Source organism: Pseudemcibacter sp. (assembly GCF_965661635.1).
Lineage (GTDB): Bacteria > Pseudomonadota > Alphaproteobacteria > Sphingomonadales > Emcibacteraceae > Pseudemcibacter.
The window spans coordinates 1-57,671 of record NZ_CBFIEP010000041.1 but is presented as its reverse complement, the minus strand read 5'-3'; the positions used below and the strand labels follow the sequence as shown (position 1 = coordinate 57,671).

General features: G+C 40.7%; 55 protein-coding genes (1 of these 55 running past the window's edge). 27 read left to right on the top strand and 28 right to left on the bottom strand.

Features of this window, described 5'->3' with window-relative positions; genetic code table 11:
- Window positions 1-279 carry the start of a signal recognition particle protein gene (gene ffh, locus ACTF6W_RS03005; protein WP_438993057.1) on the bottom strand. 1,083 nt of this gene lie to the left of the window's left edge, so 279 of the gene's 1,362 nt are visible here — the first part of the coding sequence; its start codon is at window positions 277-279; its stop codon lies beyond the left edge, outside the window.
- A gap of 242 nt (window positions 280-521) precedes the next feature.
- Between ffh and ACTF6W_RS03000 the strand changes: the two genes are divergently transcribed.
- The 5 genes from ACTF6W_RS03000 to ACTF6W_RS02980 all read left to right on the top strand — a co-directional run bounded on the left by ACTF6W_RS03000 (window position 522) and on the right by ACTF6W_RS02980 (window position 5,559).
- Entirely contained in the window at window positions 522-1,202 is a 681-nt protein-coding gene (locus ACTF6W_RS03000; RefSeq protein WP_438993056.1) for an outer membrane protein, read from the top strand.
- 74 nt (window positions 1,203-1,276) lie between these two features.
- Window positions 1,277-2,692 (top strand): SLC13 family permease, encoded by a 1,416-nt coding sequence (locus tag ACTF6W_RS02995; RefSeq protein ID WP_438993055.1) that lies wholly within the window; start codon window positions 1,277-1,279, stop codon window positions 2,690-2,692.
- Between the two features lie 52 nt (window positions 2,693-2,744).
- Window positions 2,745-4,040 carry a tRNA (N(6)-L-threonylcarbamoyladenosine(37)-C(2))-methylthiotransferase MtaB gene (gene mtaB / locus ACTF6W_RS02990; RefSeq protein ID WP_438993054.1) on the top strand — a complete coding sequence of 432 codons (1,296 nt, stop codon included), beginning with the start codon at window positions 2,745-2,747 and terminating at the stop codon, window positions 4,038-4,040.
- Complete coding sequence (gene ftsY, locus ACTF6W_RS02985; RefSeq protein ID WP_438993053.1) at window positions 4,033-4,971, top strand: signal recognition particle-docking protein FtsY; 939 nt, start codon at window positions 4,033-4,035, stop codon at window positions 4,969-4,971. Before mtaB ends, ftsY begins: the two co-directional genes overlap by 8 nt.
- A 12-nt stretch (window positions 4,972-4,983) precedes the next feature.
- Window positions 4,984-5,559, top strand: a complete 576-nt coding sequence (locus ACTF6W_RS02980; protein WP_438993052.1) for a septation protein A — start codon at window positions 4,984-4,986, stop codon at window positions 5,557-5,559.
- Here the strand turns inward: ACTF6W_RS02980 and ACTF6W_RS02975 are convergent.
- The 8 genes from ACTF6W_RS02975 to ACTF6W_RS02940 form a co-directional block, all read right to left on the bottom strand.
- Entirely contained in the window at window positions 5,556-5,948 is a 393-nt protein-coding gene (locus ACTF6W_RS02975) for a hypothetical protein (protein ID WP_438993051.1), read from the bottom strand. The two genes, ACTF6W_RS02980 and ACTF6W_RS02975, sit on opposite strands and share 4 nt — an antisense overlap.
- A 112-nt stretch (window positions 5,949-6,060) precedes the next feature.
- Window positions 6,061-7,197 carry a c-type cytochrome biogenesis protein CcmI gene (gene ccmI / locus ACTF6W_RS02970; protein ID WP_438993050.1) on the bottom strand — a complete coding sequence of 379 codons (1,137 nt, stop codon included), beginning with the start codon at window positions 7,195-7,197 and terminating at the stop codon, window positions 6,061-6,063.
- A complete protein-coding gene (locus ACTF6W_RS02965; RefSeq protein WP_438993049.1) occupies window positions 7,197-7,649 on the bottom strand; it encodes a cytochrome c-type biogenesis protein in 453 nt (150 codons plus the stop codon). Before ACTF6W_RS02965 ends, ccmI begins: the two co-directional genes overlap by 1 nt.
- A gap of 8 nt (window positions 7,650-7,657) precedes the next feature.
- Window positions 7,658-8,185, bottom strand: a complete 528-nt coding sequence (locus ACTF6W_RS02960) for a DsbE family thiol:disulfide interchange protein (protein ID WP_438993048.1) — start codon at window positions 8,183-8,185, stop codon at window positions 7,658-7,660.
- Window positions 8,186-10,138, bottom strand: coding sequence for a heme lyase CcmF/NrfE family subunit (locus ACTF6W_RS02955; protein WP_438993047.1), 1,953 nt, complete (start codon window positions 10,136-10,138; stop codon window positions 8,186-8,188).
- Entirely contained in the window at window positions 10,135-10,617 is a 483-nt protein-coding gene (gene ccmE / locus ACTF6W_RS02950) for a cytochrome c maturation protein CcmE (protein ID WP_438993046.1), read from the bottom strand. The genes ACTF6W_RS02955 and ccmE overlap by 4 nt, the downstream gene beginning before the upstream one ends.
- A gap of 4 nt (window positions 10,618-10,621) precedes the next feature.
- The gene (gene ccmD / locus ACTF6W_RS02945) at window positions 10,622-10,777 is read right to left on the bottom strand and encodes a heme exporter protein CcmD (protein ID WP_438993045.1); all 156 of its coding nucleotides are present in this window, start codon (window positions 10,775-10,777) and stop codon (window positions 10,622-10,624) included.
- Window positions 10,770-11,504 (bottom strand): heme ABC transporter permease, encoded by a 735-nt coding sequence (locus ACTF6W_RS02940; protein ID WP_438993044.1) that lies wholly within the window; start codon window positions 11,502-11,504, stop codon window positions 10,770-10,772. Before ACTF6W_RS02940 ends, ccmD begins: the two co-directional genes overlap by 8 nt.
- A 144-nt stretch (window positions 11,505-11,648) precedes the next feature.
- Between ACTF6W_RS02940 and ACTF6W_RS02935 the strand changes: the two genes are divergently transcribed.
- The 3 genes from ACTF6W_RS02935 (at window position 11,649) to ACTF6W_RS02925 (ending at window position 14,751) form a co-directional block, all read left to right on the top strand.
- Window positions 11,649-11,933, top strand: a complete 285-nt coding sequence (locus tag ACTF6W_RS02935; protein ID WP_438993043.1) for a PGPGW domain-containing protein — start codon at window positions 11,649-11,651, stop codon at window positions 11,931-11,933.
- Between the two features lie 45 nt (window positions 11,934-11,978).
- Window positions 11,979-12,602 carry an FMN-binding negative transcriptional regulator gene (locus tag ACTF6W_RS02930; RefSeq protein ID WP_438993042.1) on the top strand — a complete coding sequence of 208 codons (624 nt, stop codon included), beginning with the start codon at window positions 11,979-11,981 and terminating at the stop codon, window positions 12,600-12,602.
- Window positions 12,603-12,768: 166 nt separating this feature from the next.
- Complete coding sequence (locus tag ACTF6W_RS02925) at window positions 12,769-14,751, top strand: hypothetical protein (protein ID WP_438993041.1); 1,983 nt, start codon at window positions 12,769-12,771, stop codon at window positions 14,749-14,751.
- Between the two features lie 51 nt (window positions 14,752-14,802).
- Here ACTF6W_RS02925 and ccmB read toward each other — a convergent pair whose 3' ends face one another.
- The 3 genes from ccmB to ACTF6W_RS02910 all read right to left on the bottom strand — a co-directional run bounded on the left by ccmB (window position 14,803) and on the right by ACTF6W_RS02910 (window position 16,401).
- Window positions 14,803-15,471 carry a heme exporter protein CcmB gene (ccmB, locus tag ACTF6W_RS02920; RefSeq protein ID WP_438993040.1) on the bottom strand — a complete coding sequence of 223 codons (669 nt, stop codon included), beginning with the start codon at window positions 15,469-15,471 and terminating at the stop codon, window positions 14,803-14,805.
- Window positions 15,471-16,124, bottom strand: a complete 654-nt coding sequence (ccmA, locus tag ACTF6W_RS02915; RefSeq protein WP_438993039.1) for a heme ABC exporter ATP-binding protein CcmA — start codon at window positions 16,122-16,124, stop codon at window positions 15,471-15,473. Before ccmA ends, ccmB begins: the two co-directional genes overlap by 1 nt.
- A 112-nt stretch (window positions 16,125-16,236) precedes the next feature.
- On the bottom strand, window positions 16,237-16,401 hold the full coding sequence (locus tag ACTF6W_RS02910; RefSeq protein WP_438993038.1) for a hypothetical protein: 165 nt from the start codon (window positions 16,399-16,401) through the stop codon (window positions 16,237-16,239).
- A 279-nt stretch (window positions 16,402-16,680) separates the two neighbouring features.
- Here ACTF6W_RS02910 and acnA point away from each other — a divergent pair, with 279 nt between their 5' ends.
- Window positions 16,681-19,365: an aconitate hydratase AcnA gene (gene acnA / locus ACTF6W_RS02905; protein WP_438993037.1), complete on the top strand. Its 2,685-nt coding sequence runs from the start codon at window positions 16,681-16,683 to the stop codon at window positions 19,363-19,365.
- Window positions 19,366-19,415: 50 nt separating this feature from the next.
- Here acnA and ACTF6W_RS02900 read toward each other — a convergent pair whose 3' ends face one another.
- The 3 genes from ACTF6W_RS02900 to ACTF6W_RS02890 all read right to left on the bottom strand — a co-directional run bounded on the left by ACTF6W_RS02900 (window position 19,416) and on the right by ACTF6W_RS02890 (window position 23,043).
- Window positions 19,416-20,261, bottom strand: a complete 846-nt coding sequence (locus ACTF6W_RS02900) for a hypothetical protein (RefSeq protein WP_438993036.1) — start codon at window positions 20,259-20,261, stop codon at window positions 19,416-19,418.
- Between the two features lie 126 nt (window positions 20,262-20,387).
- On the bottom strand, window positions 20,388-22,265 hold the full coding sequence (htpG, locus tag ACTF6W_RS02895) for a molecular chaperone HtpG (protein ID WP_438993035.1): 1,878 nt from the start codon (window positions 22,263-22,265) through the stop codon (window positions 20,388-20,390).
- 88 nt (window positions 22,266-22,353) lie between these two features.
- Entirely contained in the window at window positions 22,354-23,043 is a 690-nt protein-coding gene (locus ACTF6W_RS02890) for a glutathione S-transferase N-terminal domain-containing protein (RefSeq protein ID WP_438993034.1), read from the bottom strand.
- A gap of 252 nt (window positions 23,044-23,295) precedes the next feature.
- On the opposite strand from ACTF6W_RS02890, the gene ACTF6W_RS02885 reads away from it, so the two are divergent.
- Window positions 23,296-23,655 carry a DUF2794 domain-containing protein gene (locus tag ACTF6W_RS02885; protein ID WP_438993033.1) on the top strand — a complete coding sequence of 120 codons (360 nt, stop codon included), beginning with the start codon at window positions 23,296-23,298 and terminating at the stop codon, window positions 23,653-23,655.
- Here ACTF6W_RS02885 and nadB read toward each other — a convergent pair whose 3' ends face one another.
- A complete protein-coding gene (gene nadB / locus ACTF6W_RS02880; protein ID WP_438993032.1) occupies window positions 23,656-25,287 on the bottom strand; it encodes an L-aspartate oxidase in 1,632 nt (543 codons plus the stop codon).
- A gap of 2 nt (window positions 25,288-25,289) precedes the next feature.
- A complete protein-coding gene (locus tag ACTF6W_RS02875) occupies window positions 25,290-26,234 on the bottom strand; it encodes an ABC transporter ATP-binding protein (protein WP_438993031.1) in 945 nt (314 codons plus the stop codon).
- A 101-nt stretch (window positions 26,235-26,335) separates the two neighbouring features.
- On the opposite strand from ACTF6W_RS02875, the gene polA reads away from it, so the two are divergent.
- On the top strand, window positions 26,336-29,119 hold the full coding sequence (polA, locus tag ACTF6W_RS02870; RefSeq protein ID WP_438993030.1) for a DNA polymerase I: 2,784 nt from the start codon (window positions 26,336-26,338) through the stop codon (window positions 29,117-29,119).
- A 44-nt stretch (window positions 29,120-29,163) separates the two neighbouring features.
- Here the strand turns inward: polA and ACTF6W_RS02865 are convergent, their stop codons facing one another.
- From ACTF6W_RS02865 to ACTF6W_RS02850, 4 genes are all read right to left on the bottom strand, one after another.
- On the bottom strand, window positions 29,164-29,541 hold the full coding sequence (locus tag ACTF6W_RS02865) for a hypothetical protein (RefSeq protein WP_438993029.1): 378 nt from the start codon (window positions 29,539-29,541) through the stop codon (window positions 29,164-29,166).
- Window positions 29,542-29,548: 7 nt separating this feature from the next.
- Entirely contained in the window at window positions 29,549-30,136 is a 588-nt protein-coding gene (locus tag ACTF6W_RS02860) for a hypothetical protein (protein WP_438993028.1), read from the bottom strand.
- A gap of 74 nt (window positions 30,137-30,210) precedes the next feature.
- Window positions 30,211-32,085, bottom strand: coding sequence for a hypothetical protein (locus ACTF6W_RS02855; protein ID WP_438993027.1), 1,875 nt, complete (start codon window positions 32,083-32,085; stop codon window positions 30,211-30,213).
- Window positions 32,051-32,326 (bottom strand): hypothetical protein, encoded by a 276-nt coding sequence (locus ACTF6W_RS02850; RefSeq protein ID WP_438993026.1) that lies wholly within the window; start codon window positions 32,324-32,326, stop codon window positions 32,051-32,053. The genes ACTF6W_RS02855 and ACTF6W_RS02850 overlap by 35 nt, the downstream gene beginning before the upstream one ends.
- A 183-nt stretch (window positions 32,327-32,509) precedes the next feature.
- Between ACTF6W_RS02850 and ACTF6W_RS02845 the strand changes: the two genes are divergently transcribed.
- The 8 genes from ACTF6W_RS02845 to ACTF6W_RS02810 all read left to right on the top strand — a co-directional run bounded on the left by ACTF6W_RS02845 (window position 32,510) and on the right by ACTF6W_RS02810 (window position 40,381).
- A complete protein-coding gene (locus tag ACTF6W_RS02845; RefSeq protein WP_438993025.1) occupies window positions 32,510-32,815 on the top strand; it encodes a YggT family protein in 306 nt (101 codons plus the stop codon).
- A gap of 9 nt (window positions 32,816-32,824) precedes the next feature.
- On the top strand, window positions 32,825-33,712 hold the full coding sequence (gene folD / locus ACTF6W_RS02840; RefSeq protein ID WP_438993024.1) for a bifunctional methylenetetrahydrofolate dehydrogenase/methenyltetrahydrofolate cyclohydrolase FolD: 888 nt from the start codon (window positions 32,825-32,827) through the stop codon (window positions 33,710-33,712).
- 65 nt (window positions 33,713-33,777) lie between these two features.
- On the top strand, window positions 33,778-35,166 hold the full coding sequence (locus ACTF6W_RS02835) for an MATE family efflux transporter (RefSeq protein WP_438993023.1): 1,389 nt from the start codon (window positions 33,778-33,780) through the stop codon (window positions 35,164-35,166).
- 142 nt (window positions 35,167-35,308) lie between these two features.
- The gene (locus tag ACTF6W_RS02830) at window positions 35,309-35,890 is read left to right on the top strand and encodes a lysophospholipid acyltransferase family protein (protein ID WP_438993022.1); all 582 of its coding nucleotides are present in this window, start codon (window positions 35,309-35,311) and stop codon (window positions 35,888-35,890) included.
- 49 nt (window positions 35,891-35,939) lie between these two features.
- Window positions 35,940-36,512 (top strand): helix-turn-helix domain-containing protein, encoded by a 573-nt coding sequence (locus tag ACTF6W_RS02825; protein WP_438993021.1) that lies wholly within the window; start codon window positions 35,940-35,942, stop codon window positions 36,510-36,512.
- A gap of 77 nt (window positions 36,513-36,589) precedes the next feature.
- A complete protein-coding gene (locus ACTF6W_RS02820) occupies window positions 36,590-37,786 on the top strand; it encodes a glycine C-acetyltransferase (protein WP_438993020.1) in 1,197 nt (398 codons plus the stop codon).
- Between the two features lie 8 nt (window positions 37,787-37,794).
- Window positions 37,795-38,820 (top strand): L-threonine 3-dehydrogenase, encoded by a 1,026-nt coding sequence (gene tdh, locus ACTF6W_RS02815; RefSeq protein WP_438993019.1) that lies wholly within the window; start codon window positions 37,795-37,797, stop codon window positions 38,818-38,820.
- Between the two features lie 277 nt (window positions 38,821-39,097).
- Window positions 39,098-40,381: a putative O-glycosylation ligase, exosortase A system-associated gene (locus tag ACTF6W_RS02810; RefSeq protein ID WP_438993018.1), complete on the top strand. Its 1,284-nt coding sequence runs from the start codon at window positions 39,098-39,100 to the stop codon at window positions 40,379-40,381.
- A 3-nt stretch (window positions 40,382-40,384) separates the two neighbouring features.
- Here the strand turns inward: ACTF6W_RS02810 and msrA are convergent, their stop codons facing one another.
- Both msrA and ACTF6W_RS02800 read right to left on the bottom strand, forming a co-directional pair.
- The gene (msrA, locus tag ACTF6W_RS02805) at window positions 40,385-40,858 is read right to left on the bottom strand and encodes a peptide-methionine (S)-S-oxide reductase MsrA (protein ID WP_438993017.1); all 474 of its coding nucleotides are present in this window, start codon (window positions 40,856-40,858) and stop codon (window positions 40,385-40,387) included.
- A gap of 14 nt (window positions 40,859-40,872) precedes the next feature.
- Window positions 40,873-41,919 (bottom strand): aldo/keto reductase, encoded by a 1,047-nt coding sequence (locus ACTF6W_RS02800; RefSeq protein ID WP_438993016.1) that lies wholly within the window; start codon window positions 41,917-41,919, stop codon window positions 40,873-40,875.
- A gap of 75 nt (window positions 41,920-41,994) precedes the next feature.
- Between ACTF6W_RS02800 and msrB the strand changes: the two genes are divergently transcribed.
- Window positions 41,995-42,384: a peptide-methionine (R)-S-oxide reductase MsrB gene (gene msrB, locus ACTF6W_RS02795; RefSeq protein WP_438993015.1), complete on the top strand. Its 390-nt coding sequence runs from the start codon at window positions 41,995-41,997 to the stop codon at window positions 42,382-42,384.
- Here the strand turns inward: msrB and ACTF6W_RS02790 are convergent, their stop codons facing one another.
- From ACTF6W_RS02790 to hrpB, 3 genes are all read right to left on the bottom strand, one after another.
- Window positions 42,385-43,344, bottom strand: coding sequence for a ribonucleotide-diphosphate reductase subunit beta (locus ACTF6W_RS02790; protein ID WP_438993014.1), 960 nt, complete (start codon window positions 43,342-43,344; stop codon window positions 42,385-42,387).
- Between the two features lie 18 nt (window positions 43,345-43,362).
- Window positions 43,363-45,204 carry a ribonucleoside-diphosphate reductase subunit alpha gene (locus tag ACTF6W_RS02785; protein WP_438993013.1) on the bottom strand — a complete coding sequence of 614 codons (1,842 nt, stop codon included), beginning with the start codon at window positions 45,202-45,204 and terminating at the stop codon, window positions 43,363-43,365.
- Window positions 45,205-45,575: 371 nt separating this feature from the next.
- A complete protein-coding gene (hrpB, locus tag ACTF6W_RS02780) occupies window positions 45,576-48,083 on the bottom strand; it encodes an ATP-dependent helicase HrpB (protein ID WP_438993012.1) in 2,508 nt (835 codons plus the stop codon).
- A gap of 391 nt (window positions 48,084-48,474) precedes the next feature.
- Between hrpB and gltB the strand changes: the two genes are divergently transcribed.
- The 5 genes from gltB (at window position 48,475) to ACTF6W_RS02755 (ending at window position 56,162) form a co-directional block, all read left to right on the top strand.
- Entirely contained in the window at window positions 48,475-53,127 is a 4,653-nt protein-coding gene (gene gltB, locus ACTF6W_RS02775) for a glutamate synthase large subunit (RefSeq protein WP_438993011.1), read from the top strand.
- A 2-nt stretch (window positions 53,128-53,129) separates the two neighbouring features.
- Window positions 53,130-54,551 (top strand): glutamate synthase subunit beta, encoded by a 1,422-nt coding sequence (locus ACTF6W_RS02770; protein ID WP_438993010.1) that lies wholly within the window; start codon window positions 53,130-53,132, stop codon window positions 54,549-54,551.
- 112 nt (window positions 54,552-54,663) lie between these two features.
- Window positions 54,664-54,882 carry a SlyX family protein gene (locus ACTF6W_RS02765; protein WP_438993009.1) on the top strand — a complete coding sequence of 73 codons (219 nt, stop codon included), beginning with the start codon at window positions 54,664-54,666 and terminating at the stop codon, window positions 54,880-54,882.
- 9 nt (window positions 54,883-54,891) lie between these two features.
- Window positions 54,892-55,755 (top strand): NAD(P)-dependent oxidoreductase, encoded by an 864-nt coding sequence (locus ACTF6W_RS02760; RefSeq protein WP_438993008.1) that lies wholly within the window; start codon window positions 54,892-54,894, stop codon window positions 55,753-55,755.
- 14 nt (window positions 55,756-55,769) lie between these two features.
- Window positions 55,770-56,162 (top strand): DUF983 domain-containing protein, encoded by a 393-nt coding sequence (locus tag ACTF6W_RS02755; RefSeq protein ID WP_438993007.1) that lies wholly within the window; start codon window positions 55,770-55,772, stop codon window positions 56,160-56,162.
- Here the strand turns inward: ACTF6W_RS02755 and ACTF6W_RS02750 are convergent.
- Complete coding sequence (locus tag ACTF6W_RS02750) at window positions 56,159-56,488, bottom strand: hypothetical protein (RefSeq protein ID WP_438993006.1); 330 nt, start codon at window positions 56,486-56,488, stop codon at window positions 56,159-56,161. The genes ACTF6W_RS02755 and ACTF6W_RS02750 overlap by 4 nt on opposite strands.
- Window positions 56,489-56,660: 172 nt before the next feature.
- Between ACTF6W_RS02750 and ACTF6W_RS02745 the strand changes: the two genes are divergently transcribed.
- The gene (locus ACTF6W_RS02745; RefSeq protein WP_438993005.1) at window positions 56,661-56,870 is read left to right on the top strand and encodes a hypothetical protein; all 210 of its coding nucleotides are present in this window, start codon (window positions 56,661-56,663) and stop codon (window positions 56,868-56,870) included.
- Between the two features lie 101 nt (window positions 56,871-56,971).
- Here ACTF6W_RS02745 and ACTF6W_RS02740 read toward each other — a convergent pair whose 3' ends face one another.
- Window positions 56,972-57,106 (bottom strand): hypothetical protein, encoded by a 135-nt coding sequence (locus ACTF6W_RS02740; RefSeq protein ID WP_438993004.1) that lies wholly within the window; start codon window positions 57,104-57,106, stop codon window positions 56,972-56,974.
- A gap of 14 nt (window positions 57,107-57,120) precedes the next feature.
- On the opposite strand from ACTF6W_RS02740, the gene ACTF6W_RS02735 reads away from it, so the two are divergent.
- Window positions 57,121-57,474, top strand: coding sequence for a transglutaminase-like cysteine peptidase (locus ACTF6W_RS02735; protein ID WP_438993003.1), 354 nt, complete (start codon window positions 57,121-57,123; stop codon window positions 57,472-57,474).
- The last annotated feature ends 197 nt before the right edge of the window (window positions 57,475-57,671 follow it).

Here is a 57,671-nt window from a genome sequence, read left to right as displayed (position 1 = left end):
AATGGTCTGAGCATCGCCACCAAGCATTTCAACAAGCTGGTCATTAACGATTTTAACAACCATTTGCCCAGGCGTGACAGATTTGACCACTTCCTGGCCAACGGCTTTTTCTTTTACTTTTGAAATGAAGTCTTTGACAACCGGCAGAGCAACGTCAGCTTCTAAAAGAGCAAGGCGCACTTCACGCATGGCTTCATCAACGTGACTTTCGCTTAATGCGCCACGTTTTTTAAGCTTATCAAATATACCACCAAGTTTATCACTTAAACTATCGAACATTTTGCTCTCTTTAATTCGTTGCCTCATTTTTGCCGAAAGGTTTTTACATAACAAAAACACACCAGTGGGCGAACCTTCGCTGACTGGTGGGTATCCTTGGACACATATTATGTACGTTCCATTCGGGAATGCCCAGAAAATATGGGTATTTTACTGAAGAGTCAAGTTCTTGTTTACGCCTTCGGTAAAAAATGTAATATGATGCCATTATATTTAGTGCAAATGACACGGACAATAAACGAATGAGCCATAAAATATTTAAAATAACTTTCCTTGCTATATTAATAACCTCTATTACGAAGCCTGCTTTAGCGGGGCCAGATGGCAGCCCTTTTGAAGGACTGTATGTTGGCGTTACGTCAGTCGTAAATACGTTTGATTCTACGGCAACTTATCGTGAAGTACCAAACGATGATTTTCCAAGTAATTTTTCTAGTATCAGCAGTTCTGTTTCCAGCAACAGTTATGGCGGCGGTATTTTAGCGGGATACGGTCTAAGTTATGGGCCGCTATATTACGGAGCTGAAGCGGCGTTCATCGTCGATAAAGGCAATACCGTTTATACGGATGGTGCAAATACGATAAGGTTGGGCAAAAGCAATACATTCGACATAAATGGTAGACTAGGGTTCACTTTAGCCGATAAAGCCTTAATATTTGGTCTCGTTGGATATTCAGGTATTAATTTAAAATCTCGGGGCGTCAATGAACTCCAAAACGATAATTTGGATTATAACACGCGTGTAACTGCGCTGCGTTATGGTGGTGGTATCGAAGTTGAAATTTTTGAAAATATTGCTATTCGTGCTGAGTATACACAATCTACAGGAGCTAACTCAACTTATAGAAACGGATCCGATGAATTTACATTTAAACCTAAAACCTCAAGAATTATGTTGAGTGCAGTACTGCATATGTACTAAGTCTAGACCTTAGATAAAAATAAATTAAATATAGGGTCTGGGTGATGAAAAAAATCGGTTTAAAGAATCTCAATATGTTATTTGGCTTATTGTTATTCATCATTCTTTTATTTCTTCCTGCTCCAGACGGCATGAGTGCCACGGCTTGGAAAGTTGCTGCAGTAACCGTGCTCCTCGCCTACTGGTGGTCATCAGAAGCTTTACCCGTGCCAGTGACCTCATTAATACCTGTTGTCACTTTTCCCATGCTCGGTATCTCTAGCGTAGGTGCCGCTACTGCACCATATGCTGCGCCGACCATATTTCTATTGATGGGCGGTTTTATTATGGCAACTGCCATTACAAAATGGAATTTACATCGACGGATTGCTCTTATGATTCTAGTCAAAGTGGGCAACAACCCAACCGCCTTAATTGGTGGCTTTATGGCTGTAACCGCGATGATTTCAATGTGGATTAGCAATACGGCTAGCACTCTTATGATGATTCCAATCGCTTTGTCTCTTGCAAATGAAATTGTTAAAGATAAGAATGAAAAAACAACTGGGTTTATTATTTGTCTCGTTCTTGGCGTCGCTTATGGAGCCAATATTGGTGGGTTTGGATCTCCTATTGGTACGCCGCCTAATTTGCTTGTCATCGCCTATATGAAAGAAACCTTTGGTATTGATATTAGTTTTTTATCTTGGATGCTTATTGGCATTCCCACTGTTATGGTCATGTTACCGATCGCTCTTATTGTTCTTACCAAATTTGCTTATCCATATGACTTAAGCGAGAACTCACTTGCTAATGAACACCTGAGACAAGAGCTGGATGAAATGGGACCGATGACCACACCGGAGAAAAGAATGTCGATGCTCTTTGCATTTATTGCAAGTTGTTGGATCCTCAGAACACCAATTCAATCAAAGTTAGAAATGTTGCCCTGGCTTAGCGATACGCTAATTGCTGTTGCGGGGGCAATTCTAATGTTTGTGGTTCCATCAGGTTCAAATGACAAAAAATCCAAAGCATTGCTTGATTGGAAATCGGCAGAAAAACTTCCTTGGGGTGTTTTACTTTTATTTGGTGGTGGATTAAGTTTAGCTGCAGCCGTTAGCTCTTCGGGGCTTGCAATGTGGATTGGGACGGAAATGGGCTCTATTGGTGCACTCGATCTCATTTTCATTATTTTAATTTTGGTGACTATCGTAGTATTTCTTACTGAACTAACTAGCAATACCGCCACCGCAGCCACACTCATTCCTATTATGGGAGCACTGGCTGTATCTGCAGGCATCGATCCGATGATCTTATTTGTACCACTGGCAATTTCCGCAAGTTGTGCATTTATGCTCCCTGTGGCGACGGGTCCAAATGCCGTGGTTTTTTCCAGTGGAGAAGTATCTATTCCCCAAATGGCCAATGCAGGGTTTAGATTAAATATTTTTGCAATCTTTACTGTCACAGGCATCAGTTATCTTTTAGTGCCGCTCATTTTTGGCTAAGTATCCGGGATAAATGTTGGACTTTTTCCAGAATCAGTCCATATAGTGCATTATGAGCAATAAAAAACCACAAGTCGTAACGTTCGGTTGCCGTTTAAATACGTACGAATCCGAAATTATTAAAGGTCACGCAACTGATGCCGGCCTTAATAATGCTGTGATTTTTAATACCTGTGCGGTCACCGCCGAAGCAACTCGGCAAGCAAAACAATCCATCAGACGCATGAAGCGAAAAAACCCGGAATCCAATATCATTGTTACTGGTTGCGCCGCACAAATTGACCCCGCACAGTTCGCCGAAATGCCTGAAGTCGGTAAAATTTTAGGAAATCAAGAAAAGTTATCCCTAGAAAGTTATCAAGATTTCGGCATTTCAAATGATGAAAAAGTGGCCGTTAACGATATTATGTCCGTGAAAGAAACGGCACCACACCTCATTGATGGATATGAAGAACGAACGCGCGCTTTTGTACAGGTTCAAAACGGCTGCGACCACCGATGCACATTTTGTATTATCCCTTATGGACGCGGCAATAGCCGATCTGTTCCTGCCGGTGAAGTCGTGACACAAATCCAAAAACTAGTTGATAATGGGTACCAAGAAGTCATCATAACCGGCGTAGATATTACGTCCTATGGACCTGATTTACCCGGAAGTCCTAGTCTCGGGACATTATGCCAAAAAATACTTAATAATGTACCGGATCTAAAAAGATTACGTCTCAGTTCCATCGATAGCATTGAAACAGATGAAGCCCTTTTTGACATGGTTACGTCAGATATGAGAATGATGCCGCATTTACATTTATCATTACAATCAGGAGATAACATGATCCTGAAGCGAATGAAGCGCCGTCATAGTCGTGAAGACGCCATTGAATTTTGTAATTCTGTAAAGTCAGCGCGCCCGGATGTGGTTTTTGGCGCGGATATTATTACAGGGTTTCCAACAGAAACAGAAGCAATGTTCGAAAATTCGATGAAGATGGTAGAAGATTGTGACTTAACGTACCTCCATGTTTTCCCCTATTCAGAACGTGAGGGCACGCCGGCCGCACGAATGCCGCAAATGGATAGAAATATTCGTAAAGAGCGTGCTGCGAGATTGCGCGCTTTAGGTGATGAAAAACTTGATGCATTTCTTTCATCACAAATTGGCAATGAAGTTGAAATTCTAGTTGAAAAGGCAATGAAAGAGGAAAATGCCATGCTAGGTCATACAGAACATTTTGCCCCAGCAAAAATATTGGGCAATTATTTAGATAATTTAACAAGCGGATATATTGCAAAGACACGCGTCACAGGGTATCAAGACGGTATATTACTCACGGAAATTATAAATGTCTGAAGAAGAAAAAAAAGGGGGCTGGTTAAGCCGCCTCAAACAAGGTCTAAAAAAGAGCTCCTCTGCTCTGACTGAAGGCATAACGGATATTTTTACTAAAAAACGCCTTGATGCCTCGACACTTGAAGAGCTTGAAGATTTATTGATTATGTCGGATCTCGGTGTTTCAGTAAGTGCGCGCGTTTGTGATCGCCTTTCAAAAAACCGCTTTGATAAGGCAATTTCTGCGGAAGAAGTTCAACAAGCGCTTGCCGAAGAAATTGGCGACATCATGCAAGATGTTGCAAGACCCCTTGAAATCAATATGGAAAATAACCCACACGTCATTTTGATGGTTGGCGTCAATGGTGCTGGAAAGACCACCACCATAGGAAAATTGGCTAAACAATTTAAAGCTCAGGGAAAATCTGTCATGCTGGCTGCCTGCGACACTTTCCGTGCCGCTGCCGTTGAACAGCTTAAGGTTTGGGGCGAACGCAATGATGTTCCAGTTGTTAGCGGCAAAGAAGGCTGTGATGCAGCGGGGCTTGCTTATGATGCCCTTGAAAGTGCAAAAACGTCGAACACGGATATTTTGCTTATCGATACGGCAGGGCGGCTTCAAAACAAAAGCTATTTAATGGACGAGCTTAAAAAAATAGTACGTGTTATTAAAAAATTTGATGAACATGCCCCGCATGATACCGTCCTTATATTAGATGCAACCACTGGGCAAAATGCCGTTTTACAAACGGAAGTTTTCATCGATCTTGCTGGTGTATCTGGCCTTATCATGACAAAGTTAGATGGCACGGCGCGCGGCGGTGTATTAGTAGCGTGCGCAGAAAAATTCAAACTGCCCATTCATGCGATTGGTGTCGGTGAGAGTATCGATGATCTTCAAGCGTTTGATCCAAATGACTTTTCAAAAATGCTCGTCGGCGCAGAAATATAATAGGATATATATATGAACCAAGTGATTAAATTGCTCATTGAGTTAGGTCCTATTGTTGTTTTCTTTTATGCCAATGGTCAATATTCTGACGAGAATGGCATGGGTGGTATTATACCTGCGACTAGAGTTTTCATGGTCGCGATGGCCATATCAATGGTTTGCTCTAAAATATTCTTAAAAAAAATTGCAACAATGCTTTGGGTTTCTGCGGCACTCGTTGGGGTTTTCGGAGGGCTTACAATCTATTTTGATAGCGAACTCTTCATTAAAATCAAACCGACTATTCTTTATACTTTCTTCTCCGTAACATTACTCGCTGGATATGCCAAAGGTAAGCCATTTATCAAAACCTTGATGGAAGCAGGTTTTCCGCCAGTAGAGGAAATAGCTTGGATGAAAATGAGCCGCAATTGGGGCCTTTATTTTGCTTTTAGCGCAATATTGAATGAAGTTCTGTGGCGTAATCTTAGTAATGCCGAATGGATCTCTGCTAAAATTTGGGTGTTTATGCCACTAAGTTTTATATTCGCAATGTCGCAAATGCCGATCATTATGAAGCATCAAATAGAAGAAGCCGACGAAGATTAGATTTTAAAATTTACGATTTGGCCGAGGCTTTCAAAAGTTGGTTGTCCTGGCACATTAGAGTTTCCATAAATGCTTTCGCGGAAATTTATATTAATTGGCTCATTATTACCTGCGCTATTGGTACTGGTTACTTCTGTCGGCTCATATTCCTGATATAGTCGCTCTAAATCTCTTTCTCTTAAATCCGCCTGAATTTTCTCCAGAGCATTCCGATTTTGCTGAATCAGTTCTTGGCGCTCTGATTGGCGCGTTGAAATCCGAGCATCGCGTGCTTTTTCTTCTTCAATTTTCTTATCGAGCTGATCATCACGCAGTTGTTGTTGCTGACGCGATGCATCAAGCAGTGATGTTAAAGAGACTAATGTCTGTGTCTGTGAATTAATTTCCATTACGCTTATCCAAAAAAATACTACTTAACTCATATAATAACTTTTTGAGTTAATTCAAGAAGACCTACTGCCTTTCTGGAAATACCACTATTCTAAGATTTAGAATCACATTTTAATCTAATTTAGTTAAATTTTCCAGTTCTTTTTCAAGTGCCGCTTTTTGACCGTCGGGTGCATTCTCTATAGCAGACTGTATAGCCGCTATTGCTTCGTCCTTTTGAGCGAGCACCATATATGCTCTGGAAAGCCTGATCCATCCCTCTATATTTGTCGGGTTTTCTTCTTGTTTTATTGCAAGTTGCAATACCATTTGACGGATTAATTCCTGTTGCTCATCAGCGCTCATATTCTGAATGGTTTCCGCTTGTTCCGCTGTAATCGAAGGAGCCCGTGTTTGTGGGAGAGGCTCTGCGATACCAAGTGATACTTCTGCACGGTTAATCCAAACATTTAAAAGCGGCATCATTGGGTCATTACTCTCCAAATTGGCTTGTATGGATTTCCATTCTGAATGTGCAACCTCGACATCGCCTGCTTGAAAATCTGCAAGTGCCAAATAATAACGTGGTCCGGGGTGTTCGGGCGCCATTTTTCTTGCTTTGTTTAATATGATCATTGCGGCTGGGGTAACCCTCTCATTTGATGCCATAATCAGGCCTTCAGCATACATGAGTTGATAGTCAAAAACATCCGGCGCAATAATATGTGCTTGATATAATGCTTGGGCCGCTTGCTGGAAATTTCCTTTATTCATCTCAAGATTAGCGAGATATCCCCACCCTTGAACTTCCTCGGGACTGGTGGCGAGACGTGCTTTCACTTTGGCTATTAAATCATCCGTTTGTGCAAGCGCCTCTGCTCTATCTTCCGGCATTTCTTGCTCTCTAAATTCTTCTATGGGGAAATCTGGCATGCCAGGGGTCCCAATAACCGCATAAAATGCGGCAGAAAAAAGGATGATCACCACCATCGCTAGAGATAATAAATTATTTGGTTTTTCAAGCGGTGAAACATCTGACCGTCCGTCAGCAGCTTTAAGGATACGGCGTTCAATTTCAACTTTTGTTCGTGACGCTTCTTCTTCGTCAATTATGCCGCTTTTTAAATCATTATTTAACTCATCTAACTGTGCTTTATAAACATCAATATCAGGTGTTATTGACCCTTCTGGCTCTTTCGCTTTCAAATAAGGAAGCAAAACAAACAAAATGGCAATAATACTGAAAATAATGAGAACAAAAATATACATCAATTATCCCCATTTTCATTTAATAATTGAGCAATGCGTTTTTGTTCTTCGTCAGATAATGGTGCTGATGTTGCCATTTTACGATTACGTTGATTTCTAATGATTATGATAAATCCAACCCCAAGCAATAATAAAGGTGAGAGCCATAAAATGATGGTTGCACCATCAAAGGGCGGTTTTAATAATACCCAATCGCCATAACGTTCCGTCATAAAGGTGAGTACTTGTTGATCCGTATCACCAGCTAGAATGCGTTCACGCACAATGATTCTGATATCTTTCGCTAGGCCCGCATCGCTATCAACGATTGATTGGTTTTGACATACAAGACAACGCAGCTGCTTCATTATTTCTTGTGCTCGCGCTTCTTCTGCAGGATCAGACAAGCGCTTTTCATCGACACCAACAGCAAATGCACTTGTGCCCATCAACAACCAAAATATAACAATCATTATTTTGTTCATTTGCTAATACTTTCTAAAATTGGCATAAATTCATCTTCAAACTGCATTTCCATAATGGGACCAGCGTGTTTATGGCGAATAACTCCATCTTTTATGATAAAGGTTTCAGGAAAGCCATAAACGCCCCATTCAATGGCCACTCTACCGTCATTATCAGCGGCTGTATCAAAATAAGGATTGCCTTGTTCTTTCAAAAATCGATTAGTCGCATGGGCCTTATCTTTATAAGCAACGCCGTAAATCTTATAACCACGCTTTTGAAGTTCCATTAAAAAGGGATGTTCCACGTAACAGGGCGCACACCAGGAAGCAAAAAAATTCACTAGAACTACGCCTTCTTCGTTTTTTAAATCAGCGGTTGTTAAGCCAACCTCCTCTCCCCCTACAACAGGAAGGGAGAATTCAGGGATAGGGTCATCAATAAATTCAGACGGTATTTCGCCAGGATTTAAGCTTAACCCAACATATAAGGCGATTGAAATAACGCAAAAAATTAAAAAAGGAAAAAACGCTTTTAATTTCATTTACTTTTTCCCCTTAATTGTACCGGTTCTAAAACGACGGTCAGAAAGAGAAATAAACCCGCCTAGAACCATAATAGCCACACCAGTCCAAAGCCAAGCTTGTAGGGGTTTAAAATATAATCTTACGGCCCATAAATCATAGTTTTCACTATTTGCTTCGCCAATTACAACAAACAAATCACCTAAAAATGTGCTTAAAATCGCGGCTTCAGTAGTAGGCATGGGTGGTGTCATATATACACGTGCCTCTGGTTCTAATGTTGTGACTTTTTGTCCATCCTTATTCACATCGAAAGAGGCACTTACGGCCGTATAATTAGGGCCGATAATACCGTCGGTGCTATTTAAAGTGACCTCGTATCCAGCAATAGTTGCTTTATCGCCATACCCCATAATACCTTGATATTCGCTATCCCAATATGATGTTGCTGCCATACCTAAAACTGCAATCGCAAGCCCCAAATGCCCAAATGTCATACCCATTGATGCTCGTGGCTGCCGGAGAATACGTTTTAATGCCCCCCCTTTAAATAATTTGATACGTTCTGACCATTCGTAAAGCGTTGAAAACAGCAACCACATGCCAAGGCCAAGCCAAACGGCAGCCATAATCGCACCGCCCCCAGCCATATAATAAAAAGCAAGGGTCGCCACTAAGGATACCACCATCATAAATTTTAAACGGGACAAAATCCCCATGAGGTCAGCTCGTTTCCAATTGGCCATAGGCCCCAAGGCCATAACAATAATTAAGGGGATCATTAATGATCCAAACGCCATATTAAAGAATGGTGGTCCAACAGTAATTTTTTCACCGGTAAGTGCATCACGAAGCAAAGGATAAAGTGTGCCAAACATCACCACGAGCGCAGATACTGAAAGAAGTAGATTATTTATAATCAACATACTCTCACGGCTAATCGGTGCAAATAAGCCACCCGGCTGTAATTTATCCGCGCGAAGTGCGAATAAAAATAGACTGCCGCCAATAACAAGAAACAAGAATAATAGAATAAATACCCCGCGCTCCGGATCAGTTGCAAAAGCATGAACAGACGTTAAAACACCACTTCGCACAATAAAGGTACCAAGCAAACTAAATGAGAAGGCAATAATAGCAAGCAATATGGTCCACGCTTTTAAGGTATCCCGTTTTTCAACAACAATGGCCGAATGCAGTAATCCAGTTGCAACGAGCCACGGCATAAAGGCCGCGTTTTCAACAGGATCCCAAAACCACCAACCACCCCAACCAAGTTCATAATATGCCCACCAAGAACCGAGCGTTAATCCAGCAGTTAAAAAACACCACGCAAGTAATGTCCATGGGCGAACCCATCTTGCCCATGCGGCATCAACACGCCCTTCGATTAAGGCGGCGACAGCAAATGAAAAAGTTACCGACAATCCTACGTAGCCAAGATATAAAAGCGGCGGATGAAACGCCAATCCCGGGTCTTGTAAAAGCGGATTAAGACCATTTCCTTCATTTGGAAATGGAAAAATGCGTTCAAACGGGTTAGAAGTAAGTAATAAAAATAAATAAAAACCAAGACCAACAAACGCCTGCACGCTTAAAACTGTTACATGAAATTTGCGCGGTAAATTGCGCCCAAAAAAGGCCACCATTGCGCCAAAAAGAGCCAATATTAACGCCCAAAATAAAATTGACCCTTCATGATTCCCCCACGTGGCTGATACTTTATAAAGCATAGGCTTTAAAGTATGGGAATTGGTCGCAACGTTAGCCACTGAAAAATCGGATACAATAAACGAATACATTAATGCGGCAAACGCAAATGATACAAATAAAAACTGACCATATGCAGCCGGCAATGAAATGGCCATCATTCTGCCATTACCATTGATGGATCCATAAAGTGGAAAAACGCCTTGAATAACCGATAATGAACAAGCAAGTATCAGGGCAAAATGACCTAGCTCAGCAATCATATACTTTCTTCTTCTTCAGCATGTCGGAATACGCCCCGTTTTTTGAGGCTATCGACGACTTCTTTTGGCATATAATTTTCATCATGCTTTGCGAGCGCTCTGTTGGCGTGGAATATTCCTGGACCACCGACTTGTCCTTCAACAACTACCCCTTGCCCTTCACGGAAAAGATCAGGTAGTGACCCTTTATAAACAACGCTCACTGTTTCAGCGCCATCGGTGATATCAAAATGATATGTTAATCCGTCATCATCTTTTTTAAAGCTCTCTTCGGCTACAAGACCACCAAGACGAATACGCTGTCCTTCAGCAATTTGGCGTTCTTTAAGCTCTGTCGGGTCGAGAAACAAACTAATATTATCTTGTAAAGCTGTTAAAACGAGGCCAACCGCAAGCGCTAAAATTGTCATACTTGTTAAAACAAGATAGAACCGTTTCTTTTTTCGCTTCGCAGCACGCGAATTTGTTGGTGTGGACATATTTTTATTCCTGATCGCTTAATTCTTCAATTTTACGACTTAATATTTCTAATTCTTTCTCATCTTTACGTTTTGAAAGCCAACTTTGGATCCCAATTACGACAAGAATTATAACAACCGCGCCATAGCTTGGCCAAACGAAAAATGAATATTCACCCATGATCGCCGCCCCTCTCTGCTTTTCGCATCTGTAATCCTCTAATTTGACGTCTTAAAATTAAACTTTGAATACGCCATAGTACCACCGTGATAAAATAAAGATTAAAGGCAAAAATACAAATAAGAAGCGGCCAAAGCATGTCAGGATGGATACTGCTTCCGCCTGATTTCATAATACTCGCCGGTTGATGAAGCGTATTCCACCAGTCAACGGAAAACTTTATAATCGGCAAATTAACGGCACCAACCAGAGCAACGATTGCTGCTACTCGTGCTGCTTTTGCACTATCCTCTATTGCGTCCCAAACGGCCATGTATCCGAAATAGAGAAATAATAAAACCAGTTCCGAAGTTAAGCGCGCATCCCAAATCCAGTATGTGCCCCACATAGGTTTGCCCCAAAGGCTGCCAGTAAACAAAGCAAGTGCGGTAAAACCAGCACCAATTGGGGCAGCCGCACGTGCAGACTGATCCGCCAAAGGATGCTTCCATATAATACCAACGGCACTTGCAAGAGCCATAAAGCCGTATGCAAACATTGACATATAAGAAGACGGCACATGCACAAATATTATTCTATAAGCGCTACCCATTTGATAGTCTTCCGGTGCGATAAATAATCCCCAATACAAACCCACAACCAGCGAAATCACCGTGAGAAAAAAACACCACGGCGTTATCATTTTGCTGATCCGTAAAAAACGGGCTGGATTCGCGAACTTATGCATAGGTTTGATCTATCCTTTTCAGGGCTCATAATCAAGAAATAGTGAAAAAAATCGACATGATGCCACAATTAGACCTTCTTATTTTCTTAACTTTTACTATATAAACTATTCAGAACAAATAATAGGAAACAAAGTTAAAAGATTATGGGCTTAAAAACGATCAAAAGACCCTTGAAACTACTCATCGGTTGGATAATGCTTATCGTCGGCATTATTACCGCGCCGATTCCTATTCCTATTGGACAAATCGTTGCCCTTATCGGCCTTAGCATTCTCGTTTCTGAAAGTCATTGGGTTAAAACGAAAATGCAGAAATTGAGAAGGCGATTACCGATTGTTGGTCGTCAATTAATGCGTTTGCATCCTTATATGCCACAATTTCTTAAAAAAGTTATTGATGAGACGGACCCGACACACTTGGCGGAATAGAATTATATCGTTATATTTTGTTATCATGACTTTGGAGTATAAACGATGTATCAACCGCCCTTATTTAAAGAAGAACGTGAAGACGTTTTGCACGATCTTATCCGGTCACATTCCTTCGGCACTTTAGTGACATTGGAAAACGGCGAAATAAACGCCAATCACCTACCCTTTTTTTTAAGAGATAATAACACGCTTTGTGCTCATATTTCTAAGGGCAACCCTCTATGGAAAACAATTAAAGAAACTGATAATATCTTAGTTATTTTTCAGGGTCCTCACCATTATATTTCACCAAATTGGTATCCTTCGAAACAAGAGCACCACAAAGAAGTCCCAACTTGGAATTACTTTGTTGTTCATGCTTATGGAAATTTAAAAATAATAGAAGATCCCGATTGGATAAGACATCACCTTGACGAATTAACGGATCAAAATGAAAAAATTGAAGACGTTCCTTGGAAAGTATCAGATGCACCTGAAAAATTTGTCGCTCAACAAATTAATGGCATCGTCGGCATCGAAATTGAGATCACTAAATTGGAAGGTAAATGTAAAGCGGGACAAAATAAAAAACAGCCCGAATTGTGCGGAATGGTTAATGCCCTTGAAAAGCTTGATAGTACCGACGCTCAAAAAATGTCAAAGATTATTAATAATTTGGTAAAATAAAAATTTCTCATCAAACTTGAAAAATAATATGCCTTGAAATCAATTCATTAGAATAATTGTTTACTTTTTAATAACCATAAAAAGTAACGGTATATTTATATTATTAATGTAGCTGTTGCCTGTAGTTTTATATAAATTCTAACCTACGTTAGGTAGAGGTGTACTAATGGCAAAAGAAAACCATCAAAAAAATTCAGAAGATTTACTTGATAAAAATGGCGACGATATTCGTATTTATGAATCAGATCGGTCAGATGAGACCAGCGAGAATCATGATCGTCTTTCCAATTATTTTAGTAAACAGAATGATGAACCTGAAGACACTCAAACCAGATCAAATATACAAATGAATCATTCACGTGGCGAAGCAAAGTCAGGCGAAAGCTCATCATCTCCTCAAAACCAAGAACGATTTAGTTCTGAAGAGGCAAAAAGTGTAGGTCGTACACCACAAAATAAACAATCCTCAGAAGAACAAAGTAATCAAGAAACCACTTCAAACAGGGTGACTAAGCAATCGGTTGAGGAACGGCAACAAGAAGAACCTCTGTCCTCCGGTCGTGCAAGTGAAGAAATTGATTTAACTTCTCCTCAAAATGATAATACAGGAATTCAAAATAATCCTGAGCAACAACCTGAAACATTGCAGGCGCGTTCCACGCCACAAAGTAAAGCTTCGAACCCACAAAGTAATGATGAGCGCGAAGCAGTTGTAAAAGAAGTCACAGAAGAAGCCGAAGAAAAAACTGCCGCTGAGGAGGCTGCCGCGAAAGAAGCTGAAGAAAAAGCTGTCGCTGAGGAAACCGCTGCAAAAGAAGCTGAAGAAAAAGCCGCCGCTGAGGAAGCCGCTGCAAAAGAAGCTGAAGAAAAAGCCGCCGCTGAGGAAGCTGCCGCGAAGGAAGCCGCAGAGGCCGAAGCAGGTTTTGGTTTAACAGATGTTGAAGATGCGGCATTTTCAGGTAGCTGGGGTCAAATTGATGAAGGATTGGACGGCTGGTATACCGATAATGATGGTGGTAAAATTGAAGTTGGAAAAGAAACGACTTATGGTGGTTCAGATAGCTCCAATGTTATTATTGAACTAGAAGCCGATAGTGGTGATCAAAATAAACTATACAAGGATTTTGACACATCACCTGGCCAAGTTATCGAAATTAGCTTTGATCATTCCGCCCGTGGTGGAAGAGGCGGAGAAGATTCAGCCGTTGAGGTCTATTGGGACGGTGAATTAATTGACACAATTGTACCAGGCGATAGCTTTGGTTGGGAAAACCATAGCTATGAGGTAAGTGCTGATGGCGATAGTGCACGGCTTGAATTCCAGGCAACAGATTCGAATTCTTTAGGGACATTATTAGATAATATAAAAGTAGATATTATCGATGAACTGAATGCCATTGACGGTAGTTCAGGAAATAATACTTTAAATGGATCTGAAGAAGCTGATTATATCACAGGAAATGCCGGACATGATACGATTAATGGTAATGGCGGTGACGATGTCATAGTAGGTGGCACCGGTAATGACAATTTACGTGGCGGCGGCGGTGATGACCGTTTTGAAATCAGTCAGGGCGATGGCTTCGATGATTTCGATGGCGGTGAAGGCACCGATACCATCGTTGCAACCGAAGACAATGTCACCATCGGCATTAACACACACTTTAATCCGGCCGATAGCGTTGAAGAGATTTCCGCAGATGGCAACAGCGGCGTGACCATTGCCGGCGACGGTTCAAACAATAACATGGATTTCTCTGAAACCACCCTCACCGATATCGAACATATCGATGGCGGCAGTGGTCATGATACCATCACCGGATCAGCCGGCGATGATGTGATCATCGGGGGCACCGGTAATGATAACTTACGTGGCGGCGATGGTGATGATCATCTTGTGTTTCTTGCTAATCAAGGCAATGACACGGTTGATGGTGGTGAAGGATGGAGTGATAGCATCCAATTACAAGGTTTTAGTGGTCTGGACCAACAAGATGGCTGGACGCTTAATCTTGATGAAGGGCATGTTATCGAATCGTCAGATATAGATGCAGGCGTGATGTTATTATCAGAAGATAGCGCCGGATCAATTGAATTTGAAGATGGTGGTTCAATAACATTCGAAAATGTTGAACAAATCACCTGGTAGATCAATTAAACGGCTATGACTTATCAAAGTAAGAATTCATAGCCGTTTACTTTAGTCTAAAGCCAAACGAATTGCGGCGGCGGCGGCCCAAGGGGTGATCGCGATACTAAATAAAGTAACAGCGCCCAATATCATTAAGGTTGTATAACCACCATTACCAATTGTCATGGCTTCGACGCTCATTACACCAAAAATAAGAACTGGTACATAAAGTGGTAAAATAAGCAATGAAAGCAAGACGCCGCCTCTTTTCAAAGATACCGTTAATGATGCACCAATCGTACCTATTAATGACAGCGCTGGTGTTCCAAGTAACATTGCATAAATCAACGGCCAATAAGCCGCATCATCCATATTCAATAGAATGCCTAAAAGCGGGGTTATTAATATTAAAGGTAGCGAAGTTGTAAGCCAATGCGCTAATGCTTTAGCGAGCACTAACCACTCCAGTGATAATGGGCATAATGCATATTGATCTAATGTGCCGTCTTCGAAGTCTGCTTGAAAAATTCGATCAAGAGATAGAAGGCACGCTAAAAGCGCAGCAACCCAAATGACGCCAACCGAAATACGACTAAGCATATTAAGTTCGGGTCCGACACCAAGTGGAAATAACGTCACAACAATAATAAAAAAAGCAACTACCATGCTGCTGGTACTGCCGCCTGCCCAGCTAATTTTTATATCCCGTAAGGTAATAATTTTAAAAAGAGAGAACATTACCACCCTCGCTTTTCAAAATTAGATTGTAATGAAAAATCTGCAAGATTTAATACTGTTATATATTTTTGATCGATCCCTAAATTTACATGCGTGGCACATATAATAATTCCGCCCATATCAAGATGCGATTTCATTGTAATTGATAATAAAGAAAGCCCTTCTTCATCTAAACCAACGGTCGGTTCATCAAAAAGCCAAATAGACCCCGGATGGCATATTGATCGCGCCAATGCGGCCCGCCTTGTTTGTCCGGAAGATAAATATCTAACGGGGGTGTCACGTACATATTCTATCCCCATTAACTTGAGAGAATGATCAATTTGATCAAGTGTTCCCCAGATTTTCGTCCAAAAGTGTAAATTCTCAATCACTGTGAATTCACGTTTTAAAGTGTTTTTATGCCCTAAGTAGCAGATATTCTCGCTTATCCATTCTTGATCCATGAGGACGGATTCTTGGTCGAAAATTACATCGCCCGTCTCAGGCTCTATCAATCCAATGAGGGCCTTTAGCAGAGTTGACTTTCCTGACCCATTCGGTCCTATAAGCTTAAGTAATTTGCCTGAAGTCAGAGAAAAAGAGAGATTTTCAAAAATCTTTTTTTCACTTCTTCTTACGCTTAAATTGGTTGCTGAATAATTATTATTCATGATCACTTAGTTCTGCTTATTTTTCTTACATCACATGTACATAAGAAGCTATAGCAGCATATTGGGAAAGTGAGAAGCCCAGAATAAATCTAATAGTATTCTATTCTATAACTTATCTATAAAGTTTCTTTGATATCTCTCCAGCCTTCAACAGCATAGCACTGGCCAATGCAAAAAGACTTGCGCCAACCATGATGGATGTTATTTCACTTCCTTCAATGTTCGTCGCTGAACCAAATGCAAACATCATAAAAGTCGCAACCATTAACGTAATCATTATAAATTTCATATTAAGAAATCGGTTTAAAATTTCATGTTTTGAGTTTTTTCTCTTAATCATCATATTTCCTCATCATTCATAACTGACGACAAATATAAAAATCAGGTTTGGTGATTCTTTGGCACGAATAAGGTCTTTTTCTGACAAATAAAGGCTGTATCGCCTTAATTTATACAATCCGCGCCGTTTTTGGTTGGATTTTCCTTGAAAAATTAGTCGTTTTCAGTCAAAAGAGCCTTAAGAAAATTCAATGAAAATTATGAGGAGTTAAATTCCGTGGCAACCGTTGGTCAAGATACCCTGAAAACATGCCGCACACTTAACGTGGGCGACAAAGAATATTCATATTATTCTCTCCAAGAAGCAGAAAAGCAATTAGGCGACATTTCACGCCTTCCTTATTCTATGAAAGTGCTTCTTGAAAATCTTCTTAGATTTGAAGATGGCGTAACGGTATCAACAGAAGACGTGCAGGCAATCGTAGACTGGCAAAAAGAAAAACGCATGAACCGCGAAATTCAATATCGCCCAGCACGCGTCTTAATGCAAGATTTCACTGGCGTACCTGCAGTGGTGGATTTAGCTGCGATGAGAAATGCCGTGGAAAACCTCGGTGGCAGTCCAGATCAAATTAATCCTTTAAGCCCGGTTGATCTTGTAATTGACCATAGTGTGATGGTTGATAACTTCGGTGATAATAGCGCTTTTCAAAAGAACGTCGGTCTTGAAATGTTACGTAACAATGAACGCTATCAATTCCTAAGATGGGGGCAGAATAGTTTTGATAATTTTTCCGCTGTTCCCCCTGGAACAGGTATCTGTCATCAGGTTAATCTTGAATATATCGCGAAAACAGTTTGGACCGAAGATGTAGACGGTAAAACGGTTGCTTTCCCAGATACCTGTGTGGGTACAGATAGCCATACGACAATGATTAACGGTCTTGCCGTTCTCGGTTGGGGTGTAGGGGGTATCGAAGCAGAAGCAGCGATGCTCGGCCAACCTGTTTCAATGTTAATCCCTGAAGTTGTTGGTTTCAAACTAACTGGTAAAGCACGCGAGGGCATCACAGCGACAGATATTGTTCTGACGGTGGTAGAGATGCTCCGTAAACATGGTGTTGTTGGTAAATTCGTAGAATTTTACGGTAACGGTCTTGACCAAATGACACTTGCCGATCAAGCAACCATCGCCAATATGGCTCCTGAATATGGTGCGACATGTGGTTTCTTCCCAGTGTCACAGGCTACACTTGATTACCTAGAATTCACAGGTCGTGATGAAGATACTATCTCATTGGTAGAATCTTATGCCAAAGAACAAGGCATGTGGCGCGATAAAAATACGCCTGATCCAGAATATACATCTGGTCTTGAACTTGATATTTCAAAGGTCGAACCAAGTCTTTCTGGCCCTAGTCGCCCGCAAGATCGTGTTTCTCTTAGCAATGCGACGAATGCGTTTAATGAAGTTCTTAAAGAGCGTGGGAAAGCCGCTGAAAAAGATACAGGCTTCGCGGTAGAAGGTCAAGATTACGAACTTCATCATGGTGACGTAATGATCGCTGCGATTACATCTTGTACCAATACATCAAATCCAAGTGTAATGATGGCGGCTGGTCTTGTTGCTAAGAAAGCAAATGAGCTTGGACTTAATTCAAAACCATGGGTTAAAACCTCTCTTGCACCTGGATCACAAGTTGTAACAGATTATCTTGATAAAGCGGGTCTTACTCCACATCTTGATGCTCTCGGCTTTGATCTGGTGGGTTATGGCTGTACAACATGTATTGGTAACTCTGGTCCCCTCGCAGAAGACTTGCGCACAACTATTAATGACAATGAAATGATTTGTGCGTCCGTATTATCAGGTAACCGCAATTTTGAAGGTCGCGTAAGTCAAGATCTTAAAGCATCATATCTTGCTTCACCGCCACTTGTCGTGGCCTATGCAATTGCAGGTACATTGCAAATTGATATTACAAAAGATGTAATTGGTCTGGATAAAAACGGCAATGATGTTTATTTAAAAGATTTGTGGCCTACAAACGCTGAAATCGATGAAACAATCCGTAACACTCTTACGCGCGAAATGTTTGTTGAGCGTTATAAAGACGTCTTTACGGGCACTCAGCAATGGCAAGATATTAAATTCCCAGAAGGTCAAACTTACGCATGGGATGATACAAGCACATATATTCAACACCCTCCTTATTTCCAAGGCATGACCATGGAAACAAGTAATATCTCAGACATTAAGGGCGCTAATTTACTCGCACTTCTAGGTGATAGTATCACGACCGATCATATTTCCCCAGCAGGCGCGATTAAAGCAGACAGCCCAGCGGGAGAATATCTATCAGCGAATGGTGTAGAACGCATTGATTTTAATTCATACGGTTCGCGTCGCGGTAATCACCAAGTAATGATGCGCGGCACATTTGCCAATGTGCGTCTTCGTAACCTAATGGCCCCGAGTACAGAAGGTGGCATTACAACCTATATTCCAACTGGCGAACAAATGAGCATCTATGATGCCTCCATGAAATACCAAGACGCAGGAACACCGCTCGTGGTTGTCGGCGGCAAAGAATATGGTACCGGATCATCACGTGACTGGGCCGCCAAAGGAACCAATCTTCTTGGAGTAAAAGCGGTTATCGTTGAAAGCTTTGAACGTATTCACCGCTCTAACCTCGTCGGTATGGGCGTTCTTCCTTTACAATTTAAAGGCGATGACAATCGCGAGAGCCTTGGTTTAACAGGATCTGAAACATTCGATATTTCTGGTATCGCCGACGGCATTGCGCCACAACAAGATTTAAATGTTAAGATTACTTATGCTGACGGCGCAACAAAAGACATCGTTGTCTTGAGCCGGATTGATACAGCAAATGAAGTTGAATATTTCAAAAATGGCGGCATTTTACATTACGTACTTAGAAATCTTGCTTCACAGTAAGTAAAAGAAAATAACTTTATGAAAAGCCGGGTCAAATGATCCGGCTTTTTTTATGTTCTTTCTTTATCACCTGTGCCAAAAATTTGCTTAAAGGCGGTCGCATTCGCCGCCACTACAATCGCTAACATCATAAAGACCATAAATGCAGACGGTATATTTATGAGAAGACTTGTGGCAACATAAGAAAGTTCAAATTTTTCTGCAATTTTAGAAAATCCTTCATTAAGCGCATATGTATATAAACTTAAAGGTAAGAAAGCTCTAATTACGAGATGCCATAAATTCCATGTATAACCAGTGGTTTTGCGCCACACATCACGCAGTCGCGTTTGACGGCGCCCTAATGCAATACTCGCTGAATAAAAAGAAAATCGTATTAAAATCGGTGAAACAGTCAATAATACAATAAACGTCGTTATTTGTACCAATTGTTCCAACATTTCATTAGTGATCGTTACACCTTGAGAAATTTGATATACCACTGCAGCGAGAGATACCATCAGCGTTGGAACTAAAATCACCATTGCTATAATGACCACTCTTAAAATGGATTTAAGAATTGATGCGATACTAAAAGTCCGTCTCGATTTTAAATGAGTATAGAGTTTCCCGTAAGATTCTTGCTCCATACCTAATAAAAACTTACGGTACCATACAAGTGCAAATGATGCCGAAACAAAAGCACGCGGAATGAGGTGATTAAACGCAATACCATATTCATTCAATAATACCTCAGCAGAGACATTAAGCAAGATCCACAGTAACATCGGCACAATGGAAAGTTTTACGAAAAGAGAAAAGTTATCGACGAAATAAGTATAACTAAACCTCATAACATCTGTAACGGATATTTTATTATCAGACGAAGAACGGGAATAATTAGAAAAGTCTGACACAAAAAGCTCCGGGCACTATTAAAAAAAACAATAATACTCGCTATTCATAAATAAGAAGTTACCAGATTGGAAGATTTTTATTTATTTTGAGAAAAAAGCCGTTTGAATTAACAAACGGCTTTAAAATTATTTAAAACTGGCTTCCATCACTTTTGAAAGCCTGCTGGCGAATGCAACAGGATCATCAGGAAGGTCTCCTTCCATAATTTTAGCCTGGTCAAGGAGCATTTGTGACGCATCCTTTAATAAATCGACAGATCCTTTTTTTGTGGCTGCTTTAGAAAGTGCTTTAATTAAGTCATTGTCAGCATTAATTTCCATGACCCTTGCACTTGCGGCACCATCTAATTTGTTATGCATTTTGAGGATACGTTCCATATGCATGTCCATGTCATTATCATCGGCTACTAGACACACAGCACTATCCGTCAAACGATTTGATTTTCTGACATCCTTCACAGTTTCACCAAGGTTCGTTTTAAGAACAGAAAGAAGCGCCTCAAGCTCAGGACTTTTTTCTTCCTCATTGTCATCTTCTTTTTTATCATCAAGATCTGCAGAGCCTCGCGTCACGGATGCAAGCTTTTTGCCGTCAAATTCTGGAATCATTTGCAGCCAAAACTCATCAACAGGATCGGTAAAATAGATAACTTCAATATCTTTTGCTTTAAACCCTTCTAGTTGCGGTGATCTCTTCGCGGCTTCTAATGAATCGGCCGTAATATAGTAAATCGTATCTTGGCCATCATTCATCCGGGACACATAATCATCTAGTGATGTTAATTCATCACCTGCCGTTGAATAAAAGCGTGACATTTTTAAAATTTGATCCCGTCTTGCGAAATCTTCATAAATACCCTCTTTAAGGACTGGGCCAAACGTTTCCCAGAATTGATTATAGCCGTCTTTATCCTTTTTCGCTTTCTTCTCTAATTCCGACAGAATACGTTTTGTCACTGCATTGGAAATACTAGACATCACTGGATTATTTTGCAGCATTTCACGGCTAATATTTAAGGGAAGATCTTCGCTATCTACCACGCCGCGCATAAAGCGTAAATATCCTGGAAGAATGTCTTCACAATCATCCGTTATAAATACACGCTTTACGTATAATTTTACTTTTGTTTTACGAGCAGGGTCAAACAAGTCCATTGGCTGCTGACTAGGTATAAATAACATCACAGTATATTCAATTTTGCCTTCAGCGCGGTAATGAATTGTCATTCCAGGATCATCATAAGCATGCGCAACATGATGGAAAAATTCTTTATATTGTTCTTCGGTAATATCCGATTTTGATCTTGCCCAAAGTGCCGTTCCATCATTCACACGTTCACTTGTTTCTTCATCTTCAGCACCGTCTTCTTCTGACTTGCTGATCATCGTAATAGGAATGGTGACATGGTCACTATACGTTTTGATAATATTCTTAAGGCGGTGTATTTCTATAAACTCATCTGCCTCATCTTTAATATGAAGCATAATTGACGTTCCGTTTCCTACTTTTTCCGCTTCAGAAATGGTATATTCGCCAATACCATCCGAAGACCAAAGGTACGCTTTTTCTTCACCGGCTTTGCGGCTAAGCACTTCGACTTTATCCGCAACCATAAAAACAGAATAAAACCCAACGCCAAATTGGCCGATTAAATTCACATCTTTTTTCTCATCCCCGGAAATATTTTCCATAAATGAGGACGTCCCACTACGGGCAATTGTTCCTAAATGTGATATAAGGTCTTCACGGTTCATTCCGATACCATTATCGGAAACCGTTAATGTTTTGCTCTCTTTATCAAGGCGAATATCGATGGTAAAATCGCCCGAATCTTTGAGCAAATCACTATTGGTCAATCCTTCGTAACGAAGTTTGTCACAAGCATCAGATGCGTTTGAAATTAATTCACGTAAAAATATTTCTCTGTCACTATAAACAGAGTGGACCATCATATGGAGCAGACGTGAGACTTCCGCCTCAAAACCCATTTTTTCAGTTGTCATTTTTTCTATTCCCGTTTGAATTTTTCTTAATAGATCAGATATGGAATGTTCTGAATGCTTTTCAAGAGGGAAAGTAATAAAAAATGACTTATTTTATCAAAGAAACAGATCCGCCAAGACCATTAAAGAGCCCGTCCATTCTTTTGATCCATAGATTTACTGAACTATCATCTTCGATTAATATTTTACCACTGGTGGCTCTGGCCCAAAGAAAAATGCCATATAAAATATAATCACTATAGGCCGCACTTTGACCACTTAAGAAATCATTCTGATTGAAATAGTCTTGATAGGGTAAAAGATTTGTTTGAAACGTTTTTAATGCCTGATCATAATCTTTGGCCGCTTCTTCAATTTTACAGCCAATGCGCGGCTCTCTTGTTTCTCTGAAGTAATCTTTATCACATTCATCAATCACATTATAAATATCAGAAACCAAAACTCTAAATAACGGCATTAATAATGGACGTGCCAATTGATGACCCATTAACTGGGCAGCGGCCTTCCCTTTTTCACCTTCAAATAAGCTTGACCTTTCTGAATAATATTCCTCCAAATAACAGGCGATATTCCAACTATCTGAAATTGAATTTTCGCCGTCGATTAAAACGGGAACGGTTTTGCTGTCTGCGAATGTAAGTGTTTCTTTAATTTCTGTAAAATGTAAGGGAACACTTTCATAATTAAGACCTTTATGAGCAAGTGCCATTTTTATGCGCCACGCAAACGGGCTAAACCCTTTTTCAGAATCACGACCAACTAATTCATATAATTTCATAGAAAATTCCCTTTTGTATTTTTCTCGTTATATCATGCTTTAAATTACATGCTTCAAAAAAATAGCAGCCAGTTCGTTCCATATTGCTGGGTGAAGGGGAGGGAAAAGGGTTCGCAATATTTCAAAAAACTGGCTGCAGGGACTAACAATTATAGGTATAGAATTTAATTAAGGCGGAGTTAGGTTTAGAATAAGGTCATTTTGTGGCATTTTTTGTTGCAATCAATTTAATCTGGACGCAAACTCAAGTTAATGACTGATCAAACAACAATAATTCCGTTTTCCACAAGCCAGCATAGCAAGGCCCAAGTTGCCAATATTTTCTTTGAAAGACCCGAATTTGAAGCCATTTTGAATATTTATGGTAAAATGGTCGCATCAGGTCATTGGAAAGATTACGCCATATCAGGATCAAAAGATGAAGCCGTCTTTGCTGTATTTCAAAAAGCAAGTGAACGCCCCATTTATCGCATTACGAAAACACCCTCTCTAAGGCATAAGCAAGGTGCCTATGCTATTATTGGCAGTCAGGGACAGATCTTAAAACGTGGACAAGAATTACGTCAGGTCTTAAAACATTTTGATAAAAAGCTGATAAAGCTCGTACAATGATTAACGACTAAATGGTTTTCGAGGGGGCTTTAACACCGTATTGCGACCATCCATGTCAGGATCACGATCTGGAAAATCCAAGGTATGATGTAAGCCACGGCTTTCCGTTCTTTGTAGTGCAGAATGAACAATTAAGTCAGAAACCGTGACTAGATTTCTAAGCTCCAAAAGATCAGACGTAATTCTAAAAGCACCGTAATATTCACGAATTTCACCTGCTAACATTTCGATGCGTCTGGCCGCACGCTGCAAACGACGTGTTGATCTTACAATGCCAACATAATCCCACATGAAATGTCTAAGTTCGTTCCAGTTATGGGAGACCACCACTTCTTCATCAGAATCAGCCACCCTGCTCTCATCCCATGGTTTGATTGTTGTACTGAATTTTTCTTTTTTTATCAGCTTCACAATATCTTTTCCGGCCGCATTAGCAAAAACCAGACATTCAAGTAGAGAATTGCTGGCCATGCGGTTCGCGCCATGAAGTCCCGTATGGGCAACTTCCCCAATCGCATAAAGGTTTTTAACGTCTGTTCTCGCCTTTAAATCCGTCATCACACCACCGCAGGTATAATGAGCCGCAGGAACAATCGGGATAGGTTCTTTTGTTAAATCAAACCCTAACTTAAGACATCTTTTATATATGGTTGGAAAATGTTCCATGATAAATTCATCATTTTTATGTGAAATATCTAAATAAAGACATTCAACCCCCAAACGTTTCATTTCATGATCAATCGCATGGGCAACAATATCGCGAGGGGCAAGTTCCGCACGCTTATCAAACCGGTCCATAAACCGATCACCGTTTGGAAGACGCAGATAAGCACCCTCACCTCTTAAAGCTTCTGTTAATAAGAAAGTGCGCGCCTCTGGGTGATAAAGGCATGTTGGGTGAAATTGATTAAATTCCATATTGGCTACCCGACAGCCCATACGCCAAGCCATCGCAATACCGTCTCCGGTTGAACCATCAGGATTTGATGTATAAAGATATGCTCGACTGGCGCCGCCTGTTGCAATCACCGTCGATTTTGCGCGAAAAACTTCGACTTTTCCGTTTTTGGTATCAAGAATATAAGCGCCAACACATTTTTGCGTCTTGATATTACGGCGATCATTACTAATAAGATCAACGGCCATATGATTTTCAAAAAGTGTGATATTCGGATGCGCCTTTACTTTTTTCTCAAGTGAAATTTGCACTTCTTTACCGGTGGCATCCGCACTGTGGATAACGCGTCGGAAAGAATGGCCGCCCTCTTTGGTTAAATGATAATCCCCTTCAACGGCTTTTTGCTTATCTTCTCTACTTTCTTTTGTAAAATCTGCGCCATTTTCAATAAGCCAATTAATCGCTTCTTTTCCCTGATCAACGACGAATTTAACAGCATCATATTCACATAGGCCACCACCAGCATTTAACGTATCTTCAATATGAGATTCTTTAGTATCGCGATCATCAAGCACGGCAGCAATGCCACCTTGGGCCCAAGACGTACTGCCACTGGAAAGTTTATTTTTTGAAAGCACGGCAACAGAAGCATGATCCGCCACGTGCAAAGCTAAACTTAATCCCGCGGCGCCGCTTCCTATTACAAGTACATCAAAATCGTGTGTAACAGTCATGATTACGTCTCGATCGTTTTGGTAAGCTGTAAGAAAATATCCTCCAGATCACTTTCTTCCGTCTTTAAGTCGGCAATTTCAATATCTGTCTCAGAAACTTTTTTGAGAATTTCACCGACAGTAATGCTGCTCGGGCTAAAATGTATAACAATATCACCCTCTTCATTCAGCTTTCCACCGATGTCGCTTAAAACCTGAGGTACTTTATTGATGACATTAACAGGCGTTATTACCACCATCTTTTCATCAAGTTGTTTCAATAAATTTGGCGTTTTCTCACATATCACAAGTTCACCGTGATTAATTATGGCTATTTCATCACACAGTTCTTCGGCTTCTTCCAAATAATGAGTTGTAAGTACAATGGTTACACCCTTTTCATTCAATTCTCGAACATATTGCCAAATATGCTGTCTTAATTCCACGTCAACCCCGGCGGTCGGTTCGTCAAGAACCAGTATCGGAGGATTATGAACCATTGCTTTACCAACAAGAAGCCTGCGTTTCATTCCTCCTGACAAAAAGCGTGTATACGCATCGCGCTGCTCAACAAGACGCATCGCTTCCAATATTTCATCGGACCTTCTTTCGTTTTTTGGAATGCCATATAGTCCGGCGTAAAGTTCCAACATTTCATAAGGCGTAAAATAAACATCAAAATTAATTTCTTGCGGCACTATACCAATGTTTGCTTTGGCATTTCGAATATCTTTATCAATATCAAAGCCCCAAACCTCAACTGACCCTGCCGTTTTATCTACAATACCAGCGATGATATTTATTGTTGTTGATTTACCAGCACCATTTGGCCCTAGTAATCCAAATATAGAGCCACGCGGTATAGAAAGGTCTACTCCTTTGAGTGCTTCTTTCGGTTTTGACGCCCCATCTGCTGCGTAAGTTTTTTTAAGGCCACGAATTTTTATCGCGAGTTCTTGATCTGTCATGTTATATGATCCAATATGAGCTTGCTTATTCGGTATCACTCGCTAGTCTACGGGTCAATGAATAATCTGGCTATTATATAAAAAAATGGAACATAAAAAGCATGTCAAACGGCAATCATCTATATCTTATTGACGGATCAAGTTTTATTTTTCGAGCGTATCACGCCATCAGGCCACTCAACCGTCCTGACGGTACTCCCGTAAACGCGGTTTCTGGATTTTGTAATATGCTTTTTAAATTATTACGTGATTTGGATGATAGTGAACGACCAAGTCATCTCGCGGTCATTTTTGATGCTGGCAAAAAAACATTTCGTAATGATATTTACCCTGAATATAAAGCCCACCGCCCACCAGCGCCAGACGATCTAATACCGCAATTCAAAATCATTCATGACGCTGTCGAAGCTTTTAATCTGCCTTCCATTCAATTAGCAGGTTATGAGGCCGACGATATTATTGCCACCTATGCCAAGCAAGCTGAAAGTAATGGCAGTAAAGTAACAATTGTTTCAACCGATAAGGACCTGATGCAATTGGTAAGTGATGATGTCAGAATGCTTGATACGATGAAAAACCGCCATATTGGCATTGAAGAAGTCACCGAAAAATTTGGATTAGGACCAGAAAAAGTCATTGAAATTCAAGCTCTGGCGGGTGATAGCGCCGATAATATCCCTGGCGTTCCCGGCATTGGTGTTAAAACGGCGGCTCTCTTATTATCTGAGTTTGGTGATCTTGATACGCTTCTTGCACGGGCTGGTGAAATTAAGCAAAATAAGCGCCGTGAAAATTTGATCGAATTTGCCGATCAAGCCAAGCTTAGTTTAGAACTTGTAACTTTAGCCTTAGATGTACCTGATCTACCAAGTATTGATGATTTTGCCCTTGGTGATATTGATCCCGATAAAGTACTTCCTTTTTTAGAAGAGCAAAACTTCAGAAGTCTTCAAACACGGATACTTACTCATTTAGGTCCTGACGTTTCTGCCGAGTTCGCACCCATAGAAGACGCTGCGCCAAAAGAAGTAAAATATGAAACGGTAACAACGATTGAGGCTTTAAAGCGTTGGATTAAACTGGCTGAGAATGCCAGACAGATAACTATTGATACAGAAACCACATCAACCAATGCAATGGCGGCTGATTTGGTAGGAATTTCATTATCCATTAATAGCGGTGACGCGTGTTATATTCCATTAGCGCACGTAAACCATAGTGATGAACCTGTTGATTTATTATCGGAAAGCAGTGCCGAGCCAATTCCCGATCAAATACCAATGCAAGAGGCATTGGAATTATTAAAACCATTACTTAAAAATCCGGCAATATTAAAAATTGCGCAAAACATGAAATATGATGCGCTTGTTCTTAAAAAGTATGACGTGGAAATTACCCCATTTGATGACACTATGCTTTTATCTTATGTGTTAGATGCGGGCGTCAATAAACACAACATGGATGAACTGGCTCGCGTACATCTTGATTTAAGCACAATCCCCTTTAAAGAAATTGCCGGAACGGGCAAAAAACAAATAACATTTGATAAAGTTGCTATTGATAAAGCAACCGAATATGCCGCTGAAGATGCGGATATCACAGGCCGCTTACATCGTCTTCTTAAGCCGCGACTTGTTCAGGAAAAGATGGTCACCGTCTATGAAACATTAGAACGACCGCTCGTTCCAGTGCTTGTTGATATGGAACATAATGGCATTAAAGTTGATAAAGATATGCTCAATCGCCTATCCAATGAATTTGCCGTGAGACTTTCTGAGTTAGAAGGTGTTATCCATGATTTAGCAGGTCATGCCTTTAATATCGCCTCCCCTAAACAACTTGGCGAAGTTCTCTTTGAAGAAATGGCAATACCGGGTGGTAAAAAAAGTAAAACAGGCGCCTATACCACCGGAGCTGATATATTAGAAAAACTTGCCGCTGACGGACATGAATTACCCGAGAAAGTTTTAGAATGGCGTGCCCTTGCGAAACTGAAAAGCACCTATACTGACGCACTACAAAATATCATTAACAAGGATACAGGACGCATCCATACGTCTTATTCATTAGCGGCCACTACCACCGGGCGCTTATCTTCAACAGACCCTAACTTGCAGAATATTCCTATTCGTACTGAAGAAGGTCGAAAAATCAGAAATGCTTTTATTCCGGAACAAGGATATAAGCTTGTTGCTGCTGATTATAGTCAGATTGAGCTCAGATTACTGGCACATATCGCTGAATTAGATAGTTTGAAAAAAGCCTTTAATGACGGCATTGATATTCATGCAATGACGGCATCAGAAGTTTTCGGTGTGCCAATAGAAGGAATGGACCCTATTGTTCGCCGACAAGCCAAAGCCATTAACTTCGGTATTATTTATGGGATCAGCTCATTCGGTCTTGCAAACCAGCTTGGTATGAGCCGCACAGAAGCCAAAACATTTATTGATAAATATTTTGAGCGCTTCCCCGGCATTCGTCATTATATGGAAGATACTAAGCAATACTGCCGTGATAAAGGGTATGTAGAAACCATATTTGGGCGAAAAATCCACATTGGTAGTATCAATGATAAAAATGGCATGCGTCGTTCATTTGGTGAACGCGCGGCTATTAATGCGCCAATTCAAGGTTCTGCCGCCGATGTAATTAGGCGCGCTATGATTCAAATGCCTGATGCGCTTAAGCAAGCGGGACTGAATGCAAAAATGCTTTTGCAAGTTCATGATGAGCTGGTATTTGAGGTTCCTGAAGAGGAAATAGAAAAAACAACCCCAATCATTACGTCTGTTATGGAAAAGGCGGCTTTGCCGGCGCTCCAAATTTCAGTTCCTCTTACCGTTGACTGTGGCATTGGTGATAATTGGAACGAAGCGCATTAAATTTATCTTTTTGAGACGGCAATATCACCTATTAAGAGGCGCGCTTAATCGTGCTTTAAAACCTGGTTGGTGACATTCTGTAAAGAACGACCTAAAATATTAGCGTTTACGGGACGACTAATATCAAAGAAGTTAAGAGCGAGTTTTAACGTTTCCTGCATATATGCGTTTTTTAGACGCGGCATAATTTTACGCGCGACGGCACGCTGATTTTCATCGTCAATTTTAAGTTGCATCATTACAGTCATGGTGCCTGCGGGACGCTTCCTTTTATTATACATAGCAACGCTTATGGGCGGGATTTCAACATATTCGTTAACTTCTTCCTCTGATGGTTTAGCCTCAGGTGCTGGCGCTGCAACTACAAAGTTATTCCATAAACATCCAATTGCTATCATAAAAAATAATCGAAACTTCATCATAAACCCTTTAAATTATTGTGCCGCCTTTGACAGCCAGTACGCGCTGTAATCCATCTTGATATCTTGCCAACCGGTCTTGCAAATATGCTGGTGCCGGCCCAAAATTATTTTTTGACGCTTGTAAAATTTGGGCACGAATGGGATCGAATGTTAGAGAACGATTAGCACTTTCAATGACATTCAATGAATTTTGTATTTGAGTTAAAATATATTCCGCCTCTTTTTTAGTGCTAAATGCAAAACCATTATCCAATCTAAGGGCAAAAACACCGCCAAGTTTTTCTGGATCGATCCCTTGGTCTTCTCCCAAATCAAATAAAACTTCAGGCGAAATTATATTACGTTCTTCAAGTCCTAGTTTTGACAAAGCATCGCGACCATCTGACCCTGATATAAAATCAACTGTCGCGCCGTTTTTCGCCTCTAATTTTAACGCTGGCCCGTTTTCACCGATTGAAACGCTGGCTTTTAAATTACGGGTAGATAACGTGTTGATGCGATTAGACAACGTTTCAAATGTATCCCCCTCGCGGTATTCTACTTTTAATTCGCGACCACCATTAATAGAAATACTAAAATAATCTCCTCCTCTCAAAGACGTTTGTGTCGCAAGATCCCGTTCTTGGTTGTTATCAGCCAGTCCCGTTGCTAGTCCCAGTGTATTTAAAATTACGAACCATTTTCAGAAAATGCGACGGCCACACCTTCATTATATCCGCCGGAAGCCTCTCCTAATTGTTGCTGCCAGATTGTTGCACCAGATGTCGCGTCAATTTTAGCCGTAAAACTATCGCTTAAACCGGTTTTGCTTTCACCGCTTAAGGTGCCTGAAGTTGTTCCTGCCAAATAGATTGAACCGTTTGATAGCGAAATTCCAGAAACAGTATCCGAGGAACTTGTGCCGACATAAGTCGTCCAATCAGCGGAAAATCCACCACCATTATCATTTAATTTTGTGATAAAACCGTCGCGACCACCATTGTAACCATCAATGACATTTCCGCCATTTATTGACCCAGATAACGTTGTGCCGCTTACGTAAATATCCGTTCCATCAACAATTATATCGGAAATAGATCCACCGTTTAAGTCACCTAAATCATAGCTGGCCAATGTATTATCAAGGTTATCTTTATCTAATTTTCTAATAACGGCATTACCGTCTTCTTCCGTTAATACCAGTAAATTTCCATCATCCGCGATGGCGATTTGCTTACCAATGTCATTATTTGCGCCCCCAAATTGGGCCTTATCCAATATAATTCCACTCGCACTTCCCAATTTGAATATGGTTGTATCTTCGCCACCATTTGCTGTGGTGGTTGCATCTATTCGCCCTGAAACTTGTCCCGTTATAAAAATATCACCATTTGCATCAACAGTTAATCCATTGGCTTGGTCCGTCGCAATCGTATCTATTTGCCTAGTCCAAAGTTCTTCGCCAGAATTAGAAAATTTAGTGACAAAACTGTCTGTCCCTGAAAAGACATCCGATGCAATTAATTCTTCATTTGTTTTGCCAGCAATGATTATATTATCATCCGCGTCGATTGCTATATCAAACGCTTCCGCTTCATCGCTCGCGCCTAATAATCTTGACCATAATAAATCGCCTGTTGAAGAATATTTTGACAGGAAAACGTCATTTGTCTTTGCACCATTAATTTGTCCTCCAATGTCACCTTCTGTGGTGCCAACAACAAAGCTATTTCCTTGGCTATCAATTTTCACAGCTGTTGGGACTGTATTAAAAGGTACTTTTGTCGAAGACGTATCTTGCGCCTTATCATCATCGGCATCTGCCGGAATAACAAAACCATTCGCGTCGATGCCAACAATCTCTGCACTAAATAATTCTTTCTGGTTTTCGTCATCAAGATTTGTATATTTTGTAAGGCTTCCTTGAGTAATTGCGTTAAAATCACTGGATCTAGATGAGCCCGCTACTATTAGGGCGGGATCAGATGATGCCGCACTAAATGATAATTTCTCAATGCCTTCAACATCAAACTTAAGCGCAAACTTTCCGTCTGAAACTTCTTCAACGGAGGCCCGTGATTTATACTTACTTACTGTTTCACCGTCATCATTAACAGTCGTGACGTCTCTGATTTTTGTGTTAATCAAATTTTTTAAATTTTCGAGCGATAAAGTGCCGCTAATTTCTGAAAGATCAATCGTGATATCATCATTATCAGAAATGGTATCGATGTTTATTGTGAATTCTTCATCACCATTTAGTCCTACGATTGCGGTTGTCGCACTTATAGCTGCAACGACATTACCCGTGATATCACGTTCGTCTTTACCGAGCCCCACTTCAGACGTCACAAAAGACTTCTTTTCACCGGCCAGCAAAATCAACTTATCCAATTCAGTATCACGGACATATTGATCAACTTGTGAAAGACCGGATTGAAATTGCGTACTTAAACCTGCAATTAACGATGATGACGTTTTACTATCCGACGCATATTCAGCAATTCTTTTTAAGTCATTGAGAGCCGCATTAAAGAGTGAACAAAGCCTTATTATCTTGATCAAGGCCTGCTTCACGCACTGAGCTTGTGTTTTCGTCAATAAATGATGTTTTGCTTCTTATCTGATTATAACGGCTCAGAAGGGATCGATCATCTTCTTCTGCCCATGGAGTTATGACAGCTGGACCACGATTAAATGCAGTCGAAGACGACGTTCCAAACGAACTCGTTCCAATGCCATTTTGGGCGTTAAACTGACTGCCGAGTAACGACACGTTTAAACTGATTAAATTAAAGTCGACCACTTTTTCTATCTCTGATTTCTTCAGATGCAATATTGCACTATATAGAATAGTAAGAAATTGTTAACAAAATATGTATTTTCCTTAAGATTTCTCTTATTTTCAGTAAGTTGCTATTGAAAGATAAGCCCACACCATTTACATCTAAATAAATAAAACTATTAATTATAATATTAGGAATTAAAAATGGGTAACTTTGCTATCATATTAGGTGATTTGGTTTTAACCGTTGCTGGTATCGCAAAATTCTTATTATTTATTTATATTATTCTAAGTTTATTGATCTCATTTAATGTGATTAATGCTTACAACCAATTCGTAAGTTTGATTTATGGATCTCTTTATAAATTATTTGAACCAATCCTTTCACCGATTAGAAACTTAATTGGAGGCGGCATGGGTGGATTAGACTTTTCCCCCATTATTGTTTTTCTCTTACTTGAATTTGGCGCGCGTTTTATAGCTGAAGCAATTTATAGCCTTGCATATTAAGGATTTTCCATGACTGCAGATATCATAGACGGCAAAGCCTTTGCCTCGAACTTAAAAGAAAATATTGCCCATAAGGTTGCTCACTTAAAAGAAAATTATAAGCTTGTCCCTGGGCTCGCAGTAGTACTTGTCGGTGAGGATCCCGCCAGTCAGGTTTATGTCAGGAACAAAAATAAATCGACCTTAGCTGCGGGTATGAACAGCTATGAACATCTTATGAATGATGATGTGAGTGAAGCCGACCTTATCGCTAAAGTTGAAGAGCTTAATAACGACCCTAAAGTTCATGGCATACTGGTTCAGCTACCGCTTCCAAAACATATTAACGAAGCCGCGGTTATAGAAAGCATTGCGCCCGAAAAAGACGTGGATGGATTTCATGTCATCAATTCAGGTCTTATGGCAACCGGCGGAAAAGGAATGGTTCCCTGTACGCCACTCGGCTGCATTATGATGCTTAAAGATAAGTTGGGGAATTTAAGTGGACTTGATGCCGTGGTGGTTGGCCGCTCAAATATCGTTGGAAAGCCAATGGCTCAGCTTTTACTCAATGAAAGCTGTACTGTCACAATAGCCCACAGCCGCACAAAAAATTTAGCCGAAGTCGTGGGGCGATCTGATATTGTTGTTGCTGCCGTCGGTGTTCCTGAACTTGTTAAAGGTGACTGGATTAAAGAAGGTGCAACCGTTATCGATGTTGGCATCAATCGTATTGAAAAAGAGGACGGCAAAACCAAACTCGTTGGTGATGTTGACTTTGAAGAAGCATCAAAACGAGCGGGTGCCATTACTCCGGTTCCTGGCGGCGTAGGCCCGATGACAATCGCTGTATTGCTTGCCAATACGGTAACAGCCGCCTGTCGTCAAGCAGGGGTCGACGAGCCCCTTAACTGCTAATCAAAATAATATTTGCTATATTTTTTAATTCGTGTACCTCTTATTTATGAAGTAAAGAGAGCACGATGACGACACCAGAAACACATTACGGCAAATGGGATAGCATCCGCATAAAAAGGCAGTTTTCGCAACTGGTTAGCCTTTCGCTGCCTATTATCATGCAACGTCTAGGGATTATGACTTTAGGGATCGTCGACACGGCGATGGTGGCGCGTTTTTCCTCAACTGAAGTAGCTTATCAAGGAATCGCCAACAGTGCGATCGGCTCAACTCTAATCGTGGCCACAATCGGTCTAATGATGGGCACAATGGTGCTCACATCAAACGCATATGGCGCAAAAGATTATAAGAGGTGCGGACGCATTTTACGACGGTCCATTCCTTATGGGTTTGGTATTGGTATTGTTTGCATGAGTGTTTGTTTATTTGGGGAAAAAATCCTGCTTATGGTGGGCCAAACCACCGACATTGCAAGAGGCGGTGGAGAAGTTGCTCAGGTTCTATCCATTGGACTTCTGATGACAGGAGCCATGTTAGGGTGTCAGTTTTTTCTAGAAGGTATTAATCGTCCACTTCCAGGAATGGTCTTCATGATGATCGCCAATGTGCTTAATATTTTTCTCAATTGGGTTCTTGTATGGGGATATCTTGGATTTGATCCTATGGGGGCGGTTGGCTCTGCTTGGGCAACCAGCATCATCAGAACATTTTTAACAGTGGCCATGTTTATTTATATTTTCATGAAATTAGACCGGGAAAAATACGGCATTTTTGATAAAGTCAGTTTAAAATGGTCAGATTGGACAAAACACCGACATATTGGATATGCAGCAGGTATGACCAATACGATAGAGCATCTTGGATTTGCTGCACTTTATGTATTTGCAGGGTATCTTGGTAATGTCAGTCTTGGTGCATTAACGATTGCGTTTACCGTTTTTGGCGTTCCTTTTATGATTTGTTATGGCGTGGCCGGGGCAACATCCGTTCGCGTTGGCATTGCTATGGGACGCGGCGATCATCAAGACATGGCCTTAGCCGGCCTGTGTGGTATTGCATTTAACGGTATGATTTGTATCCCGATGATGGCAATTTTATATTTTTTCCCGGATGTAATTGCGGGACTATTTACTGACGATGCAATTTTAATTGCGGCAACTATTCCTCTCATTGCCTTATCTGTATGGATGCTCTTTCTTGATACGGCCCAAACCGTTATAGGCAATGCCTTGAGAGGTGCACAAGATATTTGGGTTCCGGCAATATTTTACTTTATCTGTTATAGTGCTCTTATGATCCCACTCGCTTATTATTTGACATTTATATTAGATCATAAGACCATTGGCCTGATTGAATGTATTATTTATGCGAGCTTCTTGTCGATGGTCCTTTTAAGCTCGCGTTTCTTTTACCTAACGATGATTAAAAAACCAACATATGATACAACACAATAGAAAACTCTCATTATCCATAGTCATTCGCTCTATAGTGTTTAATAGCTTTTTTTATCTTTATATTACCTTTGGGGTAATCTTTTGGCTGGTTCCATTATCCTTTAAAAAATCCCCTAAACCGATGCGAAACGCCATTGGCACGATGATTGATATAATTATTTTAATGTATGAAAAGGTCGCTAATATTAAAATTGAAGAGCGTGGCATAGAAAATATTCCCCAAGATAAAGGGTTTATTTATTGCAGCAAACATATGAGCAATATGGACGCGCTCATCCTTTATCGACGTTCTCCTAACTTAACGGCACTCGCTAAAAAAGAGCTTTTCCGCGTTCCTTTATTAAATCTTGTATTTAAAAAAATGGGTGTGATTGCTATTAACCGTGGTGCAAGTGAAGCACAAAAACAAACACCTATAATTGCAAAAATCTTAATAGGTCAAAAAACACCACTTATTATTTTTGCAGAAGGCACACGAACCGTGGTCGGGGAAAGACGCCCTTTAAAATCTGGTGCCTATTATTATCAAAAAGGAGCTGACCTTGATGTAATTGTTGCCGCACATAATGCAGGTGTTTGTTGGCCCAAAAAATCCTGGATCAAGTGGCCCGGTAAATTGATCATGGAATATTCAAAACCGATGCCTAAAAACCTCAATAAAGAAGATTTTATGGATGAACTCGGGCGCCGACTTTTGGACCGTAGTGAAGAATTAATGTTGTAAGCCATCAAGAAGTTCAATATAGTGAACTTCTTTTTAAGAAAGTATATTTATGGCACAGCAACAATTACCAGATATCGGTAAAACCATTAAACAATTAAGGTCCGCGAAAAATTTGACACTTGATCAATTAGCAGAGAGCAGCGGTGTGTCCAAATCCATGCTCTCGCAAATAGAGCGCAATAAAACGAACCCTACTGTGGGCACATTATGGAGTTTAACGGAAGCACTGAATATTGATATTGGTGACTTGCTGGGCGCGTCCCCTAAAAAAAATGATATTAGAGATAATATAACTGTCATTAAATCTCATCAAACACCAGAGATACAAAGTGCTGATGGCCTTTGTACACTTCGAATATTAGGTCCACTTAATCTTGTTTCAAAAGTAGAATGGTATGAGGTTAATATGGAAAAAGGCGGCTTGCTTAATTCTGATCCCCACAGCAAAGGCACTCAAGAACATTTAACAGTCTTGCGTGGCTCTGTGGTAATATCGACCGAAGACGAAGAAAAAATATTAGAAGCAGGCGATACCGCAAGATATAATGCAGACTGCCAACACTTTATAAAAAATAATGAAGAATGGCCTGCTCAGGCACTCTTAATAGTTCATACGCCATAATTAAATATAATATATTGGACATTTTGTTTAATATATTATATTTAATGATTCATATATTGAATTAATTGGAGATGGTCATGTCAAACCGCTACAAAAATTTCTTAAATGAACAACTTTCGTCCTTAAAAGATGAAGGCCTTTATAAATCTGAAAGAGTGATAACCACGCCGCAACAAGCCGCTGTGAAAGTAAGTTCATCCAATGAGAATGAATTTATTAATTTTTGCGCCAATAACTACTTAGGCCTTTCCAATGATAAAACGCTCGTTGAAACGGCAAAGTCCGCACTTGACCAATATGGGTATGGTATGTCCTCAGTCCGTTTTATATGTGGCACACAAGATATTCATAAAGAGTTAGAACAAAAATTAGCTACATTCTTAAAAATGGAAGACGTTATTCTTTATCCTAGTTGCTTTGATGCTAATGCGGGTCTTTTTGAAACGCTACTCGGTCCAGAAGATGCCATCATTTCGGACGCTCTTAATCATGCAAGTATTATTGACGGTGTCCGCCTTTGTAAAGCAAAACGCTTTCGTTATGCCAATAATGATATGGATGCTTTGGAAAATTGCCTTAAAGAAGCATCGGATGCCAGATTTCGTTTAATTGCAACTGATGGTGTTTTCTCTATGGACGGAATCCTCGCAAACTTGCCAGCCATTTGTGATTTAGCAGAAAAATATGACGCTATGGTCATGGTAGATGATAGTCATGCCGTTGGCTTTACAGGCGAAACTGGTGCTGGGACCCCTGAATATTTTGGGGTTCAAGACCGCATCGATATCATTACAGGTACGCTCGGAAAAGCCATGGGTGGTGCGTCAGGTGGTTATACAGCCGCATCCGCTGAAGTTGTTGAATGGTTGCGCCAACGTTCTAGGCCTTATCTCTTTTCTAACACTCTTGCACCGGTTATTGCTGCAACGTCATGTAAAGTAATTGACCTTCTTTCAGAACGACGTGAGTTACTGACTAAACTACGAGAGAATAGCGCTCATTTTAGAGAAAAAATGACAGATCTTGGCTTCAAACTAGCGGGGGCAGATCATGCGATCATACCCGTCATGCTTGGTGATGCGAAGCTTGCATCAGAAATGGCAGAGCGGCTTTTAAAAGAAGGTATATTTGTTATTGGTTTTTCTTTTCCAGTTGTCCCAAAAGGTGAAGCGCGTATCCGTACGCAGATGTCAGCGGCCCACAGCCGAGAGCAACTAGATCACGCCATTAATGCATTTGCTAAAATTGGCCGTGAACTTTCCATCATTGAATAGGTGTCATTATGAAAAGCTTAGTTAAATCAAAACCCGAAATCGGAATATGGCTTGAATCCATCGACAAACCAACCATTGGGCATAATGACGTTTTAATAAAAGTTAAGAAAACGGCCATTTGCGGAACTGATATTCACATTTTTAATTGGGATGATTGGGCACAAAAAACCATTCCGGTTCCCATGACCGTTGGTCACGAATTTTCAGGAAAAATTGTTGAAATAGGATCAGAAGTCGCAGGACTTAAAATTGGTGATCGTGTTTCCGCGGAAGGGCATGTTACCTGTGGGCATTGTCGAAAATGTCGCGCGGGAGACCGTCATTTGTGTCGCAACACCATCGGAATTGGTGTTAATCGCCCGGGTGCTTTTGGGGAATTTATCAGTGTCCCCGCATCAAATGTTTGCCCGCTACCGCCAACAATCAGTGATGATCTCGGAGCGATATTAGACCCACTTGGAAATGCTGCGCACACCGCCTTATGTTATGACCTTGTAGGTGAAGATGTATTAATTACGGGCGCAGGACCGATTGGTATTATGGCTGTGGCCATCGCGAAACATGTGGGTGCGCGAAATGTAGTCATAACAGATGTCAATGATTACCGCTTAGGCATTGCGAAACAAATGGGCGCAACACGTGCGATCAATGTGTCACGTAAATCGACAAAAAATGTAATGAGTGAGCTTAATATGACTGAAGGGTTTGACGTCGGATTAGAAATGTCCGGTAATCCATCCGCCTTTTCAGATATGCTCAATACTATGAACCATGGTGGCAAAATTGCTTTACTTGGTATCCTACCAGATGAAACACCAATTGATTGGAACCAGGTCATATTTAAAGGATTGGAAATCAAAGGAATTTATGGGCGACGCATGTTTGAAACATGGTATAAAATGATCGCTATGCTTGAAAGTGGGCTGGATTTAAGTCCCGTTATGACCCATCAATATAAAATTGATGATTATGAAGAAGCTTTTGAAATAATGAGATCGGGGAAGTCTGGTAAAGTAATCCTAGACTGGGGCTAATCCATATTACAATTCATTATTTTGTTTCTTCTTTTTAAGAGATTTCTCTTCTTTAATTTCTTGATAGAGAGATTCATATATAACAAAAAACACAAGGAATATCATTCCGAACATTAGCAAACTAACCATTTTATATCATTCCTTATTATCAAATTGAATAAGCTTAACTTATCTCACATTTATAAATAATACCTTAAATTTCTGGGAATTTATATTTTATTAGGATAATAATGCTAGAGCTATTGCAAACATTAATCGTAAATAAGCAGGACTAATTGTGAGAGATATATTACTAGCTCTTTTTCTTTTCTCGGCCTTTCCTATGATCCTTTATCGATATCATATTGGGGCTTTGATAATCGGATTCATTTCATTCATGTATCCACAAAGCAATGTTTATGGTTTCGCCTTAACTATGCCATGGCTTGATTATTTCTTTATGACTACTTTTGCCAGTTATATGCTTTGGCAAGGGTTTAAAGATTATAAGCACCATTACCTCATTACATATGTGATCTTCTTATATATCTTTACGTGCATAACGACATATAATGCATTTGATGTTGATATGGCCTATGAAAAATGGGTTAGCTTTACGAAAATACTTGTGTTGGCTTACCTAATATTTGCTATGCTTAATACCGAAAGACGCATTAACACCTTTCTCAAAGTCTTTGTTTTATCGATTGGTTTTTATGGCATTAAAGGCGGAATATTTACGCTTCTTACAGGTGGCGGTTACCATGTCGTCGGCCCTCCCTTTAGCTTCTTTGAAGATAATAATGCAATGGCTTTAACGCTTACGATGACATTTCCATTTATGTTATATTTTATTTCGCACGCAGATTACAAACTTGAGAGATATTTCAGTATTTTTTGCGCCTTAAGTTCTGCTGTTGCTATTCTTGGTACGCAGTCTCGGACAGGTTTTATCGCCATAACAGCTACATTTTTATATTATACTTGGCACATTAAAAAACTCAGCAAAGCCCTCTTATTTATTGTTCCAATTGGAATGGTTGCGCTCTTCTTCATGGCCGATACATGGTCAGAAAGAATGTCCACGTCTACAGAGTTAGAAACAGACGGATCATTTCAAGGGCGTGTTGAAATGTGGAAAGCTTCTTACCGCATTGCCACTGACCACCCATTTCTTGGAGGCGGGTTTGATGTTATTTACGTTCCACAGGTCATCGCTAAATATATTCCTAGTGACGTAGAACCACTAGCGATTCATTCATCATATTTCCAGATGATTGCGGAACATCGCTATCTTGGTTTAGCAATATATTTAACCATGCTTTATTTGATTTTTCATACGGCTAGAAAATTACATAAAGCAACGCGCACACCAGGAAAAATATCGAAACCTGCTGAATTATCCGTGGCTTTAGGAGCTGCCATAGGTGGATATATGGTAATGTCTCTCACCTTGAATATGGCTTTCTTTGATATTCTCTATTTCCTGATCGCTGTAACCGCTGTTGCTGACTTACTATATCGCAAAAGTGAAAATCATGTTCGCAATAAAATGAGCAAAGAAGCCCTATCGATTGCCTAAGTATTAAGAGACACAAGCAATCGTTATGCCTTTTTTCTCAAGATACTTTTGATGATATTCTTCCGCGCGCCAAAATTTATCTGCGACTTCTAAAGACGTGACAACAGGGTTTTGGAATTTGCCAGAAGCATCAAGTGCTGCAATAGATTTTTCAGCTATATTCTTTTGTACTTCATCTAGATAAAAAATAGCAGAACGATATTGTGTCCCTTGATCAGGTCCTTGCCGATTTAATGTCGTAGGGTCATGAAATTCCCATAATTTTTCAAGTAATCCTTCATAACCTATAACCGACGGATCATATTTTATTTCGATGGCTTCTGCATGACCCGTTGTTTTACCGCAGATTTCTTCATAGGTTGGGTCTTCTGTATCCCCGCCGATGTATCCAACTTGTGTTTCTTTAACACCGTCTACTTTTGAGAAATTGAGTTCAACCCCCCAAAAGCATCCTGCTGCAAAAATTGCTATTTCCATTTTGATTTCCTTTCCTATGGAGCTGGTGAAGGATTTTCGCGGTGAATTTTATTAACGGCCGCTTCTAACTCATCATCCCATTCAATTTCAAATGCGTCTATATTTTCTTTTAACTGATCCATAGTCGTAGCGCCAATAATATTTGTGGTCATAAAGGGCCGCGTATCGACAAATTTTTGCGCTAGTTGTGTTAATGATATCCCACGCTCCCGCGCGAGTTTTTCATATTTCAAAATGGCCTCTGCGGTATGGTTCGACTGATAGCGGGTTGTAAAGCCAGGGAACCTTTCGCGGCGGCTACCTTTTGGTAAGGCACAATTGATATATTTACCCGTAAGCGAGCCACCACCAAGCGGCGAATAAGCGGCTAGCCCGATATCTTCACGTGCAGCAATTTCAGCCAATCCGTGCTCAAATAATCTATTTATTAAACTATAAGCATTTTGGATAATGGTTGGTCGTGGACCAACGCCATTATTTGAATGTTCAAGATATTTCATAACGCCCCAAGGCGTTTCGTTTGAAACAGCAATATGTCTTATTTTTCCAGCCTTTTGAAACCCATCAAGAATGCTAAGTGTTTCTTCAATCGGTATGGCACCTGGATCTTCTTGATGTTCATATCCGAAGCTATCGGCAAATAATCCAATTTTACGATCAGGCCAATGTAAATAATAAACATCAATATAATCTGTATCCAACCGTTTAAGGCTTCCTTCTAAAGCGGCTGTGATTTGTTCCTTATTCAGACGAGTTTCCGAATGGCTTTCACGTAGAAAATCCATATTGGAGCGGCCAGCAACCTTACTAGCAATCATCACATCATCGCGCGATTTGGTTTTAAGCCAATTACCAATTATTTTTTCTGTCTCGCCTGCAAATTCAGGACCGGAAGGAACTGCATATAATTCCGCCGTATCAATAAAATTTACCCCGCGAGAAAAAGCATAATCGAGCTGCTCGTGTGATTCTGGTTCTGAATTCTGGCGTCCAAACGTCATGGTTCCGAGAGAAACATTGGAAACTTTTAATTCGGTTTTACCCAAAGTACGGTATTGCACAAAAAATCCTTTATTTTTATTTTTTAGTTTGTGTTAGTATTCATAGGTAATCAACAATATCGAAATGTCAATATTATGAAAAAAAACGATCAAGAATGGCGCGAAAAACTTGATGAAGAATCATATCAAGTGACCCGTCATGGTTGCACCGAGCATCCCTTTAGTGGCAAATATTATAATCATAAAGAAAATGGTACCTATAATTGTATTTGTTGTGATGCTCCACTTTTTTCATCCACCACCAAATACGATAGCGGAAGTGGTTGGCCAAGTTATTATGAACCTCATAGTAATGAAGCCGTAACAGTTCATAGAGATACAAGCCATGGTATGATACGTGAAGAAGTTAAATGTACGAACTGTGATGCACATTTAGGGCACGTGTTTCCAGATGGCCCTAAACCAACAGGGCTACGCTATTGTATCAACAGCGCAGCCCTGGATTTTGAAAATAACAAAGATTAATTAATCGAACGCTTCTTCCCATTTTCCTTGTGTGGAAGCACGAGAATATTCTGTAGCACGGCTTTCAAAGAAATTCGCATGCTCAATACCATTTAGAATTTCATCCATCCAAGGTAGTGGGTTATTGCCAACAAAATATATTGGATTTAGCGCTAGCTGTGTTAAACGACGATCCGCAATATAACGAATATAATCTTTTACTTCTTTAGCAGTTAAGCCTTCGATATCACCCATTTCAAACGCAAGATCAATGAAAGCATCTTCGTGCTTTACAACCGTTTTACAGGCTTCCGTTAAATCATGTTGTAATTCATCAGTCCAGACTTCTGGGTTCTCATGAACGAAAGAATGAAATAACTTAATTATCGATGTCATATGTAACGTTTCATCACGAACGGACCAAGTTACAATTTGACCCATACCTTTCATTTTATTAAACCGCTGAAAGTTCATCAAAATGGCAAAGGACGCAAATAATTGTAATCCTTCTGTGAAGGCACCAAAAACAGCGAGCGTTTTCGCAATATCTTCATTGGTATCAATACCCCACATTTGCATGTAGTCGTATTTATCCTTCATTTCAGAATATTCGAGAAAGGCTTCATATTCCGTATCCGGAATGCCAAGTGTATCCAAAAGATGACTATAAGCGGCAACATGAACTGTTTCCATATTGGAAAAAGCCGCGAGCATCATTTGTACTTCTGTCGGCTTAAACACACGGCTATATTTTTGCATATAACAGTTGTTCACTTCAATATCGGCTTGAGTAAAGAACCGGAAAATATGCATCAGCAAATTGCGTTCCGTATCCGAAATTTTCATATTCCAGTCTTTAATATCATCCGCCATTGGTACTTCTTCTGGAAGCCAATGAACACGCTGCTGCGTAAGCCAAGCATCATATGCCCAAGGATATTCGAATGGTTTATAAGAGACCCGCTCTACAAGTAATGACATCGTATTTTACCTAACTAATTATTGGCAAGACAAGCATTCTTCATAATCAGAAGATTCTTGAGCCTTTGCCATTGCTTTTAACATTTCTTCTTTTGCGTCTTCACCATTCGCATTAGAGTTTTCTGCGCGCTGGATCGAAAGTGAACGACAGTAATAAAGGCTCTTCAACCCTTTTTTCCACGCTTGGAAATGGATTTGATGAAGATCACGTTTATGTACATCCGCCGGTAAGAAAATATTCACAGATTGCGCCTGATCGACCATTGGTGCGCGGTCCGCTGAATGTTCAACCACCCAACGTTGATCAAGTTCAAACGCTGTCTTAAACACATCTTTTTCAAGATCATCAAGAAAATCAAGATGCTGCACGGATCCGCCATTAATCGTAATATTAGACCATACTTCTTCCGTGTTCTGACCTTTTTTCTCAAGTAATTTTCTTAACGCACGATTTCGAACGTTAAAAGAGCCGGAAAGCGTTTTTTGTGTGAAGCTGTTGGCTGCAATTGGTTCAATTCCAGGGCTAGCTCCACCGCAAATCGTAGAAATCGATGCCGTCGGTGCAATTGCCGTTTTATTAGAAAAACGTTCCATCATACCGTAATCAGCAGCATCTGGGCATGCGCCCTTTTCTTCAGCAAGCAAACGAGACGCGTTATCCACGCCCTCTTTAATATGATTAAAGATTTTCTTATTCCAAACTTGTGCCATCACTGATTCAAATGGGATCATGCGGTCTTGTAAAAATGAATGGAAACCCATTGCACCAAGACCAACACTACGTTCACGCATCGCAGCATAACGAGCACGAGACATGCTGTCAGGAGCACGGTCAATGAAATCTTGCAGAACATTATCAAGAAAACGCATGAGATCTTCAATGAATAATTCTTCGTCTTTCCATTCATCATACATTTCTAAGTTTATGGATGAAAGACAGCATACGGCTGTGCGTTGTTCTCCCAAATGGTCGATGCCGGTTGGTAATGTTATTTCACAACAAAGGTTAGACGTTTTCACATTAAGGCCCGCAAGCTTATGATGCTCTGGTGTTGCATCATTAACATGATCAATATTCAGAATATAAGGCTCACCCGTTTCAATACGTGCCGTCAGAATTCTAATCCATAGCTCACGCGCGGAAACTGTTTTTTGTACGGCACCGTCATGAGGGCTAACAAGAGCCCATTCATCGTCTTTTTCAACGGCACGCATAAAGGCATTAGAAACCGCAACACCGTGATGAAGATTTAGAGCCTTCCGGTTCGGATCGCCACCGGTTGGACGGCGGATTTCCACAAATTCTTCAATTTCAGGGTGATTAATAGGAAGATAAACAGCCGCAGAACCACGACGAAGTGATCCTTGTGAAATAGCAAGTGTTTGACTATCCATTACACGAATGAAAGGAATAATACCTGATGTTTTACCATTTGTACTGACGTTCTCACCTATTGAACGTAGGTTACCCCAAAAACTGCCAATGCCGCCACCTTTAGATGCAAGCCATACATTTTCATTCCAAAGTTCTACAATACCTGAAAGACTGTCATTTGCTTCGTTTAGAAAACAGGAAATTGGAAGACCACGTTTTGTACCTCCATTACTAAGGACAGGTGTCGCAGGCATAAACCATAACTTACTTATATAGTCATATAAGCGCTGCGAATGTGCTTCGTTATCACCATAATAACTTGCGACGCGCGCAAACATATCTTGAAAAGTTTCACCCGGCATAAGATAACGATCAGTTAAGGTCGCTTTACCGAAATCCGTAAGTAAGTCGTCTCTTCGATCATCGGTTTTTACACGTGCATGATCTTTTACTTGAATAGTTTCATTTAACAATGACGCAGACAATATTCCACTCCCATAAATCCAACCCGATTTCTTCGGGCCAAAACGCTTTTCCTAAAACGACTCTAAAAAAGGCCAAATTCATACTATAGATATCATAAAAAATGAACCTAACCGCGGCTTTTCAATATCGTCTCTTGTATATTTAATGGCAATCTTTTCTGGTATTTCACAACACCGACCACCTTGGTTATTACGACAATTTTAGCTAGTCTGTTGCTTTATAAACATTTTCAAGAACAACACCCGTCAAAATTCCAAATAACACAAGATATGGTATTTATGTGCATAGAAGTTGTCAACAGCTAGTATGTCGCTTTTTTTTAAAAAATATCAAATGTTAACATTCCTGCGGGCTTGGGAACAAAAAAATATTAGTTGACTTTTGACTTTATTTTTTTTGTGGGCGTTGCAATAAAAGGGTCCTCTGGCCAAGGGTGTTTTGGATAGCGTCCTTTCATCTCTTTTCTCACTTCCTTATAGGAGGAATTCCAGAACCCTTTTAAATCAGTCGTGATCTGTAATGGTCGGCCGGCAGGAGATAATAAATGCAAAGTTAGATTGATTTTTCCATTAACAATTTTGGGACTTTCTAAGGCACCAAACATTTCTTGTAATTTCACCGCCAGCACGGGTGGGTTCACTTCATAATCAATTTTGACATTCGAGCCGCTTGGAACTTTAATATGTGATGGCGTTAAATCATCAAGCTTTTTCTGATCTTGCCAATCAAGTGCGTTTTTCAAAATCTCTGTCATATTTAATTTTGATAAATTGGCAATCGTCGAGATACCATATAAATAGGGCAACAACCATTCTTCCATATTATTTAATAAAGCTTGATCGGAAAAATCCACAGTGATTTCATTGTGAATTTTAAGTAATTCAATGCGGCGGCGTAATGCCATACTCTTTTTATTCCAAGGCAAGATGGATAAACCAAGTTTTCTAATTCCATAGAGCATGGCTTCTGATATTTGATCGCTGTCAGGATTATTTATTTTGACAATTTGAAGAGGTGATTTCCCAAGAAGTGTTTTTTCTTCTGCAAGAACAGATCTAGAGCGATCGTCCCATGATATGTTTGGTTCGGTATCAATCTGCTTATTAAAATAATCCTCAAGGTCTTGACGATCGATTGGGGCCGCTAAAAATATTCTTGCGTCTTTCGCACCTTTATCCAAGTAACCAACTGCCAAAAATTGATTTATCATCAATGGGTCATCTGGCAGTAATTTGGCTCCACGGCCACCAGATAACAAATATGCCCCTTCAGAGCCTTTTCGCAAGCCGGCTATTCTATCGGGGAACGCAAATGATAGGCATAAACCTGTCTTGTCAATATCTACGAAAGCTTCATCCATTCGAAAATTTCTATGCCATATCTTTACTTGTTGAAGAATTCTTTTTGCTACAGTTATTTTAGACCCTAATTTTTTCGCCTCTGTAATTTCGTTCTTCTTAATATGATTTAATGCCTCTATTCTAAGGCGCAAATCAGCGGTTCTTTGATCCGGCTTTAAAGATAAAATATCGCGTTCTTCAAGAAGCGCTGCGATATATAGGGCCAATGTACCGTGGCCAATTTCTTCAGCCTTAATCACCATATGTGATAATCGCGGATGCATAGGAAGGGACGCCATCTTCTTTCCAAATGCTGTGATGCCATTATCATTTAATGCTTCTAATGATTTGAGCAAATCTATTGCGCGATCAATGACCTCTTTATCTGGCTGATCCAACCATTTTAAATCGCTTAAATTACGTACCCCCCATTGATTTAAACTTAAAACCAGTGACGTTAAATCGACACGTTTTATTTCCGGAACCGTAAAAGGAATAAGTGATCGGTCTGCGGCTTCTGACCAAAGCCGGTAACATACACCGGCTTCCAATCTTCCTGCTCTGCCCATCCGTTGGTCGGCGGACGCTTTTGATAACATTTTCGTTTCAAGGCCTGGCATGCCGCTTTTGGTATCATAAAATGCATTTCTTGAAAGGCCGCTATCAATGACGATACGTATGCCTTCAATGGTAAGACTTGTTTCGGCAATTGCCGTTGCAAGAACCACTTTACGTTCTTCTTTTTTGGTGGGTTTTATCGCCTTATCTTGATCAGCAAAATTCATCATTCCGTATAAGGGATTGATAGATATATTATGACCCAGCGGCTTTTCTTCTAATAATTTTTTTGCTCTTTCGATTTCTCCTGCGCCCGGCAAAAATGCTAATATGCTGCCCTTTTCTTCATTAAGCGCTTTAAGAATAGCGGATGTCATGGCTTGTTCAATTCGCTCATTGGGTTTTCGCGGCAGGAACCGCTTTTCAACAGGAAAAGCTTGACCTTGACTGGTAATAATGGGCGCATGATCCATTAATATTGATACTTTATCACCGTCTAAAGTCGCAGACATAATAATCAATTTGAGATCGTCTCTTAAACCTTCCTGAATATCAAGACATAAAGCCAAGCCGAGATCTGCTTCAATTGAGCGTTCATGAAACTCATCAAAAATGACTAAGCCAATATTTTTAAGCTCTGGATCAGACTGTAATTGTCGCGTTAAGATACCTTCGGTAACAACTTCAATTTTTGTATTTGGGCCTACCTTGGTTTCCATACGGACTCGGTACCCGATGGTTTCTCCTACTTTTTCCCCAAGAATGGACGCCATGCGGTTTGCAGCCGCCCTCGCCGCTAATCTGCGCGGCTCCAGCATGATGATTTTGCGATTCTTTAAAAATGGCTCATTTAATAACTCAAGTGGAACAACGGTCGTCTTACCCGCGCCAGGTGGCGCCTGTAAAACCAATGAATTGTGTGATGAAATTTTCTTTTTTACTTCAGGAATAATTTCATAAATAGGTAACGGTGAAGTCATAACTTCTTGTTTAAATGTCCTAATCAACAATGTAAATATTCTAAATCATCTAAGTGAATTATAACCATATTCTAAAATATTCTTTCCTTTATATTACATGTAAAAGAATTTTCTGCGGATTTGTTGATTTTTAAACTTGCATTTTTCATTTCACACTGTACATATAGCCCTTGGATACAGTTATAGAGTGCTGCATATGACGGGTTAAACCCTGTTTAACGAAACCGTTCGCAGCAATCGTCTACAAAAATACCGGGTACGGATTAACATGCATTCCTTGTTGGAATCGATGATCCGAGATGCTCGGTCTAATAGTGCGTTAAATTTTTTTATGTTTTAAAAAATTTTAGCGACGTGTGTATTGATAATAAAATTTGTAAGGATAATTGAAATGACCCCTCAGGTGCCATTAAATCGTCGCGGACTGCCAAAATCACAGGGACTTTATAACCCTGAAAACGAACATGACAGTTGCGGTATTGGATTTTTAGCAAACATTAAAGGTGTAAAAAGTCATTCTATTGTAAAACAAGGCTTGCAAATCTTGGAGAACCTCACTCATCGTGGTGCTGTCGGCGCAGACCCTCTTGCGGGTGATGGTGCCGGAATTCTTTTACAAATTCCAGATCAATTCATGCAAGAAGAAACCAAGAGAATAGGAATTAATTTACCTAAAGAAGGCGAATATGGCATTCTGATGATTTTCTTGCCGCACGAAGAAAAAGTGCGTGAAAAAATTAAGAACGTTTTTGAAGATTTGGTCTCCCAAGAGGGTCAAAAATTCCTGGGCTGGCGTGATGTGCCGACGGACAATTCCAAATTTAGTGAAAATGTGAAATCAACCGAACCTTTTATTGCCCAAGGATTTGTTGGCCAAGCAGATAACATTAAACGAAATTGTGATTTCGAACTAAAGCTCTATATTATCCGGAAACAACTATCCAATATTGTCTTGGAAATGAAAGAAGATACAAGCGCCTATTATGGATGTAGCTGTTCAAGCCGCACCATTCTTTATAAAGGAATGCTCCTTGCAGGACAGGTAGGGGAATATTATACCGATCTTCTTGATGAACGTGTAAAATCCGGTCTTGCCCTTGTTCATCAGCGTTTTTCAACAAATACATTCCCTACGTGGAGCCTCGCGCAACCATTTAGAATGGTTTGTCATAATGGTGAAATTAATACGGTTCGTGGAAATGTAAACTGGATGGCGTCTCGCCGATTTAATATGAAATCAAGCGTTATTAGTGACGATCTTGATAAATTATGGCCCCTCATTCCGGAAGGATTGTCCGACACCGCCTGCTTTGATAATGCATTAGAACTTTTGGTTGCTGGCGGCTATAGCATCATGCACGCGATGACAATGTTAATCCCTGAAGCGTGGGCTGGGAATCCGTTAATGAGCGCAGAACGGCGTGCGTTCTATGAATATCACGCTGCCCTCATGGAACCTTGGGATGGACCGTCGGCTGTCGCCTTTACTGACGGTATTCAAATCGGTGCGACACTTGACCGAAACGGGCTACGCCCCGCGCGTTATATTGTGACCGATGATGATATGGTGATATTGGCCTCAGAATCAGGCGTGTTGCCAATTCCTGAAGAAAATATCGTTCAAAAATGGCGCCTACAACCGGGTAAAATGTTGCTCATTGATACGGCGGAAGGTCGCATCATTTCAGACGAAGATATTAAACATGAAATGGCAACAGCCTTTGATTATCAAGATATATTGAACCGCACACAAATTAAACTAGAGGAATTGCCAAGCGAGGTAGCCCCTCAGCCCTCTAGTGGCGCTGATCTTTTACAAAAGCAACAAGCGTTCGGATATACACAAGAAGATATGAAGCTTTTGTTTCCGCCGATGGTTACAAGTGGTCAAGAAGCCCTTGGCTCAATGGGGACGGACACGCCAATTTCCGCCTTATCGGATAAGTCAAAACTGCTTTACACTTATTTCAAGCAATGTTTTGCCCAAGTGACCAATCCGCCAATTGATCCAATTCGCGAAGAAGCGGTAATGTCGCTTGTTTCCTTCATCGGCCCACGTCCTAACTTGCTGGACCTTGAAGGTATAGGCACACACAAAAGATTAGAAGTCGGTCAGCCAATTTTACGCAATCAGGATTTGGAAAAAATCCGTACCATTGGTGATATCCCAGATAATGACTTTAGAACTATTACTGTTGATTGCACCTATAATGCCGAACTCGGCGCAGAAGGCATGGATAATGCCATCGAAAGCATTTGCCTGCTCGCAGAGGTTGCCGTTATCGAAGGTGATAATATTATCATACTATCGGATAGAAATGTTTCAGCGGAAAAAATTGCTATTCCGGCCTTACTTGCTACGTCATCCGTACATCATCATTTGATTCGCAAGGGATTGCGTACAAGTGTAGGGCTAGTGGTTGAAACTGGTGAGGCACGTGAAGTACATCATTTCTGTGCGCTCGCGGGGTATGGTGCGGAGGCCATTAATCCCTATCTTGCCTTTGAAACCATAGAAAATATGTTGCCGCAATTACCGGAAGAGGTAAACGCGATAACTGCAAAGAACAGATATGTAAAAGCCATCAATAAAGGTATCCTGAAAGTAATGTCAAAAATGGGCATTTCCACATACCAATCTTATTGCGGCGCGCAAATTTTTGATGCAGTCGGGTTAAACAGTGAATTTATCGAAAAATATTTCACCAACACAAAGTCCGCTATCGAGGGTGTTGGCTTACGCGAAGTTTCCAAAGAAACCATCATGCGACATGCACAAGCTTATGGTGACAGTTTAATTTATAAAAAATCACTTGATGTGGGTGGCGATTATGCCGTCCGTGTCCGCGGTGAAGCCCATCAATGGAATTCTGATAGCATCAGCAGTCTACAGCATGCCGTACGAGGTAATTCCGCGGAAACATATAATGAATATGCGCGCATCATCAATGAACAGTCCGAGAAATTAATGACGCCGCGTGGTTTATTTAAAATTAAACCAACAGGTAAATCTATCCCACTCGATGAAGTAGAAAGTGCCACTGAAATCGTTAAACGATTTGCAACGGGTGCCATGTCATTTGGGTCGATCAGCCGCGAAGCGCATACGACGCTTGCGATTGCCATGAATAAAATCGGCGGGAAATCCAATACTGGTGAGGGCGGCGAAGAACCGGACCGTTTTACACCGGATAGAAATGGCGATTTAAGAAGAAGTGCCATTAAGCAAGTTGCATCTGGCCGGTTTGGCGTGACGACAGAGTATCTGGTTAATGCCGATGACATTCAAATCAAAATGGCACAAGGGGCCAAGCCCGGTGAAGGCGGTCAATTACCTGGTCATAAAGTGGACCCCGTTATCGCCAAAGTGCGCCATTCGACGCCTGGTGTGGGTCTTATTTCACCACCGCCGCATCATGATATTTATTCAATTGAAGATTTAGCGCAGCTTATCTATGACCTTAAAAACGTTAATAGAGATGCACGTATAAGCGTAAAACTGGTTTCTGAAATTGGGGTAGGAACCGTTGCTGCCGGCGTTTCAAAAGCCAAAGCAGATCATCTTACTATTTCAGGTTTTGACGGTGGAACGGGTGCAAGCCCGCTTACCAGCCTTAAGCATGCCGGGTCCCCTTGGGAGATCGGACTTGCTGAAACGCAACAAACGCTCGTTTTAAACCGCCTGCGTGACCGTATTTCTGTACAAGTCGACGGCGGATTAAAAACCGGACGAGATGTGATTATAGGGGCGCTTCTGGGCGCTGATGAATTTGGATTTGCCACGGCGCCACTTATAGCATCAGGGTGTATCATGATGAGAAAATGTCACCTTAATACTTGTCCTGTTGGGGTCGCGACACAAGATCCTGTTCTAAGACGCAAATTTACCGGAAAGCCAGAGCATGTGATTAATTATTTCTTCTTCGTTGCCGAAGAAGCGCGAAAAATAATGGCCGAAATGGGCGTCAGAAACCTTAATGAAATCATTGGCAAATCAGAACTTCTTGATAAAAATGACGCCATTTCACATTGGAAAAGCGATGGATTGGATTTTTCAAAAATTTTCCACCGTGTTCAGGAACAAAAAGGCGATGATATTTATAATACAAAATCGCAAGAACATGAAATTGATGACATCCTTGATCGCCGTTTAATTGAAGATGCGAAAGAAGCGCTCGAAAATAAAACGCCTGTTCAAATTAGCGCCGATATTCATAATTATGATCGTTCGACGGGTGCAATGCTATCAGGTGAGCTTGCCAAGAAATATGGCCACAAAGGACTTACGGATGATACCATTCATATTAAACTAAACGGTATCGCTGGCCAGAGTTTTGGTGCATTCGTCGCCAAAGGTATTACATTCGAACTAGAAGGGGAAGCGAACGATTACGTCGGCAAAGGATTAAGCGGCGGTAAGCTGATCGTTTATCCACCGCAAAATTCAAAAATTGTCCCAGAAGACAGCATCATTGTCGGCAATACAGTTCTATTTGGTGCCATCAATGGAGAAGCATATTTCCGTGGATTTGCCGGAGAGCGTTTTGCCGTTCGAAACAGCGGCGCCATAGCCGTCGTTGAAGGGGTGGGAGACCACGGCTGTGAATATATGACCGGCGGTTGTATCGTAGTCATTGGCCCAACTGGGCGAAATTTTGCAGCCGGCATGAGCGGCGGTATCGCTTACGTTCTTGACGAAGAAGACGAGTTTGAAAAACGCTGTAACCTTGCAATGGTAGAGCTTGAACCATTACCAGAAGAAGATGCCATGGCGAAATTACATGGTGCCGGCGAATTAGAGGGACACGGACGCGTTGACGTTTTACGCGGCAATATGTCAGGTAACGATAAAGAACGCCTCGTGCAACTTCTTGAAAATCATGCGCGTTATACAGACAGTGCTCAAGCCAAAAAAATTCTCGCGAATATTGATGGTTATTTGCCGAAATTCGTCAAAGTAATGCCTGTTGAATATAAACGCGCTCTAGAAGAAATGGCCGCCGCCGCAACCTCATTATCAGCTTATACAGGACCAGGAGAATAAAAATGGGAAAACCTACTGGATTTATGGAATTACCACGTCAAGACCGTACCTATGCACCAGCTGGCGATCGTGTTCGACATTATAATGAATTTATTAACCCGCTCTCGGATGGTGCCGTTGCCAAACAAGGCGGCAGATGTATGGATTGCGGCATTCCGTTTTGTCATACGGGCTGCCCGGTAAATAATATGATTCCGGACTGGAATGATTTGGTTTGGAACCGTGAGTGGAAAGAAGCGTCTGATAACCTTCATTCTACCAATAATTTTCCCGAATTTACTGGTCGCGTATGCCCTGCACCTTGTGAAGCTGCTTGTACGCTTAATATCGATGACCAGCCTGTTACTATCAAGACAATTGAATGTGCAATTGTGGATAAAGGGTGGGAAAAAGGGTGGATTAAGCCGCTCATCAACGAAAATAAAACCGATAAAAAAGTCGCCGTTGTCGGTAGCGGGCCTGCTGGTATGGCTGCCGCGCAACAGCTGGCGCGTGCGGGCCATAATGTTTCCGTTTATGAAAAGAATCGCCGTGCTGGCGGTCTTTTACGTTACGGCATTCCCGATTTTAAATTGGAAAAAAGTTTAATAGATCGCCGTGTGCGTCAAATGGAACGTGAGGGCGTGACCTTTTGGACCAGCATGGAAGTTGGTAAAGATATACTTGCCCCTAAAATAGCGGACCATTATGATGCAGTTATCCTTGCGGGTGGCGCAGAACACCCCCGTGATTTACCCATCCCCGGCCGTGAATTAAACGGTATTCACTATGCTATGGATTTTCTGACCCAGCAGAACCGTCGCAATGCAGGAGAGCCATTATCAAATGTAAAAGATATTGTCGCAAGCGGTAAAAAAGTCGTTGTTATTGGCGGCGGGGATACAGGATCAGATTGTATCGGCACATCATTCAGACAACGTGCCGTTTCAGTCACGCAGCTGGAAATTATGGCCGCGCCACCAGCCAAAGAAGATAAAGGATCCACATGGCCCCATTGGCCGCATGTCTTTCGCACCTCTACATCGCAAGAAGAAGGCGCAGACCGCATATTTAGCATCGCAACTACAGAGTTTGTTGGCGATGAAAATGGCAATGTAGAAGCAATTCGATGTCATGAAGTCGATGAAAACTTCAATAAAATTGAAGGCAGTGAATATGAAATGGATGCGGACCTGGTTCTATTGGCAATGGGTTTTACGAACCCCGTAAAAGAAGGCCTATTAGAACAACTTGGCGTCGCTCTAAATGATCGGGGTAATATTAGTGCGCCGGTCAGTAATTATAAGACGGATATCCCAAAAATATTCACCGCAGGAGATATGCGCCGCGGTCAATCCCTCGTGGTTTGGGCCATCCGTGAAGGCCGTCAAGCGGCCCGCGCTGTCGATGAATTTTTAATGGGTAAATCAGACTTACCGAGATAAAGTTTTCTCTTCTTATTGTTTCTAAAAAGCACCGCAAAATATTGTGGTGCTTTTCCTATTTTTATGGCTAAAAAAAAGCAGTCATGTTATATGAGGCATAAGGATAATTGTTATGACCGAATTGAAAAATAGACTTAACGAACTTGAAATCAAAATTGCGCACCAAGAGCAGCAAATTAACGATTTAAGTGACATGGTTTCAGAACAATGGACAATGATTGAACGCTTGGGCGGGCAGCTCACAAAAGCTAATTCCCGCATTGAAAGTTTAGAAAATAATCCCCAAATTGAGAAGTCTAGTTTACTGGATGAAAAACCCCCTCATTATTAGGATAATTATATGAAAATAAGCTTTATAGGATTAGGTGTAATGGGATATCCCATGGCAGGTCATTTACAAAATGCCGGTCATGATGTTTGTGTTTATAACCGTACAGCTGAAAAAGCGATAAAATGGTCTGGTGAATATAATGGGCGCTATGGTAAGACCCCAAAAGAAGCCGCAAATGGCGCCGAAATCGTCTTTGTCTGTGTGGGTAATGATGATGATGTGCGTTCCGTGGTTTATGGTGAGGATGGTGCGATTGCAGGAATGTCTTCAGGATGTATTTTAGTCGATCATACGACCACGTCAGCCAACCTTGCACGCGAACTAGAACAAGAAACCAAAAAAAAATTAATTGAATTCCTAGATGCGCCGGTGTCAGGCGGTCAGGCCGGAGCTGAGAACGGCGCGCTTACCATCATGATTGGCGGAAAAGAAAGCACCTATTCAAAGATTTCCAATATTCTTGAATGCTATGCTAAGAAAAGCAAGCTTTTAGGGCCAACAGGTAGCGGACAATTGGCCAAGATGGTTAATCAAATCTGTATAGCAGGGGTCGTGCAAGGACTCTCAGAGGCGCTCAATTTTGCCATGAAATCGGGCTTAAATGCGGATGATGTTGTAGACGTTATATCCAAGGGGGCTGCACAAAGCTGGCAAATGGAAAACCGCTCAAACACAATGGTTCGCGATGAATTTGATTTTGGTTTTGCCCTTGATTGGATGAGAAAAGACCTCGGCTTTGCTCTTGAAGAAGCCGAGAAAAAAAATATTCCATTACCCATTACAAAAATGGTTGATGGGTTTTATGAAGAAATTCAAAATAGTGGTGGTGGGCGCTGGGATACTTCAGCATTGATCACTCTACTAAACAAATAAATGCAGGTATTAAAATGATTGCAACAGATACACAAAACTATTCACGTGATGCATATTCAACAATGACATCAATTATACGCGGATTTAAACGCACATGTCCACATTGTGGCAATGGCAATGTCTTCAACGGTTATTTAAAAGTCCAAGATTGTTCTAATTGTAGCGCGCCAACAAGCGAAATTCGTGCGGATGATATGCCACCTTACATTACGATTTTTATCGTAGGGCACATCATTGTTCCCCTTCTAGTGGTAGTCGAGGCAACCTATAAGCCAGAGCTTTGGATGCAAATGGCCTTTTGGCCAACCGCCACGCTTTTATTAACACTTCTATTTTTACCTTATATTAAAGGTGGTGTTCTCGGATTGATGTGGCATTTGAAGCTTAAGGGCGTCGAACAGCGTTAATGGTCTGATACTTCAAAATTACCGAACAAACCCGTTTCTTGCGATTGACCTAGAGGTTTTAAGATGATTCGGTATGGGAATTCCGATTTTAGCATGCCTTTGCGTTCTAATGCTTTCCATACTGTTTCATTGGAAAGACCACTTGCATCTTTTGCCGACACAACAAACCTGCCAATATGAACATGGTCGCCGTGCGGTGTTGGTAAGAACATAATTGAAATATCATCAGATCCTTCAATATTTGCTGATGTTTCTTCACTTTTCGCCAACTCCTGAAATAAAGCCAGCGTTCGGTTTTGCAATGCATTTAGTTTTATTTTTTTCATTCGCTTATCCACCAAGTCATCAATAACGACATCCTTCATACACATTCTGTATTATTATTAACATTTCTTTTGGCAAAATCCTTGATTTTTGATAAAAACCCAAGTAATTGACTTAGGTCAATGAATTTATTGAATGATATTTTAAAACTACTCAGTAAAGAAAAGGAAGAAAATGGCTAATACAATCAATTTTATCGCATGTGGAATCGTAACATTATTTTTGTTGGTTTCAATTGCGCTCGCAGGGCCGCATTTATTGTTACCTGCTGTTGCTATGATTGTAACCGTTCTTGTAGGCGGCCTTTGCATTTATGTTGCAGATGGCATGATCAAGTCTCGTAATAAAATCGAGAAAGAATGGGAAGCAAATAACCCTGAATAATTCAGGATATCTTTTCTAAGGTTATACCCTGAGTACTTAATACCTGATAAGTACTATACTAGGCGTCTTGTTTTTTAAACAAGACGCCTTTTTTTTATATATTACGTGGTCCTTCCGAAATGTTGCCATTCTTCGAACCCGCCCTTATTTTCCAAATAATTCATTAAAGCAACAACCGGTCGACGATCATATACATTATCCACTTCACCCATTAGTGTCGTAATGGCATGTTTCATTTCAAGGCCATAATATGCATTTGAATAATATTTCATATGTTACAGATATAACCAATTGGCGACAAAAAGATTATTGGGCCACGATAAGTCAATTTTTAAATAGAGACGGTGATTGTGAGGATTATGCAATTGCAAAATATTATTCGCTTAAAGAGTTGGGTTTTACGAGCGATCAAATGCGAATAGTCGTGGTAGAAGATACAAACTTAAACATCGCACATGCCGTATTGGCGGTTTATTATGATAATAAAATTTGGGTTTTGGATAATCAAATTTCTCAAATAATTGAACATAAAAAAATTGTTCACTACACCCCCCTATATTCAATCAATGAAAAGGCATGGTGGCTACATAAAAAAATATCATAAAGTATAAAATTTTAACTAATTGGTATTATATTTTGTGTCATTCTAAAGATATTAAATAAATTGGATTCTATAAGATAATGGGCGCTACTGAAAAAAATATTTATGCTGAAAGTTCTACAGCCCCTGATCAAGTGGATGAACTTTTTGCCCATATACGCTCATTTCGTATATTTACCAAAGGCTACCGCGCTATTCAT

What these genes read in the sequence shown, in the direction of transcription:
- ccmI (WP_438993050.1), bottom strand. Translation starts at nt 7,197, where the DNA reads ATGTATATTTTTGTTCTCATTATTTTCAGTATTATTGCCATTTTGTTT.
- ACTF6W_RS02930 (WP_438993042.1), top strand. Translation starts at nt 11,979, where the DNA reads ATGTATCAACCGCCCTTATTTAAAGAAGAACGTGAAGACGTTTTGCAC.
- ACTF6W_RS02770 (WP_438993010.1), top strand. Translation starts at nt 53,130, where the DNA reads ATGGGAAAACCTACTGGATTTATGGAATTACCACGTCAAGACCGTACC.
- ACTF6W_RS02865 (WP_438993029.1), bottom strand. Translation starts at nt 29,541, where the DNA reads ATGATGAAGTTTCGATTATTTTTTATGATAGCAATTGGATGTTTATGG.
- ACTF6W_RS02885 (WP_438993033.1), top strand. Translation starts at nt 23,296, where the DNA reads ATGACTGATCAAACAACAATAATTCCGTTTTCCACAAGCCAGCATAGC.
- nadB (WP_438993032.1), bottom strand. Translation starts at nt 25,287, where the DNA reads ATGACTGTTACACACGATTTTGATGTACTTGTAATAGGAAGCGGCGCC.
- ACTF6W_RS02940 (WP_438993044.1), bottom strand. Translation starts at nt 11,504, where the DNA reads ATGCATAAGTTCGCGAATCCAGCCCGTTTTTTACGGATCAGCAAAATG.
- ACTF6W_RS02820 (WP_438993020.1), top strand. Translation starts at nt 36,590, where the DNA reads ATGTCAAACCGCTACAAAAATTTCTTAAATGAACAACTTTCGTCCTTA.
- ACTF6W_RS02925 (WP_438993041.1), top strand. Translation starts at nt 12,769, where the DNA reads ATGGCAAAAGAAAACCATCAAAAAAATTCAGAAGATTTACTTGATAAA.
- ACTF6W_RS02790 (WP_438993014.1), bottom strand. Translation starts at nt 43,344, where the DNA reads ATGTCATTACTTGTAGAGCGGGTCTCTTATAAACCATTCGAATATCCT.
- ACTF6W_RS02980 (WP_438993052.1), top strand. Translation starts at nt 4,984, where the DNA reads ATGAACCAAGTGATTAAATTGCTCATTGAGTTAGGTCCTATTGTTGTT.
- hrpB (WP_438993012.1), bottom strand. Translation starts at nt 48,083, where the DNA reads ATGACTTCACCGTTACCTATTTATGAAATTATTCCTGAAGTAAAAAAG.
- tdh (WP_438993019.1), top strand. Translation starts at nt 37,795, where the DNA reads ATGAAAAGCTTAGTTAAATCAAAACCCGAAATCGGAATATGGCTTGAA.
- ACTF6W_RS02965 (WP_438993049.1), bottom strand. Translation starts at nt 7,649, where the DNA reads ATGATTGTTATATTTTGGTTGTTGATGGGCACAAGTGCATTTGCTGTT.
- ACTF6W_RS02830 (WP_438993022.1), top strand. Translation starts at nt 35,309, where the DNA reads ATGATTGATATAATTATTTTAATGTATGAAAAGGTCGCTAATATTAAA.
- ACTF6W_RS02755 (WP_438993007.1), top strand. Translation starts at nt 55,770, where the DNA reads ATGATTGCAACAGATACACAAAACTATTCACGTGATGCATATTCAACA.
- ACTF6W_RS02995 (WP_438993055.1), top strand. Translation starts at nt 1,277, where the DNA reads ATGTTATTTGGCTTATTGTTATTCATCATTCTTTTATTTCTTCCTGCT.
- msrB (WP_438993015.1), top strand. Translation starts at nt 41,995, where the DNA reads ATGAAAAAAAACGATCAAGAATGGCGCGAAAAACTTGATGAAGAATCA.
- ACTF6W_RS02825 (WP_438993021.1), top strand. Translation starts at nt 35,940, where the DNA reads ATGGCACAGCAACAATTACCAGATATCGGTAAAACCATTAAACAATTA.
- ACTF6W_RS02975 (WP_438993051.1), bottom strand. Translation starts at nt 5,948, where the DNA reads ATGGAAATTAATTCACAGACACAGACATTAGTCTCTTTAACATCACTG.
- msrA (WP_438993017.1), bottom strand. Translation starts at nt 40,858, where the DNA reads ATGGAAATAGCAATTTTTGCAGCAGGATGCTTTTGGGGGGTTGAACTC.
- mtaB (WP_438993054.1), top strand. Translation starts at nt 2,745, where the DNA reads ATGAGCAATAAAAAACCACAAGTCGTAACGTTCGGTTGCCGTTTAAAT.
- ACTF6W_RS02765 (WP_438993009.1), top strand. Translation starts at nt 54,664, where the DNA reads ATGACCGAATTGAAAAATAGACTTAACGAACTTGAAATCAAAATTGCG.
- ACTF6W_RS02835 (WP_438993023.1), top strand. Translation starts at nt 33,778, where the DNA reads ATGACGACACCAGAAACACATTACGGCAAATGGGATAGCATCCGCATA.
- ACTF6W_RS02875 (WP_438993031.1), bottom strand. Translation starts at nt 26,234, where the DNA reads ATGACAGATCAAGAACTCGCGATAAAAATTCGTGGCCTTAAAAAAACT.
- gltB (WP_438993011.1), top strand. Translation starts at nt 48,475, where the DNA reads ATGACCCCTCAGGTGCCATTAAATCGTCGCGGACTGCCAAAATCACAG.
- folD (WP_438993024.1), top strand. Translation starts at nt 32,825, where the DNA reads ATGACTGCAGATATCATAGACGGCAAAGCCTTTGCCTCGAACTTAAAA.
- ACTF6W_RS03000 (WP_438993056.1), top strand. Translation starts at nt 522, where the DNA reads ATGAGCCATAAAATATTTAAAATAACTTTCCTTGCTATATTAATAACC.
- ccmA (WP_438993039.1), bottom strand. Translation starts at nt 16,124, where the DNA reads ATGAATAATAATTATTCAGCAACCAATTTAAGCGTAAGAAGAAGTGAA.
- ACTF6W_RS02745 (WP_438993005.1), top strand. Translation starts at nt 56,661, where the DNA reads ATGGCTAATACAATCAATTTTATCGCATGTGGAATCGTAACATTATTT.
- htpG (WP_438993035.1), bottom strand. Translation starts at nt 22,265, where the DNA reads ATGACAACTGAAAAAATGGGTTTTGAGGCGGAAGTCTCACGTCTGCTC.
- ACTF6W_RS02935 (WP_438993043.1), top strand. Translation starts at nt 11,649, where the DNA reads ATGGGCTTAAAAACGATCAAAAGACCCTTGAAACTACTCATCGGTTGG.
- ACTF6W_RS02750 (WP_438993006.1), bottom strand. Translation starts at nt 56,488, where the DNA reads ATGAAAAAAATAAAACTAAATGCATTGCAAAACCGAACGCTGGCTTTA.
- ccmE (WP_438993046.1), bottom strand. Translation starts at nt 10,617, where the DNA reads ATGTCCACACCAACAAATTCGCGTGCTGCGAAGCGAAAAAAGAAACGG.
- polA (WP_438993030.1), top strand. Translation starts at nt 26,336, where the DNA reads ATGTCAAACGGCAATCATCTATATCTTATTGACGGATCAAGTTTTATT.
- ccmD (WP_438993045.1), bottom strand. Translation starts at nt 10,777, where the DNA reads ATGGGTGAATATTCATTTTTCGTTTGGCCAAGCTATGGCGCGGTTGTT.
- ACTF6W_RS02910 (WP_438993038.1), bottom strand. Translation starts at nt 16,401, where the DNA reads ATGATTACGTTAATGGTTGCGACTTTTATGATGTTTGCATTTGGTTCA.
- ACTF6W_RS02890 (WP_438993034.1), bottom strand. Translation starts at nt 23,043, where the DNA reads ATGAAATTATATGAATTAGTTGGTCGTGATTCTGAAAAAGGGTTTAGC.
- ACTF6W_RS02740 (WP_438993004.1), bottom strand. Translation starts at nt 57,106, where the DNA reads ATGAAACATGCCATTACGACACTAATGGGTGAAGTGGATAATGTATAT.
- ftsY (WP_438993053.1), top strand. Translation starts at nt 4,033, where the DNA reads ATGTCTGAAGAAGAAAAAAAAGGGGGCTGGTTAAGCCGCCTCAAACAA.
- ACTF6W_RS02760 (WP_438993008.1), top strand. Translation starts at nt 54,892, where the DNA reads ATGAAAATAAGCTTTATAGGATTAGGTGTAATGGGATATCCCATGGCA.
- ACTF6W_RS02845 (WP_438993025.1), top strand. Translation starts at nt 32,510, where the DNA reads ATGGGTAACTTTGCTATCATATTAGGTGATTTGGTTTTAACCGTTGCT.
- ACTF6W_RS02955 (WP_438993047.1), bottom strand. Translation starts at nt 10,138, where the DNA reads ATGATTGCTGAGCTAGGTCATTTTGCCCTGATACTTGCTTGTTCATTA.
- ccmB (WP_438993040.1), bottom strand. Translation starts at nt 15,471, where the DNA reads ATGTTCTCTCTTTTTAAAATTATTACCTTACGGGATATAAAAATTAGC.
- ACTF6W_RS02735 (WP_438993003.1), top strand. Translation starts at nt 57,121, where the DNA reads ATGCATTTGAATAATATTTCATATGTTACAGATATAACCAATTGGCGA.
- ACTF6W_RS02960 (WP_438993048.1), bottom strand. Translation starts at nt 8,185, where the DNA reads ATGAAATTAAAAGCGTTTTTTCCTTTTTTAATTTTTTGCGTTATTTCA.